This is a genomic window from Nesterenkonia sandarakina, assembly GCF_003003175.1.
In the GTDB taxonomy this organism is placed as follows: domain Bacteria; phylum Actinomycetota; class Actinomycetes; order Actinomycetales; family Micrococcaceae; genus Nesterenkonia; species Nesterenkonia sandarakina_A.
Window position 1 is genome coordinate 1 of sequence record NZ_PVTY01000012.1, and the last position, 56,651, is coordinate 56,651.

The window sequence follows — 56,651 nt, forward strand, 5'->3', positions numbered from 1 at the left end:
CCATAGACCGCTTCGTTGCGGTGACGCCGGTGGCAGCGCGTGGAGTGATCCGCGATACAGCTATGAGCAGCCAGTCCCACCCCTGGTGATGCTCGATCCTAGACACGCGGGAACGCTCCTGCCGAACATCCCGTCCTGCGGTAACCAACCCGCGTATATCAGTCTGACCGCGCGTCGTTTCTGACACGCTCACCGACCGATCCGCAGCGAAGCACGAGGCGCCCGCCCCCTCCACGGGGACGGGCGCCTCATCCTGCCTCTTGACAAACTGCAACTACATATCAGCTGTGCGCCGGGATGATCTTCTCGTTCTGCTGGGCGTGGTGGCAGGCGGCGAGCTGGGCGATCTGACCTCGCGAGATCAGCTCCGGCTCCTGGGTCGCGCAGATCTCGGTGGCCTTCCAGCAGCGGGTGCGGAAGCGGCAGCCCGAGGGCGGGTTCGCCGGGTTCGGCGGGTCGCCCTGGAGCACGATCTGCTCACGCGCCCCACGCAGGGTCGGATCCGGCAGCGGCACGGCGGAGAGCAGCGCCTGGGTGTAGGGGTGCGCCGGGCCGGTGTAGATCTCGTCCTGGGTGCCCAGCTCCGCGAGCTTGCCCAGGTACATGACCCCGACCCGGTCGGAGATGTGCCGGACCACCGAGAGGTCGTGGGCGATGAAGATGTAGCTGAGCCCGAACTCCTTCTGCAGGTCGTCGAGCAGGTTCATCACCTGCGCCTGGACCGAGACGTCCAGAGCCGAGACGGGTTCGTCGCAGATGATCACGTCGGGGTTCAGGGCCAGGCCGCGGGCGATCCCGATGCGCTGACGCTGTCCGCCGGAGAACTGGTGCGGGTAGCGGTTGATGTGCTCGGGGTTCAGACCGACCAGGTCCAGGAGCTCCTTGACCCGGTTGCGGATACCCTGTCTGGGCTTCTCCTCCGGGTGCAGCTTGAACGGCTCGGCGATGATGTCACCGACCGACATGCGCGGGTTCAGCGAGGTGTAGGGGTCCTGGAAGATGATCTGGATCTTGCGCCGCAGCCGGCGCAGCTCATCGCCTTTGACTGAGAGGAAGTCCTCGCCGCGGAACTTCACGGTCCCGGCGTCGGGCTCCTCCAGGCGCATCAGCAGCTTCGCCAGGGTGGACTTCCCGCAGCCGGACTCCCCGACGATGCCGAGGGTCTCGCCCTCGCGCAGGTTGAAGCTCACCCCGTCGACGGCCTTGACGGCTCCGACCTTGCGCTGGAACACGATGCCCTGGGTGATCGGGAAGTGCTTGACCAGGCCGTCGACCTCGAGCACCGAAGGTTTGTCGGCGAACGGGTCCACAGCGGCAGTGGGAACAGACAGGCTCATTCTGGTGCCTCCTCAGAGCCGGCGATCATCCCGGCGCCGGTGGGTGATGGGCGCCGGGTGCGGGTGGCGGTGCCGGCGTAGACGTCCTCGGCGTAGTGGCATGCCGAGAGGTGGCCCTCGGCGACGAGCCGCAGCTCGGGGCGTTCCGTGGTGCAGCGGTCGGTGGCGAACTCGCAGCGCGGATTGAACGGGCAGCCCGAGGGCATGTCCGTCAGCGACGGCGGAAGTCCGGAGATCGCGCGCAGGCGCCCGCCCTCGTCGTCGATCCTGGGGATGGAGTTCAGCAGCCCCTGGGTGTAGGGGTGTCCCGGCTTCCCATAGATCTCGTAGACGTCGGCCGCCTCCATCACCCGTCCGGAGTACATCACGGCGATCTTGTCCGCCACGTCGGCGACCACACCGAGGTCATGGGTGATCAGGATCAGGCCCATGTTGAACTCGGTCTGCAGATCCTTCAGCAGCCGCATCACCTGGGCCTGGACGGTGACGTCCAGCGCGGTGGTGGGCTCATCGGCGATCAGCACATCGGGGTCCAGGGCGATGGCCATCGCGATCATGATGCGCTGGCGCATGCCGCCGGAGAACTGGTGCGGGAAGTCTCCGGCACGCTCCTCGGCGCCGGGGATCCCCACGCGCTGCATCATCTCCACGGCCTTGGCCCTGGCCTCCTTGCGCTTCATCCCGCGGTGGACGCGGAACATCTCGGCGATCTGCCAGCCGACCGGCAGCACCGGGTTCAGCGAGGACAGCGCGTCCTGGAAGATCATCGCGATCTTGCGGCCGCGCAGCTTCCGCCGCGACTCCTCGTCCATGGTCAGCAGGTCCTCGCCGCGGTAGCGGATCTCGCCGCCGGCGATGCGACCGGGCGGCATGTCGAGGATGCCCATGATGGTCTGCGCGGTCACGGACTTGCCGGAGCCGGACTCGCCCAGGATCGCGAGGGTCTCCCCCGCGTGCAGGGTGAAGTTCAGTCCGTTGATCGCCTTGGCGACGCCGGCCTTGGTGCGGAACTCCACCTGAAGGTCCTTGACCTCCAGCAGGGGCGCGTCACCGGGCCGGGTTCCCGGGGTGAACCCGGTCGAGGTCTGGGATTCAGTCATGAGATCCAGCCCTTCACTTCTTGGATTTGGGATCAAGGGCGTCGCGGATGGCGTCGCCCATGGTCATGAATGCGAACACGGTGAGTCCCACGAAGATCACCGGGAAGAGCAGCAGGTGCGGCACGGTCTGCAGGAACGGCTGTGCGTCCGAGAGCTGGAGGCCCCAGGAGATGGCAGGCAGCTGCAGGCCCACGCCGAGGAAGGTCAGCGTCGCCTCCGCGCCGATGATGATGCCGGTGAACACCGTGGCGTAGCCGATCACCGGTCCCAGCGAGTTCGGCAGGATGTGCCGGCGCATGATGGTGATCGGACCGGCGCCCAGGGCCCGGGCGGCGAGCACGAACTCGGAGTTGACCACTGAGATCACCGAGCCGCGCATCAGGCGCGTCATGGTGGGCCACATGAAGATGATCAGCACGAAGGCCACTTCGCGCACGCCGCGGGACTCCAACACGTTGAGGAAGACCAGCGCACCCAGGATATAGGGCACGGCGAAGACCATGTCGGTGATGCGGGAGATCACGGCGTCGACCCAGGAGCCGAAGTAGCCGGCGACCAGGCCCAGGACCACGGCGATGATGAAGGTGCCGATGGCCACGATGAAGCCGACGGCGATGGAGTTCCGTGCGCCGTAGATGACGCGGCTGTAGTAGTCGCAGCCCTGCACGTCGGTGCCGAACCAGTGCTCGGCGGAGGGCGACTGTCGGCTGCGTCCCAGCAGGCACTCGCGCGGATCGTTGTTGGTGAACAGCTGCGGGAAGAGCGCCATGCCCAGGAAGAGCACCAGCAGGACCGCGGAGACGATGAACCAGGGGTTCCTCCGCAGCGAGCGCCAGGCATCGGCGAGCAGGCTGGCTTCCTCGACCTTCTTGGTCTTGGACGTGGCGGAGCCTCCGACGGGCTCGATCGTCGAGTCGATCGGCTCCACCCGGGCTTCGGGGCGGTGTATCTCACTCATAACGGATCCTTGGGTCGAGAAGGCCATAGAGGAGATCAACGATCAGGTTGATCACCACGAAGAAGAGCACGAAGAGGGTCACGATGCCGACGACGACGGTGCCCTCCTGCCCCTGGATGGAGGCGAAGACCTGCTGGCCCAGCCCGGGGAGGTTGAAGATGGTCTCCACGATGATCGACCCGCCCAGCATGCTGGCCAGATCGGCGCCGATGAAGGTGACCGCGGGGATCAGCGAGTTGCGCAGTCCGTGCCGGGTGATCACCCGGGTCTGTTTCATGCCCTTGGCGGTGGCGGTGCGGACGTAGTCCGACTTCAGCGCGTCGAGCAGCTCACTGCGCACCAGTCGGGCCAGGATGCCGGTGGACACGGCGGCCATGGTCAGCGCAGGCAGGATGTAGCTGCTGATGCCGTTGTTCACGCCCGCGATCGGGAACCAGCCCAGATTGAGGCCGAAGATCAGCTGCAGCAGGAAGCCGATCACCAGCGTGGGCAGGGCCACCATGGTCACGGTGGAGACCTGGACGAATCGATCGAAGAACCGGTCGCGGTAGAGAGCGGCGAGGATGCCGGCGATGATGCCCATGATCGTCTGGATCACGAGCGTCACGAGTGCGAGCGTGGCGGTGACCGGCAGGCGCTGCTCGATGATGTCGGTCACCGGGCGGCCGTTGAAGGTCGAGCCGAAGTCCAGAGCGGTCACGATGCCCCAGATGTACTTGAAGTACTGGATCAGGAACGGGTCATCCAGGTTGTACTGCTCGCGCAGCGTCTCCCTGACGGCATCGCTCATCGGGCGATCTCCGGCCAGTGCCCGAATCGGGTCACCGGGAATGGCGAACACCAGTGCATAGACGATCAACGTGGAGATGAGGATGACCGGGATGAACTGGAGCAGACGCCGAATGATATAGCGGGTCATTGCTGTCCTTGTGGGTGCGGGCGGTGGCGCGGGTGCGCCGAGCGTCTATCTCGGCGGAGAGGTCTTCTCCACAGCCGAGGGCGACGCCGCGATCAATGATAGGGAGTCGTTCGGGAATTCCAGGAATCCACCGGCCGACATGCCAGAGGCGCGGCCTGCACGTTTTCACGCAGACCGCGCCTCTGACTGGTACCAGGATTACTCCTGGGTCACCACCACCTGCTCGAGGCGGGTGAAGGTGGCCTGATCCATGAAGAGGGACTCTCCATCGATCCGGTCGCTGTGCACCACCTGGTAGTTGGTGAACCACATCGGGATGACCGGCATGTCCTCCAGGAGGATCGCCTCGGCGTCGGTGTAGAGCCCGGCTGCGGCGTCGGGATCGGTCTCGGCGTTGGCCTGGCTGATCAGGGCATCGAACTCCTCGGAGGAGTAGTCCGCGTAGTTCGACGACGCTCCGGTGGAATAGATCGGCTCCATCGCATACTGCGCGCTGGGGTAGGACAGCGTCCAGCCCAGGCGGTACGGTCCGGTGATCGCCTCTTCGTCATGCAGACCGAGGTACTGAGCGAACTCGAGGGACTCGAAGGTGATGTCCTCGATGCCGAGGTTGTCGCGCCACTGGTTGGCCACAGCCTCGACCCAGTCCTCGTGACCTGCGCCGGAGTTGAAGTAGACGGTCAGCTCTTCCGGGCCGCCGGCCTCTTCGTAGAGGTCCGCGGCTGCCTCGGGATCGTACTGGCAGAACTCACAGGTGTTCTCGTTGCCCTCGATCAGGTCCGGGGGAATGATGTTCTCCGCCGGGGTCTGCGCGCCGTCGAAGATGTTGTCGATGATCAGTTCGCGATCGATCGCCATGGAGAGCGCGTGGCGCACATCGGCGTCCTGGAACTCCTCCTGGTAGAGCGGGAAGCCCAGGTAGGTGAAGGCCGAGGTGTCGAAGTCCTGCGCGTTGTCGCCGAAGTCGGCTTCCACGGTGGTGCGGCGGTTCGGCGGTGCGGCGTCGAGGATGTCGAGGTTGCCGGCCTGGACGTCCAGGTACGCGGTGTCGACCTCGGAGTAGATGCGCCATTCGATGCGCTCGGGAAGGCCGGGGTTCTCCCCGGCCCAGTCCTCGAAGCGGTTCACGGCGATCTGCTGGTCGTGCTCCCACTCGCCGTCCATCATGTAGCGACCGTTGCCGACCGGGGCCTGCTCGAAGGCTTCGATGTCGTCGTAGGCCACCGAGGGCATCGGGTAGAACGCGGTGTAGGTCAGCATGTCGGGCAGCGGGGAGAAGGGCTCGGTGAGCTCGATCTCGAGGGTGTAGTCGTCGACTGCTCGGACGCCTTCCATCTCCTCGGCATCGCCGTCGACGACCTCCTGGTAGCCCAGGAAGTTGTCGAAGAAGTTCGCGCTCTGCTGCGCGTTGTCCGGATCCACGGCCCAGTTGTAGGTGTCCACGAAGGTCTGTGCGGTGATCGCTTCGCCGTCGTGGAAGGTCCAGTCCTCACCCAGGGTGAAGGTCCAGGTCACGTTGTCCTCGGTGTCCCAGGACTCCGCCACGCCCGCAGTGGGCTCGTAGGTGTCGAAGTCGGTCTGGGTGAGGCCGGTGAACAGCGAGCCGAGGACCCAGGAGCCGCAGACCTCGGTGGAGTTCGCGGGAACCAGGAACTGCGGTTCGCAGTTGTAGGCCGAGACGGTGCCGCCGCCTTCGACGCCTGCGGCGGCTTCGCCGTTGCCGGTGTCTCCACCGTTGTCGTCACCGCCGCCGCAGGCCGCGAGCACCAGGGCTGCGGCTGCGGACACGGCGACAGCGCCCGTCGCGCGAGAGCGACGGGATGTCTTGTTGACGTGCATATTCAATGACTCCTCGAGAAGATGCGAGCTTTATGGGCATACGGTGATCCACGCGAGAGTGTTGCGTGGGTCACTTGTGGGAGCGAGTTTAGCAGGGCATTTTTCAGCTGTGTTTCAGGTTTCGCCCATATAACTGTGATTCTTGTGCTACTCGACCCCGATGTCTGGATCCGTTGTCAGGCCAGCGCGGCGAGCAGCCGTTGCCGCTCTGTCCGCCGTCGTGCCTGCACCTCGGGGTTCGGCACCGGCGCTGCCGCCAGCAGCTGCTGGGTATAGGACTCCTTGGCGTGTCGCAGCACCTGATCAGTGGTTCCCTGCTCCACGGTGCGGCCCTTCTGCATCACCAGCACCTTGTGTGCCAGCGCGTCCACCACTGCAAGGTCGTGGCTGACGAAGAGGCAGGCGAAGCCGTACTGCTGCTGGAGCTCGGAGAACAGGTCCAGCACCGCCGCCTGCACCGAGACGTCCAGAGCCGAGGTCGGCTCATCAGCGATCAGCAGCGTGGGGTTCAGGGTCAGCGCGCGCGCAATGCTGATGCGCTGACGCTGGCCGCCGGAGAGCTCGTGCGGGTACCGGTTGAGCACGCTGGAGGGAAGCCTGACGGCGTCGAGCAGCTCGCGGGCACGAGCCATCCGGGAGTTCTTGTCACCTTCCTTGTGCACCACCATCGGCTCGGTGATGATGTCACCGATCGGGAAGCGTGGATCCAGCGAGGCGGCCGGGTCCTGGAAGACGACGCCGATCTCTCGCTTGAGCGCCTTCTTCTCCTTGGCCGGCAGGGCGGGCATGTTGGATCCGCGAACGCGCAGCTCACCTTCGGCGACGTCGAGCAGACCCAGCACCGCCTTGGCCACGGTGGACTTTCCGGAGCCTGACTCCCCCACCAGTCCCATGATCTCGCCAGGCTGGACGGTGAAGTTCAGATCATGCACGACCCGGGTGGCCTTGCGCCGGAACTTGTACTCCAGCGCGACATCTTTGGCTTCGAGCGCCGGCGGTGCGTCGCTGTCCGTGCCGGCCACGCCATTGGCAGCGCGACCGTTGGAGCGCCCATCTGGAACGCCCGTGGCCGTGCGGGAGGATGAGGAATCGCCCACTCCCCCACGTTCGGTGACGACCACCCGCTCGGACTCCAGCGAGGGGTCTCCCGCCTCACGCAGCAGCGGCATCGCCGCGAGCAGACGGCGGGTGTAGGGGTGTTCGGGGTGGCCGAGGATCGTGGCCACCGGGCCCGTCTCGACCACCTCGCCGTTGAGCATGACCACCACGCGGTCCGCCATGTCAGCGACCACACCCATGTTGTGGGTGATCAGCAGGATGCCGGTGTTCAGCTCGTCCTTGAGCTCGCGCAGCAGATCGAGGATCTCGGCCTGCACGGTGACGTCCAGAGCGGTGGTGGGCTCATCGGCGATGATCACCTTCGGCCCGCAGGCGATGGCCATCGCGATCACGATGCGCTGCCGCTGCCCGCCGGAGAACTGGTGCGGGTACTGCTTGATCTTGGTCCGGGCATCCGGGATGCCCACCCGTTCCAGCAGCGCGATGGACTTCTCCAGGGCCTCCCCGCCAAAGGCGACGTCGTGGACCTGGAGCGCTTCGACCAGCTGATCCGAGACGCGCAGCACCGGGTTGAGCGCGGTCATGGGTTCCTGGAAGACCATGCTGATGTCGGAGCCGCGCAGCCGGCGCAGCTCGGCGGTGGACATCGTGAGCACGCTCTTGCCTTCAAGCAGGACCTCACCGTTCACGGTGGCGTTCTCGGGCAGCAGCCCCATCGCGGTCGAGGAGGTGACGGACTTGCCCGACCCGGATTCACCCACGACGGCGACGACCTCACCGGGCATGACGTCGAAGGAGACGCCCTTGACCGCGTCCACGTCACCGAATTCGGTGGCGAAGCTGACACGGATGTCCTTATAGCTCAGCACTGGTTCGGGCATCAGGAGTCCCTCTTCTCATCGGTCGGGTCGTAGCCGAGGTCCGGCCCGTGGTCCGTCATTCCGGCAGGTGGCTGCATCTGGGTGGGACCGCCGGAGAGCTCGGTGACCTGCTTGCCGGACCGCTCCTCCGCGGTGGCCTGGCCCAGCAGCCCGAAGGCCGTCCGCCAGCCTGGCCTAGCCGAACCGGTGCGCTTCTGCCGCGGGTCGATGGCGTCCCGGAGGCCGTCACCGATGAAGTTCACGCTCAGCGCGATGGCGATGATGAAGAGCCCGGGGAACCAGAAGAGCCAGGGTCGGGTGGTGAAGGCGTTCTGGTTGTTCTGGATCAGTGCACCCAGCGAGGTCTCCGGGGCCTGCACGCCGAATCCGAGGTAGGACAGTGTGGTCTCGAGCAGGATCGCTGCAGCGATGGCGAAGGTGGCGTTGACCACGATCACCCCGATGCTGTTGGGCAGCATGTGCTTGAGGATGATCCGCGCCGGGTGCGCGCCCATGGCGATCGCCGCGGAGACGTATTCCTTCTCGCGCAGCGAGAGGATCTCGGCGCGCACCAGGCGGGCGGTGCCGGTCCAGGTGGCGAGGCCGATGAAGAGCGCCAGCGTGAGCGTGCCACCGGGCAGACCCTGGGCGTAGGCGCCGAAGACGGCCGCAAGCGCCAGCAGCGGCACCACGATGACCACATCGGTGATCCGCATCAGCACCGCCTCGATCCAGCCGCGGAAGTATCCGGCAAGGGCACCCACCAGCACACCGAGCACCGTGGAGGACAGCGCGACGCCCAGAGCGACCAGCAGCGACTGCTGGGTGCCGCGCATGACCATGGCGAAGTAGTCCCGTCCGATGCTGTCCTGGCCGAAGGGGTGCTCGCCGAGGAATCCGTCACGGAACATCGTCGGGACGCCGCCGTCGACGGTGAGCCCGGTGGCGAGGAAGCTCTTCGACCACCAGCCGGTCCCCTGCCCGGAGAACCCGATGGAGGTGATCGAGAGCAGGATGATGAAGATCAGCGCGGCCATGGAGACGACGGCTGGCTTATGGGCGAAGAATCTGCGCCGGACCAGCTGGCCCTGCGAGTAGGAGCGCTGGGCGCTGGCCAGCTTGGCGTCCTCCGCCTCGGTCGCGCTGCGCACGTCCTCGGGCGGGATGGGGGGTATCGACTGGCTCATACTCTAATCCTCGGATCCAGGACCGCATACATGAGGTCCGCAATCAGGTTGAACAGCACCGCGGCGGCGCCGGTGATAAGGGTGAACGCCATGACGGGCGCGGGGTCTGAGCTGCTGAGGCCGGTCACGAACATGTCGCCCATGCCGGACCAGCCGAAGACCTGCTCGACCACCACGGCTCCACCGATCAGGCCGGCGAAGTCAAAGGCCACGATGGTGGTCAGCGGGATCATCGAGTTGCGGAAGGCGTGCTTGAAGACGACGGTGCGCTCGTTGACGCCTTTGGCGCGTGCCGTGCGGATGTAGTCCTGGTTCACGGCCTCCAGCATGGAGCTGCGGGTGTAGCGGGTGTAGGTGGCCACGGAGACCAGCATCAGGATCGTGGTCGGCAGCACCAGCTGCGTTCCCTGATCGAGGGCGACCTGCCAGAAGTCCCCGCTGAAGTTCGGCGAGGAGGAGCCGATCGTCGCGATCGGGCGAGGCTTGATGCCCAGGAAACCGGGCCAGGCTCGCATGAAGTGGTCCAGCAGCACCATCACTGCGAACAGGGCCGCAGTGATCACGCTGACGGCAACTGCCTGACCCTTGGCGTGGCCGCCCATGGCCCGACCGACCAGCACTGCGACCGCGATGGTCACGACGAACAGGCCCGCGATGGTCAGCCAGCCGCCTGGAGGGTCGATCAGCAGCCAGAAGGTGGCGTAGTAGGACACGAGGCCCAGTCCGACCACTGTCAGTGCCGAGTACAGCACCCGGCGGTTCCGCAGCCCGGAGAGCAGCGCGGTGAGACCGAAGGCGAGCCCGACGCCGAGCAGCGTGATGACCGCGGGTCCCAGCCGGGGCTCCCGGGCGTAGTTCAACGAATCCAGCAGCGGCATGGCGACCAGCACGAAGCCGAACATCACTGCTCCGGTGAGCAGACGACGTCGGGCGGATCCGCCGATGATCAGCGGGACCATGATCGCGAGGACCACCGCGACGACGGTGATCTGCGTCCAGGTGAAGTTCGGCTCGCGCAGCCAGTTGTTGTACGTGATGCCCATCCAGTCCTTGGCCAGCACCGCGGCCCAGAAGACCGGGAGCGAGAAGAAGAGGAAGACGAAGAAGGAGACGGCGTAGTCCAGGGAGGAGTACTGCCGGATGGCAGTGATGATGCCGGTGAGGATGCCGATGATGATCGAGAGGATGGTGGCCAGGAAGACCAGGCGCAGCGTGGAGGAGGCCGAGTTCGCGACCATCGCGCCGACATCCTGACCGCTCATGTTGGTGCCGAACTCGCAGGCACCGACGGCGCAGCCGGCGATCCCGCTGAGCCAGATCCAGTAGCGGGAGTACCAGGGCTCGTCGAGGTTCATGAACGCGATGCGCTGCTGGATCAGGAACTCGACGTTCTCCGCGTTGGACTCGCGCAGCTCCTGCAGCGGATCACCGGAGTTGATCACCAGGACGAAGACGAGAAGCGAAGCGCCGAAGAGCACCGCGACGGCGCTGAGAAGACGTTTTAGGACATAGCTGTACACGGGGTGGTTGTACCTTCCACGAGCTGCAGGGGAAGCATCGGTGGGGTTCGATCCGAAGTTCCTTCGGATCGAACCCCACCGATGTCAATGGTCCTCGTCAGCTGAGATGCTCAGCCGATACGGACCTGCGGACTGCTGAGATCACTCAGCGCGCTGCCACTGCTCGGCGTTCCATACGATCTGGTCCTGCGAAGCGGTGTCGCGGACGTTGCTGATCGAGATGTCGGAGCCGGAGAGCTGCGGGTGCACGTAGAGCGGGATTCCGAACAGGTCTCCCCAGAGCTCCTGCTCGATGCCGATGATGATCTCCTGCTGCTCGTCGGCGTCCTCAGTCGTGGCGAGCTGGTTGAACAGGTCATCCACGGTCTCGTTGGAGTAGCCGCCGTAGTTCTGCGGACGATCGGTGGAGTAGATGTTCTGACCCGAGACGACCTGACCGGAACCGGCCCAGGCGAAGAGTGCGACCTCGTAGTCCCCGGTCTCCTGAGCGCCGCCCGGACCGAAGAAGTCCTCGGAGCCGGAGTCGACGATCTCGAAGCCAGCCTCATCACAGGAGGCCTTGATCTCGGCCACCGTGTCGGTGCGGCGCGGGTTCGGAGCGGCGTAGCCGATGCGGACCTCGGTGCCGACGGCGTCCTCTGCCTCGAGGATCTCAGCCGCCCCTTCGACATCGACCTCGTCGTAGGTGCCGTCATAGCTCTCGGCGACGATGTCCTCGTAGTTCTCCTCGAAGGTCAGCGATTCACGGGCGTTGAGCACCGATGCCTCGGGGTTGACCGGTTCGACGAGGTTGGAGACGATCTGCTGGCGCGGCACGCACATGGCGAACGCCTCGCGCAGCTCCAGGCTCTCGGCGAACGTCCCGCCCTCGATGAAGTTGAAGTCCAGGTGCTCCCAGGTAGCGGCCTCACCCTCGTGCAGCACGACCTGGCCCTCGAGCCGCTCGAGCTGGCCTCGGGTGTCCACGGTGGCCTGCGGACGGGCGACGTTGAGGTCGCCGTTCTCCAGAGCCTGGACGTGCTGGCCGTCGTTGACGAAGCGGAAGACGATGCTCTCGGTGCCCGGCGCGTTGCCCCAGTACTCCTCATTGGCGGTGATGGTCAGGGACTCACCGGCCTGCCAGTTGTCCAGCGTGTAGGGACCGGTGACCGGGATCAGCTCCTCGTCGGGCAGCGTGCCGGGGTCGGTCAGCCAGCCCTCGTTCCAGAACTCTGCTGCGGGCTCCAGCGCCTCGGTGTCGGCATCGCGGATCGCCGTGACCAGCTCGTCGAGCTCCATGTCGCTCTGCTCGGCCACCACGTGCGCGGGCAGCGCATAGTTGACCAGGATCTCCCAGTCGGCGAAAGGCTCGGTGTACTCGATCGTGAAGGTCTTGCCCTCGGGGTCGCCCTGCGGGCCCTCCAGCACGCGTTCGCCGTAAGTCTGCGAGATGCCGTTGAACAGCGGCTCATCGTCGGAGTTGGTCAGCGAGGCGTTCTGGTACGCCCAGTCCAGCACATAGTCGGCCACTGTGACGGGGGTGCCGTCGGACCAGGAGACGTCTTCGCCGATGGTGTATTCCACGGTGAAGGGGTCTTCGCTGATGACCTCGTAGGAGCCGAAGTCCTCGTTGGCGTACCAGACGTTGTCGGTGCCCCAGTAGCCGAAGCCCTCGAAGATCCGGTTGACCACGGTGGAGTTGTAGACGCTGTAGCTCTCCGGGGTCTGACCGTTGTATCCCACGAATTCGATCTCGCCCATGGAGACGGAGATCTCGTCCTCCATGGTCTCGAGATCGCTGGTGTCGGCCTTGCCGGTGTCCTCCGGCTCGGTGGTGAACTGCTGGCCCTCGGCGTTGAACGCGTCGGTGCTGCCGCTGGCCTCGCCGTTCGTCTCGCCGTTGCCGGTGTCCGCCGCCTCGGCGTCGTCGTTGCCGCCGTCGGGCGTGCATCCGGAGAGCACGAGTGCGCCGGTGGCCAGGATGGCCGTCGCCGCAGAGAGTTTCCTCAGTTTCACAGTTGCTCCTCATCCTTCAATGCGATGTGACCGCTGCGACGTCCACTTCTCATCCCTCGAGAAAGTGACCCATCTAACACCGGTTCAATGTGCGAACCAGACTACGGTCGACCCGGCAGCCTGGATGCCCATTTCGCCACGCGTGACTGAATCGTTACCCGGATCAACCGAGTCAGATATGACCCACATCACGCCCATGACAGCCGCCGCCCCACGCGCAGAAAACATGTGTGAAACATGCAACAAAGCCCCCGATACAGAGAAACTCCCGTGCGATTCCGCCAGAGGAATCACACGGGAGCTACCAGGCGGTCATATGTCCGCAACGTCTGTGAGCGGCGCCACTTCGCTACTTGAAACACGTAAGCAACATTCACTTCAAAGCCCTGCTACTGATCGGTAATGCACCTGGCCAGCGAATAAGTCAGAGTGTTACGACGATGCTCAGGCAGTCTCGCTCAGCGTCGCCAGGAGGTCTCCGGGTTGGAGGTCTCCCCCTTGCTCAGACGCAGCGCCTGAGCCTGGGCGACGAGATCCTCGTACTTCTTGGACTTCTTCTCAGCGGCGGCCATATCGCGCGGGGGCAGCATGATCGTGCGCTCGGCCTCGATGCCGCTCTGCAGCTGACGTCCGCGCTCCAGCTCGGAGTCGAATTCGGCCCCCAGCAGCAGGACCAGGTTCATGATGTAGATCCAGATCAGGAAGACGATGACACCTGCCAGCGCCCCGTAGGTGGCCTCGTAGTTGCTGAAGTTCGCGACGTAGAAGAACACCGCGGTGGTGGCCAGCACCATGACCACGATCGCCAGCAGCGCGCCGGCCGAGATCCAACGAACTCCGGGCTGCCGCAGGTTCGGGGTCACGTGGTACAGCATTGCGATGCATATGGCAGCCACCAGCAGCAGGGCCGGATAGGTGGCCCAGTTGAAGATCGTCACGGCCATGTCCCCGAGGCCGATGGTGTCTCCCACGGCCCGGGCGATCGGCCCGGAGGTCAGGAGCAGGAAGATCGCCGTGGCCACCAGCACGAGGAGACCCGCGGTGACCAGGTAGAAGATCGGGCGCAGCTTCAACATCGAGCGGCCCTCTTCAACCTCATAGACCCGGTTCATCGCCCGGGAGAAGGCGTTGACGTAGTTCGAGGCGGTCCACAGCGCGGTGAGCAGACCGAGGGCCAGTCCGATGCCGGCACCTTCCACGCTCGTGATCGCCTCGATGGCCGGACGGACCTGCTCCATCGTGTCTGATTCGACCATCTGTGCGGCGGTCGAGAGCAGGAACTCCTGGGTCCGCTCCCCCTCCCCGACGAAGGACATCAGCGAGACCAGCGCGATCAACGCCGGGAAGGCCGAGAGCACGGCGTAATAGGTCAGGCCCGCAGCCAGGTCGGTGCAGCTGTCCCGGCCGAACTCGGTGAGGGTCCGCTTGGCGCTGTACTTCCAGGTCGTCCCGGTCAGCTTCACCGGGGACGAGGTCTTCTTGTCCTCGCTGTCTCCAGCGATCGACTCCTCGAAGTCCTCCCGCTGGCGATTCTTGACCATGAACGGCTGGTCTGCGGCCGCGGAGAGGGTGCCGACGCGCAGCTGGTCGCCCTGGTGCACGGTGCCCCCGGTCTGGCCGTGGTCCTCGATGTGGTGCCGTGGGGCACGGTGGGCCTTCAGGGCGCCAGCGGCACGGCGGGCCGGGCTGGAATTCTCGGGGTGACCCTGCGGGTCGGAATGAGTGCTCATGGGTTCAAACTAGCCGCATGTGAACTCAGCACCAACTGTTCAGCGACCCCCTGACGTCTCGCGCCGGGTGAGCCGAAGCTCGTCGATATGTGTGATCGGCGCTGGAAGCGCATTGTTGAGGTATCCCGCCCTGGCGATGGCCATGGAGCCCACGGCGGAGGTGAGCAGCTGAGCGATGATCGCGATGATCGCTTTGATCAGGTTCGTTCCGCTGAAATCCATCAGCAGCGCCCCGAGGACGATGGAGGCGACGCCGAGACCTGCGGAGGTGCCGACGGCCGAGGCGCGCAGGTAGAGATCGGGAAGCTTGAACAGCCCGATCGCGGAGATGATGATCGTGGCGATGCCCAGGAAGATGAATACCAGGCCGACGATGTCGGCGAGATCGGTGAGTTCCATCAGCGGCGACCTCCTGATCCGAGTCGGGCCATCGACAGCGCCGCCATGAAGCCCAGCAGCGTGGCGATGAGGATGATGTCGAAGAGCGCCTCGATGTTGGTGCGCAGTCCGATCAGGGCGACGAAGCCGATCGTGGCGAAGAAGATCAGGTCTGCGGCGACGGCCCGGTCCATGGTGCGTGGGCCGAGCAGTCCGCGCACCGCGGCGATGACCATGCCGATCGCCAGCAGGATCAGCGCGACCTCAAGGGTCCATTCGGAGATCATCGGCTCTCACCTGTCTCCTCCAGCGGACGGACCACCGGGAGCTCGGCGGGACGGGTGAGATCCCCGGGGGCTCGGCGCGCAGCGTGCAGCATCCGGTCCTCCATCTCCTGGATCTCGCCCACCAGCTGCTCGCGGCTCTCCACGAACATCCCGTGCACGTAGAGGATCCCGTGCTCCTTGGAGATGGTGATCGTCAGGGTGCCCGGGGTGAGCGTGATCAGCGAGGAGATCAGCGTCCACTCGCTGTCGCTGCGTGAGGCGGCCGGGACCGCGACGATCGCGGGCTTCATCTTGGAGCGTCCACGTGGACGCAGCACTTCGGCGGTCACCGAGAGGTTCGCGGTGATGAACTCCTTGGCGTACCAGAGGAGGAATCCGATGATCCGAAATGGCCAACTCATCATGCTCCACTCACCGCCCTCACATAGTCCATTGGATTGAGCAGGTTCTCTGCCGCGGTCTCCGACCAGCCCATCAGCAGCTCCGCCCCGAGTCCGAAGAACAAGGTGATCCCGGCCAGCAGGATCGCGGGGAAGATCAGCTTGAAGGGGACCTTGACCGCCTGCTTGCCGGCGAGCACCGCAGAGGTGGTCGCCGTCGGCGGTCCGATGGTCAGCGTGGGGGTCTCGGCCTGCGCCTGGACCCGCAGGTAGCGCTTGCCGTGCATCCGCTGCTGATAGGTCAGCGCGCGCTCCTGGAGGTCGTCGGGCTCGGGTCCCATGAAGACGCCGGTCCAGATCTTCAGCATCGAGAGCAGCGTGAAGATCGAGACCACCACCGCGACGGCGGCCACCCAGTAGTGGGATTCGGCGAGGGTGGCCTGGATGATCGCGAACTTCGCCACGAACCCGGAGAACGGCGGCAGCCCGGCCAGCGAGAGCGCGGCGACCATGAAGGTCACTGCGATCAGCGGCTCACGTTTGAGCATGCCGCCGAGCTTGTCGATCTCCCCGGTGCCATAGGTCTCTTCGATGGCGCCCGTGGAGAGGAAGAGCGAGGCCTTCACGATCATGTGATGGAGCAGGTAGAAGATCGCGGCGGTCAGGCCCAGCAGGGTGAACAGTCCGACGCCGATCAGGATGTACCCGATCTGGCTGATCATGTGGAAGACCAGGATCGAGCGGGTGGTCTTCTCCCCGACCGCGCCGAGCACGCCGATCAGCATGGTGGCCGAGGTGATCAGCAGCGCCACCCAGAGGAAGCGCTCGTCACCGTCGAAGAGCAGCGAGTAGATCCGGTAGATCGCGTAGATCGCGACCTTGGTGTGGATCCCGGAGAACAGTGCGGTCACCGCTGGGGAGGTCATCGCGTAGGTGCGGGTCAGCCAGCCGTGGACCGGGACCACTGCGGCCTTGATCGCGATGGCGGTGAGCACCACGCCGCCGGCGAGAGCGACGGCGGGGTCGTCCTTGCCCGCGCCGTGCAGCTCCGCCAGGTTCACGGTGCCCGCGGTGGCGTAGACCAGGGCGATGCCGACCAGCAGCAGCGTGGAGGCCAGCAGGTTCACCGACACGTAGATCCGCGCGCCGTGGGCGCCGAGCTTGGCGCCCATCATGGCCAGCAGGCCATAGGAGGGCAGCAGCATGACTTCGATGAACACGAACAGGTTGAAGATGTCACCGGTCATCAGCGCACCGGAGACCCCGGCCATGAGCACCAGCACGAAGGGGTGGAAGAACCGGGCCCGGGCCTCATGGGTGGCCATGGCGAAGAGCACGCTGGCGATGGCCAGCACCGACATGATCATCAGCACCAGCGCGGAGAGCGCGTCGACCACGAACGGGATCGAGACCCCGTAGTCCCAGAGTCCGACCTGGTGGACCAGGGTCGTGCCGTCGCCGGTGGCGATCACCAGCAGCACCGCGAAGCCGAAGAGTCCGGCGAGGGTGCCGAGGCTGATCACGTGGCGGGCCAGGCGCTTCTTGCGCAGCGCCACACCCACGGCGGCCAGCAGCAGCGGGACCCCGACCGCCAGGGGCAGCAGCGGAGGAAGCATCTCAGTCATCGGGCGTCTCCCTCCTGGGTCTCGGCGGGCGTTACAGGCCCGGGGATCTTCTCCGGCCAGGGTTCTCCGGTCTCGTCCTCCCCGTGCTCGACCACGATGTCACCGGACTCGGTGGTCAGACCGAAGAAGCCGGCGTCTTTGGTGTCGCCGCGGTCCGCGGCGAGCAGCCGCGCCGGGGACACCTCCACGTCCTCGGTGTCGTCATCGGTGGTGGTGGTGATCGCCAGGGTCACCATGAACATGGTGATGGAGAAGGCGATCACGATGGCGGTCAGCACGAAGGCCTGCGGCAGCGGGTCGGCCTGTTCGCCCACCTCGCCGGAGCCCACATAGGGCACGCCGCGGAACGCGGTGTTGCCTGCGGCGAAGAGCATCAGGTTGGCGGCGTGGCTGGCCAGGACGAAGCCCAGCACGATCCGCACCATGCCGCGCTGCATGAACAGGTAGACGGCTGCGGCGGTGAGCAGCCCGACGGCGATGGCGATGCTCATCGGTCGTTCACCCCTCTCGGATCGTTCTCTGGCAGGACCCCGGGCCAGGACTCATCCGCCTGCACCTCGAAGGGAAGGTCGCCGGGGTCGGCGTGGTAGCCGGCGGGGACCTTCACCGTGGAGAAGTCCGATTCGCTGGTGCCGTGCGCCCGACGGTGCGCCTTGAGCAGCTCCGCCGGGTAGCGCTGGGCCTGGCCGAGCCGGTCCAGCGCGACGAGCACCGCACCGATCACGGCGAGGTAGATCCCGACGTCGAAGATCAGCGCCGTGGTCAGTGAGAACCCGGCGTCGGAGCCCCAAGGCATCGGAAGCCCCTCTGCGATGACGACAGGGCGCAGGAACGAGCCCTCGAGGTAGCCGGCGAGACCGGTGGCGGCTCCGACGATGATGCCGCCCACGATCACCATCGCGTAGTCGAAGCGCAGCTTCACCGAGGTGTCCGAGGGAGCCACCAGATAGCGCAGGGCGAAGAAGCCGCCGGCGACCAGCGCGGCGATGAACCCGCCGCCGGACTCGTAGTGGCCGCGCAGCAGCAGGATCAGCGAGAGCAGCACGATGAACGGCGCCATCCAGTTGAAGACGCTGCGCATGGCGGTGGTGTTGTCCCCCGGGTGGTCCAACGGGGTGCCGGACCACTGCCGGGAGGCGGGCGGCTCGTTGTCCGAGGTGGCGAAGGAGGAGTTCAGCAGCGCCAGGATCGCGAAGCCGGCGACGCCGAGCACGGTGAGCTCCCCGAAGGTGTCCAGCGCGCGGAAGTCCACCAGGATCGAGTTCACCACGTTGAGCGCGCCGGTCTCCTCGTAGGTGTTCTCCAGGTACCACTCGGCGACCGGGGTCTGTCCGCGCCGGCCGGTGAGGGCGAAGGTCGCGGCGAAGGCCATCACGCCGAAGGCCAGGGCCACCGCGATGGAGACCGCGCGTCGGGTGCGGGTGACCGCGTGGAAGCGCTTGGGCAGCTTGCGCAGCACCAGGACCAGCACCACCACGGTGAGGATCTCCACGAGCAGCTGGGTCATGCCCACATCCACCGCGCCGAGCGCGAAGTACCACGCGGCGACGACGAAGCCGGCACCACCGGCGAGCACGACGGCGGCCGCCCGGTTCTCGGCGATCACGGTGCCGGCCAGGAAGCAGACCAGCAGAGCGATCAGCACCCAGTCGGTCATCCGAGTGTTGCCGGGATCGAACTCCCCGACCTCCGGGGCGACGACCATTCCGGCGATGAACACGCCGGCCAGCAGGATGCCGGGCGCGGCCAGGTGCACTCCGTGCATGTCTGTGCGGGTGATGTCACCGACCCGACGGCCGAAGTTGATCACGCCCAGGCGCATCGACTCGACCGCTTCGACACCGGTGAAGGGCAGGATCCTGCGCGGAATCAGGTCGTCGAGCCGGGCGCGCAGCGCGACGGCGAGCAGCCCGCCGCCGACGATCACCGCCGAGAGCAGCAGCTCGGTGTTGAAGCCGTGCCAGAGCGCGAACTCTGCCGCGTAGGTCCCGGTCTGGGCGTCCTCGCCGGCCCGGGTGAGAAGTCCGTCGAAGACGAACGGGATGAAGCCGAGCACCAGGCCGGCGGCGGCGGGCAGCAGCGCCGGGAGGTAGAAGCTGGCCGGGGCCTCGTGGGGCGTGGCCGGGTCGATCGGCTCGTGGAACTCGTCCTTGGCTCCGGCGCCGGTGTAGCCGGTGAACGCACCGAGGACGATGCGCCCGCAGTAGGCGAAGGTGCCGATCGCGGCGAGCACTGCCATGCACGTCAGCGTCCAGGTCAGTGCGGCGGGCATGTCGGCGGAGAGGAACCCGGCGAGCAGGTGCTCCTTGGAGACGAAGCCCAGCAGCGGCGGGACCCCGGCCATCGAGAGCGAGGAGATCACGGTGACCACCAGCGAGACCCGCATGGTCTTGCTCAGCCCGTTGAGCCGGCGGATGTCTCGCGAGTGGGCTTCGTGCTCGATGATGCCGACCATCATGAACAGCGCGGATTTGAACAAGGCATGGGCGATGACGTGGATCGTGGCGGCCACCAGAGCGGTGGGGGTGCCGATGCCGATGACGGCGACCAGGAAGCCCAGCTGAGAGACCGTGGAATAGGCCATGATCTCTTTGATGTCATGGCGCTGCATCGCGAAGAGCGCACCCATCAGGGCCGTGGTAAGACCACAGCTGATCAGGAGCACCTGCCAGAGCGTGGAGTCTGCGAAGACCGGGGAGAAGCGCAGCAGCAGGTAGATGCCGGCCTTGACCATGGCGGCGGCGTGCAGATAGGCGGAGACCGGTGCCGGGGCGACCATCGCATCGGGCAGCCACAGGTGGAAGGGGAACTGCGCGGACTTGGTGAACGCGGCGAAGGCGATGAGCACCGCGACCACGGAGGTGAAGGTGGTGTTGTCCTGCCAGGCGGTGTGGCTCAGCGCCTCGGACATCCGGGTGGTGCCGGTCTCGACGATGATCAGCAGCACCGCGGTGAGCAGGCCCAGCCCGCCGGCGGCGGTGATCAGCAGCGTGCGCTGGGCCGGGGCAGCGGCCTTGTCTCCGGAGCGGTTGATCAGGAAGAAGGAGCACAGCGTGGTGAACTCCCAGAACACGAAGAGCAGGATCAGGTCATCAGCGATGACCATGCCGCTCATCGCGAAGACGAACATCAGCATCCACAGGTAGTAGTCCGAGGTCTTCTTCTTGACCGAGAAGTACCGCGCGGAGTAAGCCATCACCAGCGCGCCGATGAAGAGGATCAGGAGCAGGAAGACCATGCCGAGCCCGTCCAGGCGCAGGCTGAGCCCGACGTCGATGGTCGGGATCCAGGGCAGGTGCTCCTCGAACACTCCCCCGTCGATCAGGGTGCTCAGCCACGGCAGCGTGGCCACCCCGATGCCGGTCAGTGCCACGGCGGCGAAGAAGCCGGTGTCGCGTCCGAGGGCGCGGTGGACGACGACGGCGATGGGGACCAGGGCCAGGGTCAGCAGAAGGAGCACCATGAGCGTCATCGACGGACCACCGCCGGCGCCCCTGAGCGCATGGAAGGTCTTCGCAGGTGCATGGTGCCTCCAGTCGGTGCGGGGTGAAACGGCGCGGTGAAGCTCATCGCCGACCAGTCTTCCCGGCACACCAGTGATCGACTATATCCATCGAGCTGATCTCTCAGCAATTGAGTCCTGATCATGGAGGGCGGACCATGCTCCGGTGTGTTCCGTGCTACAGCGACGGTGCATCGCCGCTGATCAATCTCCGCGCCGGGGTCCGGTGCGGAATCTGTCTCGTCTCCGGGAGCGTCACTGCTCCTCGACGACGCCGCAGGCCATGCGGCTGCCGGAGTCCCCGTTGGCCAGGGTCTCCGCGTCGGGGCCGAAGTAGCGCTCCGGGACGTTGCCGTGGTTGTCCGGCTGGGCGTGGACGATGACGGAGCTGCCTTCATCGCCGAGCAGGTCGTCCGGGACCAGCCGATCGCTCACCAGGCTCAGCCAGCCGGTGCGGTCCTCGTTGACCAGCAGGTTGGGCAGGTCCCCGGCGTGGTCCGGGTGGGTCACGGCCTCGGGCTCTGTGGGTGGGATCTCTTCAGAGAGGTCATCGAGGTTGGTCTCGGCCGGCTCCTCGGGGGCCTCCTCACCCTCCACGATGCCCATGTCTTCCTCCGTGGTCCCGACGAGGTGTCCGCCGGAGGACTCGAAGTCGCCGAAGACCCCGGAGTCCGAGCTGGACTGGGGTTCGCACACTCCGCGCTCGTGGATGGTGATGCCGCGGAAGCCGGCGTCGAGGTCGTGCACCTCGGCCTCGATGAGCACGCCGTTCTCCACCTCGGTGAAGCTCACCGTCCCGATGCCGTTGGAGGCCATGTCGGTGAGCTCCGCCGTCGCGAAGGGGTCCTCGGATCCGCTCGGTCCGGCCTGCGCGTCCTGTGCACCGCTCTCAGCGTCTCCGCCGTCCTCGGTGTCTGCGCCGTCGCCGGTCGCCCCGTCGTCCTGCGTGTCCGCGTCGACCTGCGCGGCGTCGTCGTCGTTGCCGGAGGCACTGCCCTGGTCCCCGTCGCCGCAGCCCGCCAGGGTGAGCGCGGCGAGCAGGCCGATCCCGGTCAGCGGCATGCCGCGGAGCCTGCGTGCGGAGGATCTCAGGGGTGGAGTGCTCATGAGCGCACAGCTTACCGGCCACCCTGCCCGGTCACGACTTTCCGCCCGGATCCTGGGAGTCTCGGCATCCGCTGGGATCCGGGCCTCGCGCTCAGGCGTGGGTGTGGGTCTCCCCGGCGGCGATGCTGGGCGGCTCGAGCTGGAAGGTGGAGTGCTCCACCGCGACGTCGAAGTGTTCGGCCACGCAGGTCTTGAGTCTGCTCAGGGTCTCCGGCACGCAGCCTTCACGGAAGCAGGCATCGTCGAGCACCACGTGGGCGGAGATCACGGGCAGTCCGGTGGCGACGGTGGAGGCATGCAGGTCATGGACGTCCTGGACATGGTCCTGGGCCAGCATGTGTTCCCGAACCTTCTCCAGGTCGAGCCCGCGCGGGGCGAACTCCAGGAGCACCCGGGCGGTCTCGCGCAGCAGCAGCAGCGCGCGCGGGATGATCAGTGCCGCGATGACCAGCGCGGCGACGGCGTCGGCCTGCTGCCAGCCGGTGCTCCAGATGACGACGGCGGCGATCATCACCGAGAGCGACCCCAGCGCGTCGGCGCTGACCTCGAGGAAGGCGGCTCGCATGTTCAGGTTGGCCTTGCGGCCCGAGGCGAGCACCAGCAGCGAGATGACGTTGCCGGCCAGGCCCACCGCGCCGAAGAGCAGCAGCTCCAGGTGCATGATGACCGGTGGGGCGCCGAGCCGACTGACCCCTTCGACCGCGGCGTAGATCCCGACGCTCAGCAGCAGCGTCGCCTGCAGCAGGCCGGCCAGGATCTCCACCCGACGGAATCCCCAGGTGCGCTGGGCGGTGGCCGCCCGGTACATCAGCCCCGCCGCGATCAGCGCGACGCCCAGACCGATGCTGTCGGTGAGTGAGTGCACCGCATCGGTGAGCAGCGCGAGCGACCCGGTGACCCAGGCGCCGATGGCCTGGGCCAGGACGATTCCGACGGTGATCGCGCACGCGATGGCCAGTCGGCGGCCGTGGGAGCGCGCGCGTTCCGGAGTCTCGGCGGAGTTCTCGGCGCCGGCGCGGGCGCCATGGTCGTGATGGTGCATCGTAGGTCTATTCTCCCCAGTTCATCCGGGATCTCCTAAGCTGCGAGCCGGACGCAGAAGCGTTCTCAGCAAGCCGGTGCGCTAGAGTCACCAAATGGTTGCTCAAAGAAACTATGTAGTCAGCAATGCCCACATCCTGCCGATCAGCGGTGAGCCCTTCGACGGCTCCCTGGTGGTCACCGAGGGCAAGATCGCGGCCCTCGGACCGGACGTGGATCACCCCGCCGGGCACGAGGTCATCGATGCGGCAGGCGGCTGGGTGCTGCCCGGGCTGATCGATGCCCACGTGCACCTGGGCGTGCACGAGGAGGGCGAGGGCTGGGCCGGGGCCGATGTCAACGAGACCACCGATCCGGTGACCGCCGCGGTCCGCGCGCTGGATGCGATCAACCCGGCAGAGATCGGCTTCGCCGACGCCCGATCCGCCGGCATCACCACGGTCAACGTGAATCCCGGGTCGGCGAATCCCATCGGCGGACTCGCCGTGGCGCTGAAGACCCAGGGGCGGATCGTCGATGAGATGGTGCTGCGCTCCCCCTCGGGCCTGAAGTCGGCCCTGGGCGAGAACCCGAAGCGGGTCCATGGAGAGCGCAAGCAGACCCCGAACACCCGGCTCGGGGTCGCGATGACCATCCGCAAGGCCTTCACCGAGGCCAAGAACTGGCAGGCCAAGGATCCGGCGGACCGGCCGGGCGATCTGGTCTCCGAGGCGCTGGCGATGGTGCTCGACCGCAAGATCCCGTGGCGGCAGCACTGCCACCGCGCCGATGACATCGCCACCGCGCTGCGCCTGGCCGATGAGTTCGGCTACGAGCTGGTCCTGGACCACGGCACCGAGTCCTATAAGCTCGCCGACGTCATCGCCGAGCGCGGCATCCCGGTGCTCTATGGGCCGATGATCGTCTCGCGCTCCAAGGTGGAGGTCCGCGACCGCAGCCCCAAGGCCCCGGGCATCCTTGCCCGCGCCGGGGTGAAGGTCTCGATCATCACCGATCACCCGGTGGTGCCGATCGAGTTCCTGATCCACCAGGCGGCGCTGGCGGTGCGCGAAGGCATGGACCCGGTGGAGGCGCTTCGAGCGATCACGATCAATCCGGCGGAGGTGCTCGGGGTGGCAGATCGCGTGGGGACCCTGGAGCCGGGCAAGGACGCTGATCTGGCGCTCTGGTCCGGGGATCCGCTGAACACCAGGAACCGGGTCCAGCACACCTGGATCGACGGGGAGCTGGTGTTCTCCCACGAGCCGGCCGACTCCGCAGCCTGATCCATCGGGCTCCGCGGCCCGACCCGCACTCCAGGCCCCGCTCCGCTCAATCCGAGAGGGCCGGGGCCTGGTGACTGACCCGAGAGGATGTTTGACTGGGCGCATGACTGAACCCCCCTCCTCGCCCGATTCCGAACAGCCGCTGGCTCCCTCAGGCTGCACCACCGGAACCCACGCGCAGATCACCGGTCGGGTGCAGGGGGTGGCATATCGCGCGGCCGCGAAGGCGGAGGCCGATGACCTTGGACTGATCGGCTGGGTGAGGAACATCTCCGACGGCGCGGTGGAGCTGCTCGTCGGCGGAGACGGACCAGCGGTGGACGCGCTGCTGCGCTGGGCCGCCAAGGGGCCCGAAGCCGCAGACGTGGACGACGTCGAGCAGCGCGAAGCCACCGAGCAGGACCTGGCCTCGCTGCCCCGGGCAGGCTTCGAGATCCGCCGCTGAGCAGACTTCGCTCGAGCGCCCCGCGAGCTGCCGCAGCAGGCCGGGCCGAGCTGCGGCCAGCCGGTCGTCAGCTGCAGTCAGCCCGCTGCGATCAGCCTGCTTCAGGGACCGTGAGCCCCAGCTCCGCCGGCGGCACGGCTTCTTCTCCGAGCAGGTGCTCGGCGAGGAATCCGGAGACCACCTGGTACCAGATCTTCGCGTGCGCCGGGCTGAGCACCCAGTGGTTCTCGTCCGGGAAGTAGAGGAACCGGTGCGCGGTCTTCCCGTCCTCGTCGGCCGGCAGCCCGGACTTCGCCAGCAGCTCGTACCAGAGCCGCAGACCTTCCCCGATCGGCACCCGGTAGTCCTTGTCGCCGTGGATGACCAGCATCGGGGTCACGATCTTCTCCACGTGCAGATGCGGCGAGTGCTCGGCCGCCATCCGCTCGTCGAGCTCGTTGCGCCAGTAGGAGGCCATGTCCGTGGTGGGCCCGAACTGGTCCAGCGCCCACAGCGAGGCGTGGGTGACGATCGCGGAGAACCGGTCCGTCTGCCCGGCGATCCAGTTCGCCATGTACCCGCCGAAGGAGCCGCCCAGCGCCGCGGTGCGAGTGGGGTCGATGTCCTCGCGGGCCTCAGTGACGTCGGTGATCGCCATCAGATCGGTGAAGGGGTGTCCGCCCCAGGAGTTCCAGCCGCGCTGGACGAAGTCCTGGCCGTAGCCGGTGGACAGCGCCGGATCCGGCAGCAGCACCGCATAGCCCTGTTCCACCATCAGCCAGGGGTTCCAGCGCCAGGTCCAGGCGTTCCAGGAGTTCAACGGTCCGCCGTGGATCCATAGCAGCAGCGGCGCCGGCTGCTGCGCGGAGGCCTCGGCGGGAAGCGCGAGCCAGGCGCGCACCGGCGCCCCGTCGGCCCCGGCGGCGGTGACCTCGGTCAGGCGCCCGGGCAGCGCTGGACGCACATGCGGGTTCTGCAGCCGGGCGGTCTCCCCGGTGGCGAGATCGATCGAGACGACCTCTTCGGGGTGGGCGTAGCTCGAACGCACCCCGTAGGCGGTGCCGCCCTCAGGGTGCACGACGACGGCGGAGTAGGTCGCGTCCTCGGTGGTGACCTGCTGCACCGCTCCGGTCGAGGCGTCCACGCGGAAGACCGGACCGCGTCCGCCCTGATCGGCCAGCGCGAGCAGCCCGGAGCCGTCCGGCAGCCAGGCGGCGGGGCTGAGCCACAGGTCGGCGGCCTCGGCGAGCCGGGTCAGCGCACCTGTGTGCAGGTCCAGCAGATGCAGCTGTGGCTGCGGGGCCCGCTGCGGAGTCGGCTGTGCAGAGCGCACGACGGCGGCGATCCGGCCATCCGGACTGATCACCCCGGTGCTGAAGGTGTATCCGGGCTGATCGGCGATGATCCGGCGCTCCCCGTTGGACACGTCGACCACGGCCAGAGCGGTGCGCTGATCGGCCCCCGCCTCGGGCACGATCACGCTGATCAGCGCGGTCGTGCCATCGGGGCTGAGCTGCACCTCGCCGCCGAAGCGCGCGCCGAGGCCCTCGGTGAGCTGGCGCAGGGTGGCCTGCTCGGAATCCCCCGTGACGGGTGCGCCGTCGTCGTCGGACTCGGGTGCGGACTCCAGGGCGAACAGGCTCGGGCGGGCCGGACCGAGGTCGTGGTCCCAGAAGCGCACCGGGTAGCCGGTGTGCAGGATGGCCTTGACGGAGGCCTCCTCGCGCTGGGTGTGCAGCTGCTTGTGCTCCTCCTCGGTGTGGGCGCCCGGGAGCAGCGGCGCGCTGACCAGGACCACCTCGGACCGCTGGGCGCAGTGGGGCTGGCTCACGCCGCCCGGTCGGCGATGGATCAGCACCGATTCGCCGCCGTCGGCGGGGAGCTTGTAGAGCGCGGAGCCCTTCTCCGCTGCGGTCTCCCCCGGGCGGACTGAGGTGAAGTAGAGATCGCCCGAGGCGGAGAAGCCTGGAGCCGCTTCACCCTTGGCGCTGCGGGTGAGACGCCGCGCGGCACGGCTGCCGCTGGGGTCGATCTCCCAGAGGGCGCCGCTGTAGCCGTCTCCGGCCGTATTGACCGTGGAGACCGTGGTGACCAGGCGTGACCCGTCGGGGCTGAGCGTCAGGCCGCTGAGCCGGGGGTGGGCGACGTAGTGGTCCAGATCGGAGAAGATGCGCGAACTCTGCTGTGTCATGACCTTGTTCTACCAGCCTCCACGGCCACATGGTTGCATTGTGCAACTACCGGCGTGGTGGACAGCGATACCCTGGTGTGCGTGACCTCTGAGATGGCGACCGGGCCCGTGACCGGCGACGACGGACTGGCCCGCACCCCCTGGGCGCTGGGCAGCGAGATGATGCGCCGCTACTACGACACCGAGTGGGGCATGCCGATCCGCGAGGAGCGAGGGCTCTTCGAGCGGCTCAGCCTGGAAGGGTTCCAGTCCGGACTCTCCTGGTCCACGATCCTGTCCAAGCGGGAGAACTTCCGGGCGGCCTTCGCGGGCTTCGATCCTGAGCTGGTCGCGGAGTTCGCCGAGGCCGATGTCCAGAGGCTGCTCGGTGACGCCGGGATCATCCGGCATCGCGGCAAGATCAGCGCGACGATCGGCAACGCGCGGGCGACCCTTGCGCTGCGGGATCACGGTGGCCTCTCGGCGCTGATCTGGTCGTTCAAGCCCGAGCAGACTCCTGTGCCGACGACCATGGACGAGGTGCCCACCAGATCGGCGGAGTCCGAGGCGCTGGCGAAGCGGCTGAAGGCCGAGGGCTTTCGGTTCGTCGGGCCCACCACCGCCTTCGCGCTGATGGAGGCCATCGGGATGGTGGACACGCACCTTCTCGGCTCCTACCGCCGGGGCGCCTCCGGGGTGTCGTTCAGCAACCAGCCCGGCTGAGCCCGGGTCCGCTGGTGAGCGAGAGCCGCTGGTGATTCAGAGCCGCTGGTGATTCAGCGCGGGCGCTGGAGCTCGATGACGCGGTCCATGTCGTCGTCCGGGGCGAGCCGGTTCCGGTCCACCTGCCCGCACCGCGTGCAGCGGTGCAGCAGCAGGAAGCCCTTCTTGCCGGTGTGGTCCACCCCCACCGGTTCCATCGCGGCCCCGCAGTCGGCGGCGCGATCCCCGGGGGTGATGTCCACGTGCCGGGAGTACAGGCAGCGTGGGCAGTGGTTCCGATAGCTGCCGCCGAGCTGCCTGGGGATGAGCTGCCCGCAGTGGATGCAGTCGAAGCCGGTGTTCTCGGCCTCCCTGCTCATGCCGTCGGCGCGCTCGGTCCGGCGTCGGACGTCGACGCCTCGGCGGGCAGCGCGTGCTGAGCCATCGCGGTGGAGTACATGCACACCGTGGCGGCAGTGGCCACGTTCAAGGACTCGGCGGCCCCGAAGAGCGGGATCGCCACGCGCTGATCGGCCAGCTCACGCTCGGCGTGGGTCAGTCCGTGGGCCTCGTGGCCGAACAGCCAGAGCGTGGGAGCTGCGGGCGTGGCCAGCTCGGGGAGCTGGGTCTCGCCCCGTCCGTCGGCGGCGAGCACCTGGAAGCCCTTGGCGCGGGCCGCCTCGGTCAGATCTGCGGCGTCGATGCCGGTGAAGATCGGCACGTGGAAGTGCGAGCCGGCGGCAGATCGGACGACCTTGGGGCTCCAGGGATCGACGGTCCCTGCCGAGAGCACCACGGCGCCGGCGCCGGCCGCATCTGCGGTGCGGATGATCGTGCCGGCATTGCCGGGATCCTGCAGCCGCAGCATCGCCGCGACCTGTCCGGTGCCCGCGGCGACCTTCTCGAGCTGGGCGTCCAGCGCTTCCCGTGCGGTGCTGACCGACGGGATGCGGCAGACGGCGAGCATGCCCTGGGAGGTCTCGGCGTCGCCCATGGCGCGCAGCGCCTCCGGGGTGGCCTCGCGCAGGAAGGGCCGGGCGTTCGAGGGGAGCTGGGTCTCGGGGTTGAAGAGCACACCGCGCATCCGGTCCAGCAGCGCGAGCACATCGGGGTGACGCTGAAGCGCGGCGGGATCGAAGAAGAGCGCGTCCAGCTCCGGGAAGGGCTGCGGGCCCAGCTCCTGCTCCCACTGGCGCAGCCAGATAATGAGTGCTTCGCGGACCGGCTGGGGCCCCTCAGCCAGGAAGAGTCCCTGCTTCTGCCGCGCGGACCGGCCGGCGAGAGCCGCCACGCGACGGACGCGATCAGACTTCGGGTTGTCGACGAGCTCGGGGTCGATCTGCTGGGACATGGTTCTCTCTTCTCCTGCTGTGGGGACTGCTCATGCTTCGAGGGGTGCTGCGGAGGTGGCGCTGTCTCGATGTGGTGCTGGCATGCAGAAGGCGCCGCCTCCCGGTGAGGAGACGGCGCCTTCAGCCACACGGATCGAGTCAGACTCGAGCGGCGTTGACGTCCTGCGGGAGCGCCTTGCGGGCGGTCTCGACCAGAACGCCGAACGAGTTGGCGTCGTAGACGGCCAGTTCGGCCAGCATGCGGCGATCAACCTCGACGCCAGCGGCCTTCAGGCCCTGGATGAAGCGGTTGTAGGTCATGCCGTGCGAGCGGGAGGCAGCGTTGATGCGCTGGATCCACAGGCGACGGAAGTCACCCTTGCGCTTCTTGCGGTGCTGGTAGTTATAGACGTACGAGTGCAGCAGCTGCTCTTTTGCCTTGCGGTAAAGGCGTGAGCGCTGTCCGCGGTAGCCGGAGGCCCTGTCCAGGACCTTGCGGCGCTTCTTATGGCCATTGACGGCCCTCTTCACACGTGCCACGTGATATCTCCTTGAGTCTTAAAGTCTTCGGTGATGAACGTGCTGAGGCTCAGATGCCCAGCATCCGCTTGATGCGCTTCTCGTCAGCCTTGGTGACGAGCTGGTCACTGGCCAGGCGGCGCTTCAGGCGTGAAGACTTGTGCTCCAGGTAGTGGCGACGGTTGGCCTGCTGGCGCTTGAGCTTGCCAGAACCGGTCAGCTTGAACCGCTTCTTGGCCCCGCTGTGGGTCTTCATCTTCGGCATGGTGCCGTTCTCCTTATGTCGTTCGGACCTGCAACGCCTGTGCTCTCCAGCAGCGAGCCGAAGCTCATCCACTGACGCGGCGGCGCAGAGGTGGGTCGTCGCAGCGTGGTCGAGGCTGCTTGCGCAGCGACGCGGTCCACGCTTCGGACCCCTTTTTGGGTGGTGGTGACAGCGCCTTGCGGAGCTGACACACAAACCAGCGCACCAGTCTACGTCATGAGAGTGGTGCGCGGGTTCACCGTGAGGAGAGAAGCCCTCTAGAGGTTCTTCAGCTCATCCGGCAGATAATCGGCCATGGAGTTCGAGAGCGGCGTCGCATCCTTCTTCTCCGTGGGCAGGCGCTCCGCGTTCTTCCGCGAGCGGCGCTCGTTCTTCACCTTGGGAGCCTCGGCCGTGGCGTCAGCCTCGGAGGGCTCCTCCTTCTTGGCCTGGTTCTTCGCCGCTGCCTTGGCCTCAGCCTTGGTCTTGAGCGGACCGATGACCATCACCATGTGGCGGCCGTCCTGGCGCGGGGAGGATTCCACGGCGCCGAGATCGGCGACGTCCTGGGAGAAGCGCTGCAAGAGGCGAACGCCCATCTCGGGGCGCTGCTGCTCGCGACCGCGGAACTGGATCATGGCCTTGACCTTGTCACCGGCTTCCAGGAAGCGGCGGGCATGCCCGACCTTGGTGTTGTAGTCGTGGTCATCGATCTTGAGTCGGAAGCGGACCTCCTTGAGCACCGTGGTGCTCTGGTTCTTCCGTGACTCACGGGCCTTGACCGCTGCTTCGTACTTGTACTTGCCGAAATCCATCAGCTTGCAGACGGGAGGTTTGGCCTGGGGCGCGACCTCAACCAGATCCAGATCGGACTCCGTGGCGAGACGCAGGGCGTCTTCGATCCGCACGACGCCCACCTGCTCCCCCTGGGGGCCGACAAGGCGGACTTCTGGTACGCGGATGCGTTCGTTGATGCGTGGTTCGCTGATCTGTCTAGCTCCTGTTGTGAGGAATTCGGTGAATGGGGAGTCATCGGTCAGTCCGCGCACTGTGCGCAACTGGGCAGATATCGCCGTGTTGAGCGCGTTTAGCGCGGTCGATGAGACTGTGACAAGCTTACCAGCATGCAGAGTGAGCAGAATAACCACGCCGAAAATTCCGATGTCGCCCAGGCCGTCAATCAGCGGTCCCGCGACATCTCCGAGGTGCCCGCGGTGGAGCTGATCAACACCGTCGCGGTGCACCTGATGAGTGCCGCAGCCGTCAAGACCGGCCTGGCGGATGACCCCCAGGCGGAGGAGCTCAAGGACCTCGATGAGGCTCGCAAGCTGATCACGGCGCTTGCCGGTCTGATCACTGCAGCCGCACCCGAGGTCGGCTCGACCCACGCCGCGCCGCTGCGTGACGGGCTGCGTTCGCTGCAGCTGGCCTTCCGGGAAGAGTCCACCGTCCCAGATGCACCAGGCAAGGGTCCCGGCGAGAAGTGGACCGGCCCGGTCAACTGACCTCTTCCATGAGGCACTGAGGCCTTTATGAGAACCAGATGAGAGCCGGATGAGAGAACTCGGAAGAGACTCTCATCCGGCTCTCATCGTTGCTTCACCTGGACTGACCAGAGTGGTCTCCCATGAGCATCACCGTAGTCCTCTACTCGCACGACTCGGTCGGCCTGGGCCACGCCCGCCGCAACCGGGCTCTGGCCCACGCCTTGGCGGCAGACCTGCCGCGACTCACGGGACAGCCGGTGCGCGGCCTGCTGATCGCCGGACACCCCGACGCCACGGCCGACTCGCTGCCCGAAGGCTGGGACTGGCTGGTCCTCCCGGGGTTCACCCGCACCGCTGAGGGGTATGCCTCTCGCAGTCTCGATGTGAGCAACGAGCGGCTCTCCGCGCTGCGCCGCTCCACCGCCGCCGCCGCGATCAAGGCGATGTCCCCGGACCTCTTCATCGCTGACCGCCACCCCTTCGGGGTCGGTGAGGAGCTGCTGGACTCGCTGGTGTGGCTGCGTTCCCAGGGCACCCGCTGCGTGCTGGGCCTGCGCGAGGTGCTCGACTCCCCGGAGGCGACGCGCGCTGAGTGGGCCCGGATCGGCGGGGCGGCGGCCGCCGCGAAGTTCTACCACGCGGTCTGGGTGTACGGCGATCCGTCGGTCTACAACCCGATCAGCAGCGGGGAGATCCCGCAGCCGCTGGCCACCCGCACTCGGTTCACCGGCTACCTCAGCCACGGGCGACCCGTGGACGAGGTCTCTGGCTCCAGCGTCCGCGCCCCGAAGCCCTACGTGCTCTCGATGGTCGGCGGAGGATCCGACGGCGGCCGGCTGGCCCTGGCCGCCGCACAGGCCCGCGTCCCGGCCGGGCATCGACACATCATCCTCACCGGACCGCAGATGCCGCTGCCGGACCACGCCCGGGTCCAGCGCACGGTCGAGGCCTCCCCCGACGCGGCTCGCATCCAGGTCACCCGGCTGGCGCCGCATGTCCCGGCACTGGTCCGCGAGGCGGCCGCCGTCGTCTCCATGGCCGGGTACAACTCCACCGCCGAGATCATGGCCACCACCACGCCGGCGCTGCTGGTCCCGCGCGCCGCCCGTCGGGCCGAGCAGCCCCGGCGGGCCCGGGCGCTGGCCGCCGTGGGCGCGGTCGACACCCTGGCGCTGGAGGAGCTCAGCGCGGAGGCACTGAGCCGGTGGCTCGCCGAGGCCGTGGTCCGGCGCTGTGACCGCGGCGCGGTGGATCTGGACGGTCTCAGCAGGATCGGCGCGCTGGCGGCCGCGGAGCTCGCTCTGCGGCCTGCTGCGCTGCCCCGGACGACGGCTGTTCGGCCGACTCCCGGCGTGCTCCGTGCCGCGCCCCGTCCCGCAGAAGCTCCAGTGCCGGTCCCCGCTCCGTACCCTCCGGCGCATGTCGCCCACGCCGCGGCTCGCTGCGCCGCAACCCCCCTGTCTGCCCCCGCCGCTGAAACGAGGTTTGATTCCCATGTCCGGTGAGAACACCGCCCAGGACGGTCTCGAGATCGACACGCTCAGCACCGGAGGGCGCGGCGAGTCCGCGATCGCTCCGGTGGTGGGCTACGTGTTGAAGATGTATCCGCGCTTCTCGGAGACCTTCATCGTCTCGGAGCTCCTGGCTCGGGAGGCCGCCGGGGAACAGCTGGTGATCTTCTCGCTCCGCCCGAGCACCGATGCCCGCTTCCACCCTGAGCTTGCCCGGGTGAAGGCTCCGGTGATCCATGTCCCGCGTCCCTCCTCCCCCAGCCGGCTGTGGGGTGAACTGGGCCGGACCGCCGAGTCCCCCACCCTGCTCGAGGGGATGCGCCGCTGCCTCCCGGATCTGCTGGCCGCCGGACCCGACGATGCCGCGCAGGCCATCGCGCTGGCCCGCGCCGCTCAGGAGGCCGGGGTCACGCATCTCCACGCGCACTTCGCCTCGATCGCCACCACAGTGGCCCGGCTGGCCGGGTGCATCGGCGGGCTGCCGTATTCGTTCACGGCTCATGCCAAGGACATCTTCCACGAAGACGTGGACGAGGCTGAGCTCGAAACCAAGCTCGCCGATGCCCATCATGCGATCACGATCTCCGGCTACAACCTCGACGATCTCCGCACCAGGTTCCCAGCCGCGACGACCCGGCTGCACCTGGTGCGCAACGGCCTGGAACTCTCCCGCTTCCCGTTCGCTCCGCACCTCGACGCCGCACCGGAGCCCCACGCCGGGAACCACCCGGGCGGCACCCTGCGTCCAGCGCGACTGCTGGGGGTCGGGCGACTGGTGGAGAAGAAGGGATTCCACCTGCTCATCGCCGCGGTGGCGCGGCTGCGCGATGCAGGCTTCGACGTGCAGGCCGACATCGCCGGTGACGGGCCGCTCAAGGAGCAGCTCCAGCGCCAGATCGACGACGCCGGCCTCGGCTCCTCGGTGCGGCTGCTGGGACCGTGCACCCAGCAGGAGGTGGGTGAGCTGCTCGGTTCCCACGACGTCTTCGTGGCCCCCTTCGTGGTCGGTGCCGACGGCAACGCCGACGGCCTGCCCACCGTGCTGCTCGAGGCCATGGCGCGCGGCATCCGGTGCGTGGCGGCCGAGGTGACGGCGGTGGGTGAGGTGGTGCGCAGCGGTGAGACCGGATGGCTCGTGCCCTCCGGTGACCTCGATGCCCTCACCGCAGCCGTCACCGAGGCGATCACCCACGAGCCGCAGCACCTGCACATGCTCGACGCTGCACGCACCATGATCGAGCGAAGCTTCGACTCCGCGGCCCAGGCCCGACGACTGCAGTCGCTGGTCGCGGACCCGGATTCACCGGCCGCTCAGGACCGGCTCGCGGCGGGGCCGAACCTGGTGGATCCAGCTGCCGCTCCGGGGCGGCCGGTCACACACCGGACGGTCCCAGCTCAGCCCGTCACAGTCCAGCCCGTCACAGTCCAGAGACAGCCCAGCACACTGCAGGAGTCGGTATGAGAATCGGATATCTGCTCCCCGACCCGGGGATCGGCATCTTCGGGTCCAAGGGAGCGAGCGTGCATGCACAGGAGATGATCCGCGCCTTCCGGGCGCTGGGCCATGAGGTCACGGTGTTCTGCACCAAGCGTGGAGACAAGCATGAGGACCCCACCACGGTCTCGGTGCCTGCAGACCTCACGGACCTGCCGGTGTTCGTGGTCCCGGTCTCCGGGGTCAAGGGTGCTGCTGAACGTGAGGCCGCCGTCGTCCGCGTCGCCGCGAGAATGGCCGAACTGGCCGTGGCAGGCGGTTTCGACCTGCTCTACGAGCGCTACTCGCTGTTCTCCACCGCAGGCGTGACCGCTCGGCGGTCCAGCGGCGTCCCCCTGGTGATCGAGGTCAATGCCCCGCTGCTGCGCGAACAGAAGGTGCACCGCAGCCTCCACGACGAGCCCACCGCCGAGCGCACGACCCGAGAGAGCTTCACCCAGGCTGACCTGCTGTCCTGCGTGTCCGAGCCCGTGGCGGACTGGACGCGCCGGCTGCTCGCCGAGGACGTCACCGCCGCTGGCCGAACCCCGCGGGTGCGGGTGACGCCCAACGGGGTTGATCCCACCCGGTTCACCCCGCGGCACCCAGACCAGCAGGCCACAGAGCAGCACCGCACAGACCAGCAGCGCACAGATGCCGCTGCCCGGCTGCAGGATGCCGTGACCATCGGCTTCCTGGGCACCCTGAAGCCCTGGCACGGCACCGACCTCCTGCTGCGGGCCTTCGCCCGGATCGCGACCCAGGACGCCAGGCCAAGGCTGAGGATCATCGGCGGCGGTCCCGAGCGGCGCCGGCTGGAGTCCCTTGCCGCCGAGCTGGGCATCGGCGAGCGCGTCGAGTTCACCGGCCCGGTCTCGCCGGCGCAGGTGCCGCAGCTGCTGGCCGGCCTGGACATCGCGACGGCGCCCTACCCGGCTCCCAGCGACGAGTCTGAGCACTACTTCTCCCCGCTGAAGGTCTACGAATACTTCGCGGCCGGGCTCCCGGTGATCGCCTCGGCGCTCGGCGAGCTGCCCCAGCTGTTCGATGGAGACCGTGCGGCGGACGGCTCGGCAGAGGGAATGCCTGCCGGGATCACGCTGCCGCCCGGTGACCCGGAGGCCCTGGCCCGCGCGCTGGACCGACTGATCGCAGACCCGGCGCGACGGGCCCAGATGGGCGCTGCCGGCCGCAGGCTCGTCGAGCGCGAGCACAGCTGGGTGATGCGCGCTCAGGGCGTGCTCGCCCAGATCCCAGTCCCGACGGAGGCCCTGCGATGACCCGCCGGGCCGAGGCCAGATCCTCACGGGCTCTGCACCGCCAGGGGCTGCGGCGCACCCTGCGCATGGTCCTGCCCCATCTCGGGGAGCACAAGCTGCTGATCGTTGTGGGGCTGTTGGCGCTGTTGGGCGACGTCGCGTTCCGCGTGCTCGAACCCTGGCCGGTGAAGTTCGCGGTGGACGCGGTCACCGAGGCGCTCGGCGCCCAGATCAACGAGACCATCGACTCCAGTCACAATGTCGAGGGGATGCTCGTGTTCTGGGCGTTCGCGCTGGCACTGATCGTCGGAGGACGCGCCTTCTGCAGCTACGCCTCCACCATCGCCTTCGCGAAGACCGGCGTGAAGGTGGCTGCGCGGCTGCGCACCCGGGTCTTCGACCACATCCAGGCGCTCTCGCTGCGCTACCATTCCAAAGCCTCCATCGGTGACACCTCGCAGCGCCTGGTCGGGGACATGGGCCGGCTTCAGGAGGTCGCCGTCACCGCCGGGCTCCCGATGGTCGGCAACCTGCTGACCCTGGTGACCCTGCTGATCGTGGTGCTGATCCTGAACCCGCTGCTCGCGATCATCGTGCTGCTCACCGGCGCCGGGTATCTGCTGTTCAGCCGGGTGCTGAGCCCCAAGATCACCTCCGCCTCCCGCTCCACCCGCAAGGGCGAGGGCCGACTCGTCGGGGACGCGGCCGAGGCCCTGGGCGCGATCCGCGTGGTGCAGTCCTACGGCCTCGAGGAGAGGGTCGCCTCGGGGTTCGCCGCCGGGAATGCGAAGGCGCTGAAGGCCGGCATCAAGGCCCGCCGGCTCGCCGCGCAGCTGGAGCGGTCCACGGATCTGCTGGTGGGAATCTCCACCGCCGTGGTCCTGGGCCTCGGAGGGTGGCAGGTCCTCCAGGGATCCATGACCCCCGGAGACATGGTGCTCTTCCTGATGTACCTGAAGATCGCGATGAAGCCGCTGCGCGATATGGCGAAGTACACCGGGCGGATCGCGCGCGCCACCGCTTCCGGGGAACGCATCGCGGACCTGCTCGACGAAGAGATCGAGATCCAGGACCCGGCGCATCCCTTCCCGCTGGGACGCGTCACCGGCGAACTGACCTTCTGGAACCTCAGCGCCAAGGACCACCGCGGCACCCCGTTGTTCGAGAACCTGAATCTGAACATCCCCGCCGGTCAGCGGGTGGGTCTGCTGGGTCCCTCGGGTGCGGGAAAGTCGACTCTGGCCGGATACCTGCTGCGGCTCGCCGATCCGGACTCCGGCTCGGTGCTGGTGGACGGCTATTCAGCGCGCAACGTGACCCGGGCTGACCTCCGCGGCAACATCGCGGTCCTGCTCCAGGAGTCGGTGCTGTTCAGCACCTCGGTGCGGGAGAACATCCGCTATGGCCGACAGGGCGCCTCCGACGCAGAGGTCGAGGAGGCGGCGCGGCAGGCGGGCGCGCACGACTTCATCATGACGCTGCCCGAGGGGTACGAGACCGAGCTGGGCAATCGCGGTGACACGCTCTCCGGCGGCCAGCGCCAACGCGTGGCGATCGCTCGCGCGCTGGTCCGCGATGCACCGATCATCTTGTTGGATGAGCCGACCACCGGCCTGGACCCAGCGTCCCGGGGAGTGGTGGAGAGCTCGATCCGTGAACTGACCCGCGGACGCACCACGGTGGCGATCACCCATGACCTCAGCATGATCCAAGGCCTGGATCGCGTGCTGTGGCTCGAGGACGGTGGCATCCGCGAGGACGGAACGCCCGCGGAGCTGCTGGCTGACCCCGACTCGCAGCTGGCCAGGTGGGCGGCCAGCCAGCGCGGGGCGACCGATTCCGAATCCGAGGATCAGCCGGACACCGCGGAGCCGGCCGCCACCGTCCCTCTGGGACTCCAGACGATGGTCGCCGCGTCACCCGTCGCGGTGCCGGCGTCGACCTCGGTGGACCGGACCGAGCGGGTGAGTCGATGAACCAGCTCCCCCCACCGTGGACCGAGGCCGACGAGGTCGCCGCGCGGGCGGCGGATCTTCCCGGTGCGCGCACGCTGCTGGACTCCGCGGAGCTCTCCGCTCTGCTCGGCCGGCAGGCGCAGATCTCACGGGTCCGGATCAAGCCCGGACATTCCGTGGTCGCGGCCTTCACCACCACCGACGCCGAACCGGGCTGGGCGATGCTGACGCTGGATGCGGACAAGCTCTCCAAAGCTCGGCACCGCGCCCAGGACAACAGCCTGGCAGGGACCATGCCGTTCCGGGTGCACAGCGAGAACCGGCACTATCTGTTCAGCGGCAGCATCTGGGCGGATCCGGTCCTGGCGAAGGATCTCGGTGCGGCTCGCAGTGCGCTCACCCGGCGAGCCGGCACGGACCAGCCCTGGACGGTGCTGCGGCACAATCCGCGCCGACGAGTCGTCGCCGTGGTGCCGCCAGTGGACGGTGAACACGGTGCGAAGATCATCCGAGTCGCCTCCCCGCGGACCACCCACACCGCGTTGGAGACCGCGCAGCGGTGGCGGAGCATGGGGCTGCCGCTGGTGCGCAGCACCCCGCTGGGCGGTCGCGGCACGGCAGTGGGTGCACCGCTCTGGGGATGGGCCGACCTGGCCAGCCATCCGCACGGACCCGCCGCCTTGACGGCCGGGGCCGCCCTGGGCACGCTGCACCAGATGACCATGAGCACACACCGAGCTCCGCTCCCGGTTCACACCGAATCGGCAGCCGCCGCGGTCGCGTCGATCGCACCCTGGTTGGGGCCGCAGGCACACCGACTCACGCAGCGGATCGAGGAGAGGTTCTCCGCCCTCGGGCCCGGCGTCATCACGGAGCTCCACGGTGACCTCTCCCCCGACCAGGTGGTCCTCGCGACCCCCGGCAGCCACAAGATCCGACTCATCGACTTCGATCGAGCCGGAGCCGGCGACCCGATGCGTGATCTCGGCAGCTGGGCGGCGGCCTGCCGACGCCTGGAGCTCGACGGTCTGATCGAGGACTTCTGGGCGGGCTACATCACCCGAAGCGCCGTCGAACTGGCACGGGCCTCGGTCTGGGAGGCGTTCGCTCAGCTGAGCGCCGCACCGGATGCGTTCCGGCTCCGACTCCCAGACTGGCCCGAGCTGCTTCAACGAACCTTGACCCTCGCCGAGGAGGCGCTGGACCGATGACGACGCCGACCCTGCCGCCAGAGACGATCACCCGCTCGGGCCGCACGCTCCAGGTCACCCGGGCGTGGCCGGTGCCGGACGAAGCCCGCCTGGCGATCGAGTGCCAGGACGCCGGCCAACGGATCGCAGGTCACTGGGACCACAACGGCGCTCAGCTGCAGCCTCTCGGCAGCGACTCCCGGATTCCGGCCCTGGAGCGTCTCGCCGCGACCGGCACCGTCGTCTCACACCGACCTGGGAAGCGGGCCGTCGTCCGCCGAGACGAGGAGTTCATCAAGGTGGTGCGCCGCGGCCGGGCCTCGGGAATCCTCGACGGCGTCCGCCGCGCGGCAGCCTTCACGGACTTCTTCCGCACCCCCGAGGTGCTCGCCCAGGACGACTCTTCCGTGACCTTCGCGGAGCTGCACGGTGCCAGCCTGCACGACCCCTCGCTGCTGTCGGCACCGCACTGGGATCTCGCCTGGACCGAGGTGCTCAGTGCCTGGGCCGAGGCGGCGAGCACCGCAGGCTCCAGCTCGAGCAGGCAGGATTCCAGGAACCACACCCCAGGCACTCGTCCATCGCAGCTGCGACACACCGCTGAGGTGGAGGGCCAGGTGCTCCGCCGCTGGGCCAGCCTGGTCGCACCCTATCTGGACCCGGCGGAGCGGCTGCACCGGCTGGTGGACGACGTCGCGACCAGCTTGGGGCAGCTGCCCGAGGTGCCGCTGCGACCAGCCCACCGGGACCTCCATGACAAGCAGCTGTTGTGGAGCCCTCAGGCCGGTCCTGGTCTGCTCGACGTGGACACCGCCTGCGTGGCCGACCCGGCGTTGGATCTCGGCAACCTGCGCGCACATGCACGGCTGCGCCGACTGCAGGGACTATGGGGACCCGCGGAGGCCCGCACCGTGACGCAGGCAGTCGACGTCGCCGCGGCGCGACTCCACGTGCCGACTCGCACACTCGCGATCTATGAACGCGCCGCGGAGCTGCGGCTGGGCTGTGTCTACGCGGTGCGCCCGGGCTATCGGGATGTGGCGGCGCGACTGCGGGCGGGGACGGTCAGCTCCGCAGAACGATGAGAATCTTCTCATCCTGGTCTCACCGGAGACTCACGCCCGGGACCGAAGATGGTGTCAGGATCTAGAACCAGTGAGCCTGGAGCCAGTGACACCAGAGTCAGTGACCCCAGCACATACGCGGAAGGATGCGGGACATGTCCAGGCAGTCAGGTTGGATCATCACCGGGGCACTGACCATCGTCGCGCTGGGCGGCACGGTGGCCGTGGCGGAGCTGGCCGGTCCAGACCAGGTTCAGGACCTGGGACCGGCCATGGAGGTCTCCTCACCGAGCCAGGCCCCGACCACCGACGCGCCGACCCCGTCACCGTCACCGTCTGCATCCTCGTCGCCGTCACCGTCCGCGTCGCCGAGCCCCAGCAGGGACTCGAGCGAGGACTCGGCACGTCCCAGCCCAGACACGAGTCCCCGCGCAAGCGCCACCGCCTCGCAGGCACCTGCCTCCGCGGCGCCGAGCGCCGCCTCCCCCGAGGAATATGTTCCACCGGCGACCACAGGTCCGACCACGGTCGCCCCTGCACCGCCTCAGCAGTACCAGCAGGCGCCCCTCGAATCCGCCCAGTCGTGGTCTACCCCCGCCTCTGCGCAGAGCTGGTCCGCCCCCTCCGCGGCAAGCTGACCAGGAGCAGCTGCCCCAGAGCGCGGCGCGAGATCCGGGGCGGCGCCGGGAGAGGCCTCGATCCGGGTCCCCGGGGTCAGAGCTCGAGCCGGTACCCGACTCCGCGCACGGTCCGGATCGCTTCCGCGCCCACCTTGGCCCGCAGATACCTGACATAGACGTCCACCAGGTTCGACCCCGGGTCAAAGCTGTAGCCCCAGACGCGCTCCAGAAGCTGCTCCCGGGAGAGCACCTGGCCGGGGTGGCGCATGAACGTCTCGATCAGCGCGAACTCCCGCGAGGAGAGATCGTGCTGCTTCTGCCCCGCTGTGACGCGGCGCGCGTGGAGGTCCAGGGTGAGACCGCCCGCGCTCAGCGTCGTCGGCTCCTCCGCTGATCCGCCGCGCAGCCGCAGCCGGATCCGGGCGAGCAGCTCGTCGATGCTGAACGGCTTCGACATGTAGTCATCGGCTCCGGATTCGAGCCCTGCCACCGTGTCGGCCGGGGTGCTGCGCGCGGTCAGGATGATCACCGGAGCCCCGAAGCCCTGGCCGCGCATTCGCCCCAGCAGGCGCAGCCCGTCCTCGTCGGGCAGACCGAGATCCAGGACGGCGAGGTCCACGGAATTGTTCATCGCGTATTCGAAGCCTTCCGACGCCGTGGCGCCGCGCAGCACGGCGTAGCCGGCCGCGCGCAGGCCCTTCTCCACGAAGGAGGCGATCCGATCCTCATCCTCGATCAGCAGAATCTGGGTCATCTGTGTCTCCCTGGGTCGATCGGGTGCGCCAGCGGTGCGGCGGGGTCGTCGTCGTTCTCGGAGGTCTGTTCGACCTCCTGGTCCGGCTTTGAGGGCTCCCCCACTCCGTGGTCGCGCGGAATGACCACGGTGAAGCGGGCACCGACGCCGGTCGCGGAATCCAGGTCCACGCGGCCGCCGTGGGCCTGGGCGATCGCTGCCACGATCGGGAGCCCCAGCCCGGATCCCGGCTTGGAGCTGTCGGTGCGTCCGAATCGTTCAAAGACCCGGTCCTGGTCCTCGGGGGCGATTCCCTGGCCCTGATCGCGGACGAAGATCCGGATCTCCTCGGCGGTGAGCTCCGAGCCCAGCGCGATCACCGAGCCCTGGGCGGAGAACTTCACCGCATTGGCCGCCAGCTGCAGCCAGGCCTGGGTGAGCCGCTCGCGGTCCACCCGGGCGGCACCCTCGGCGCGGGACTCCACGATCCACCGGTGCTGGCCCAGGGCGAGGGCCTTGTCATAGACCTCATCGGTGAGGGTGCCGATGTCGGTGGGGGCGCGTTGGACGAAGTCCGGGCGCCCGGCCTGGGCCAGCGTCGTGAGGTCGTCGATCACCCGGTTCATCCGGCTGAGCTCATCGAGGGTCAACGCTCGGGTGGACGTCACGTCATCGCGGTCGCCCACGTCGAGCACCTCGAGGTGCCCCCGGACGATGGTCAGCGGGGTGCGCAGCTCATGGCTGACATCGTGGATCAGCTGGTCCTGAGCCTGGAACGACTGTTGGAGCCGATCGAGCATCTCATTGACCGCTTTGGTCATCTCGGCCAGGTCGTCCTTGCCGGTGACCGGTATCCGCTCGGAGAGGTCTTCGCGTCCGATGTGCCGGGCCGAGGAGGCCAGCACGGCCACCGGATGCAGCAGGCGCCCCGCGATGGCACCGCCCACGATCGCCACCACGCCGAGAGACAGCAGCGACACGGCGGCATAGATCAGAAAGCCTTCGGAGAACACCCGCTTCTCTGCCGTGATGTCGTAGGCCATCACCAGCGCGCCCACCTGGGGCTCCTGAGCCGTCTCCGCCGAGTCGGCAGCGGCCCGATCCGAGGGATCCGGCGCAACGCTTCCCTGCACCGGCACGATGGCCGCACGGTAGCTGGTGTTCGCGGTCTCGATGGTCACCACCGTGGCGCGTTCGCCGAGTGCATGGGGCTCCAGGGCACGCAGCAGCTGCTGGTCCTCCTCCAGTCGCACCGGAGTCACCGGCGAGGTGTAGGCCACCTGTCCGTCGACCAGTCCGACGATTCCCTCATTGCGGGTCGGGATGATCCGCTCCATCGCAGTGCGCACCAGCTCAGCCGGGGAGGTGAACGGCTCCCCGGTGCCCGGATCCACTCCGACCTCGTGCAGGACGCGGAACTGTTCGGCGTCGGCCGCGAGCTCGGCGTCGATGCGTCCCTCGACCTGGGTCTGCTGGATCACGAACGCGGTGTATCCGGCGACGGCGAGGGCGAGCGCCGCGAGTCCGACGACTGCGGTGAGAATCCGCGCCCGGACATTGAGGCGAAACGGTCTCCAGCCGCGAGGTGACCGGCGCCGAGGCGCCGAGGCGTCGACGGCACCGGTCGCCGCTGCATCATCCGGCTGGCGCGAGTGGGTCATGGGCTTCAGTTTCTCACTGAAGACCCGCCCAGGAGGTGCTTCGGCGATGAGAGTTCTTTCATCTCGATACGAGAAGATGACGGCATGGATCTGCATCAGGTGCCAGGGGAGCTGGTCGGCGTGCTGCGCGGACCCGAGGCCGAGACCCTGCTGCGGCAGTCCCTGGAGGCTTCGGGCGTGGTGCTGCGCAGCTGGGAGCTGGAGCAGATCTACGCCCGGCCCGGAGCTGAGCTCTCCGCCCGATACCGGGTGCGCTGCACCGCACCCGGGGTGCCGACCGTGGCGGTCGGGTCCGCCGGGTCGACTGATCACGCCGAACTCACCGAGCCGACCGAACTGACCATGGTGGCCAGCACCGTCGCGCTGACGCCGCAGCAGCGCGAGAGCATGGGAGCGGTCCGGGCGGACTCCCCCCACGGCGCGGTGCATCTGTGGGTACATCCGGTGGACCCGGAGCTTCCGGGACTGCTGGTGGTGGAGCGCGCCGCGCGGTCCGCCGGAGAGGAACCCGGAGCGCGACAGCCCCCGGGCCCGGTGGAGCGTGCGGAAAGCGCAGAGCTTCCCGAGAGCAGAGGGCTTCCGGAGAACACAGAGCGTCCGGACAGCACGGGGCTGGAGGCGCGGCTGAGCCGACTTCTCGGGCAGCCGTGCCGGGTGCAGGACCTGCAGATGCTGGTGCTGCGACCGCTGCGGCGGGCGGTCTACCGGGCGACGCTCACCTCGGCGCGGGGGCAGCGGGTCCTCTACCTGAAGGTGGTCAGACCGGCACGGGCAGCCCAGCTGCTGCGACGCCACCGCTGTTCTCCGCTGATCCCGGCCTCCGCCGACGCCGGGGACGGCATCCTGGTGCTCGACCAGGCCCCCGGACTGGCACTCACCCACCACCTCCACGGCGCCGTCGCCCCGGCCGACGTCGGGCCCATCGACCCCGCGGTGCTGCTGGCAGCCCTGGACACCCTGCACCCGAAGACGCTGCAGATGCCGCCCCGGGTGCCCCCGACACAGCGACCCGACGGTCTCGCGGAGTCTGCGGTCGCCGCCGGCGCTGACCCGTTCCGGGTGCAGCGCCTCCGCGAGCGCATCGGCCTGAGCCTGCAGGCCGCACCGGGTCCTCTGGTGCCCACCCACGGAGACTTCCACCCGGCGAACCTGTTCCTGGACGCCACCGCGCGGCACCCGACGGGCCTCATCGATGCAGACACGGTGGGACCGGGGTTCCGGGTCGATGATCTCGCGACGATGCTCGGACATCTGCTGGTGCTGCCGAGCTTCGACCCGTCCGGATACGCCGCGGTCCCGGAGTTCACCCGGCGCTTCCACGCGCACTGCCTGGACCATGCCGACCCGGCGGATCTCGGCGCGCGCACCGCGGCGGTGCTGCTGTCCCTGCTGCCGGGGGTGCCGAGCGCCGCCCAGCGCGAGCATCTCCTCAGCTGTGCCGAGACGCTGGCGCAGCGGGCCGGCCCCGCGGATCTGGACTGACTGAGATCTGGGCTGACGTTCAGTCCAACGGCTCGGCTTCGCTGAGCCAGACCTGTGTGGGGCGGATGAAGAGCAGCATCAGAGACAGCGCTGCGGGGAGCAGGAAGGCCAGGCCGATAGGCACCGCGCCGCCGGAGAGGAAGCTGAAGGAGAGCACCACGATCAGCAGCTGGAGCACCATGGCGGGGGTGCGGGCGCCTTGGGCGCCGAGGAAGATCCTGAAGCCGAGCACCACCAGGACCAGCCCGAAGAGCACGTAGAGCACCACCAGAGCGATCTGGCCGACCGTGTCGAGGACCTGGGGCGGAGAGGCCACAGCCCCGGCGATCGTGCTGAAGACCACCGTGAGGCCCTGGACGAAATGGATCAGGAACAGCACCCAGACACCCAGCGGACGAGGCCGCGCCTGGACGAAGCGCCGCGGTGGACGAGGGGTGTTGAAATCCGGCTGCACCGAGTCATCTGAGGCCATATCACCATTGAACCACTGACCGACCGGGTCCCGAGCCGCCGGCCTCCCCGGAACACCCCGGCAGGCACCCCCGTCTGACAAGGCCTTTTCATAAGCCTGAGAGTGCTGTGACAAAGTACACACTGTTTCGGCGTCATTTCAGTAGTGCGAACTCTTGTTTGCCAGGCGTTAACATGCCAGCCTTGATTGCGTACTTATTCGGGATGGCAGAACACCTCACCCGAGGTCTGGAGATGTACAGCCACCAGGCACTGCGGATCATTCGAACCGTGGAACATTCTGTCGCCTGGAAGCGGATGTGACTCCCTGGAGACTCATGCACGAGCACCTCACCGTGAGGCTCGGTCGAGGAATCGCCGCTGAATGCCCAATGACCCGAACATCGGCGCCCTCGAGGCGCCCTAGGAGTAGTGATCCCATGGATTGGCGCAGCCGAGCAGCCTGCCTGGACAAGGACCCCGAGCTTTTCTTCCCCGTCGGCAACACCGGACCAGCCCTGCTTCAGATCGAGGAGGCCAAGAGCGTCTGCCGTCGGTGCCCAGTGATGGACACCTGCCTGCAGTGGGCGCTGGAGACCGGCCAGGACTCAGGAGTCTGGGGCGGCATGAGCGAGGACGAGCGCCGGGCGCTGAAGCGCCGGGCCGCGCGCGCCCGCCGCGCCTCCTGAGGCCTCAGCCTCCACTCTTCAACGACGCGGCGAGGATCGGCGCACGGAGCTTCACCCGTGTTCCCGTCCTCGCCGTTTCTGTGCCCGCACCGGGCTCTGCGCCTGCGCCAGTTTCAGGGCCTGCGCCGGTTTCAGCGCCGACGGCAGCCTCGAGCGGCGAGGCGACCCCTGCGCTCTCCCACTCGATCGAGCCGGAGAGCTCCCCGCGCACCAGGGTGCGCACGATCCGCAGCCCCAGCCCAGGCTCCCATTCCTGCTCGGGCAGCCCCACGCCGTCGTCGGTGAGCTCGAGCTCCAGCCGCTGACGCCCCGCGGCGTCGGCATGGCGCTGCACGCTCATGGTCACATGCAGCTCGCGGTGCGTCGGGTCCTCGCCGAAGCCGTGCTCCACCGCATTGGCGACGATCTCGGTGATCACCAGCGCCAGCGGGGTGACCATATCCGGCGGGAGCTGACCGAAGCTGCCGTGCAGCGCGGTGATCACCTGCCGATCGGACTGGGCCATCTCGGCGGCGAGGTAGAGCTGACGGCGCATCATGTCATCGACGTCGACGGTCTCCTCCAGGCCCTTGGAGAGCGAATCGTGGACCATCGCGATGGTCTCCACGCGCCGCATCGCCCGACGCAGGCCCTCCCGGCCCTCCTGGGAGTCCATCCGCCGCGACTGCATCCGCAGCAGCGCCGAGACGGTCTGCAGATTGTTCTTCACCCGATGGTGGATCTCCTTGATCGTGGCGTCCTTGCTCATCAGCTGCTTGTCCCGGCGGCGCAGCTCGGTGACGTCGCGGCAGAGCACCAGCGCGGCGAACCGCTCCCCGCCGCGGTCATCGCGGGAGCCGTGACGATCCGCGGAGCCGCTCGGACGGACCGGAGGCACCGCGCCCGTTCCCGAGCCGGCATGGGAGGCCCGGTAGAGCGGGATCGAGCGCAGCGTCACCGCGGCGCCATGGGCCTCCAGCTCGGCGCGCATCGCCCGGCGACCGGTGAGCATCATCGGCTGAGACTCATCGACCACCACCCCGGTGGCGCGCTGCAGCTCCGAGCCGATCCCAGCCAGGGACCGTCCCTCCAGGGTGTCGGAGACGCCCAGGCGCAGCAGCGCCGAGACCGCGTTGGGCGAGGCGAAGGTGATCCGGCCCTCGGCGTCGAGGCGGAGCAGCCCGTCACCCACCCGGGGGGCGCCGCCGTAGCCGGTGAACTCCTGGCTCGCATCGGGCCAGCGCCCTTCCGCCGCCATGACCAGCAGATCCTCGGCGCAGCGCCGGTAGGTCAGCTCCAGCCGTGAGGGGCTGCGCATCGCGGCCACCGCGAAGTGCAGCGTGATCACCCCGACGGTCCGGCCGCGGTGGATCAGCGGAATCGCCTGGACCCGCATCCGCGCCGGTGAGGGCTGGCCCTGGTCCGAGGAGTTGGTCTCCACCTGAGAGGTCCAGGCGCGCTCGACCATCGGCTTCAGGTCCGCGCGGATCCGATCCCCGACCACGTCCCGATGGATCAGGGTCTGCGTGGTCGAGGGCCGGGCCTGGGCCAGCGCGATGAAGGACCGGTCCGCAGCGGAGAGGAACCCCTCCTCGGTGTGCGGGAACCACAGCACCACGTCGGAGAACGCCAGATCCGAGAGCAGCTGCCAGTCCCCCACCAGGGCATGCAGCCACTCCACGTCGTCCTGGGAGAGGTGGCGGTGTCCGACGAGCGGATCCTGGAAGACGGCCATATCAGGACTCCTCGGTGCACACGGTGGGATGACTCTTCAGACGACGACGACGGCTCACGAGTCGACCAGACCCCGCAGGTGCCGCAGCAGCACGGTCAGCGAGGCGATGTTGTCATCGGCCAGCGCATCCACCTCGGCGACCAGCTTCTCGGCCCGGGCCAGCTTGGCCCCGTTGTCCTGCTTCCACTCCTGAAGCCGCTGATCCGGCGCGGACCCGGACGGGGTCGCACGCAGCACCGCCGAGGTGATGTCGGCCATCGCGCCGTAGAGCTCGTCGCGCTGGGCTCCGCGGGCCAGAGCCTGCCACTTGTCCTCCCGCGGGAGGTTGGTGATCCGGTTCAGCAGCGCATCGGCGCTGAACTCGGCGTAGACCGCGTAGTAGACCCCAGCGACCTCCCGGGAGTCCAGCTCGAGCTCGCGGGCCAGGCTGGCGATGTCCAGGAGCGTGAAGGCCTCGAAGAGCTGGGAGACCCAGGTCGCCAGCTGCTCGGGCATGCCCGCCTCGAGCGCCTCGGCGTGGAGCCGCACGACCCGCTCGCGGTCCTCCCCGCGCAGGTAGCTGGTGAGCTCGCCGTAGAGCGGGGTGATGTGCCCGGCGTAGGTCTCCACGTCCTCGCGGACCGAGGTGCCGCGGCTGACATGGTTGATGAACCAGCGCACCGCGCGGTCCAGCAGCCGGCGCATGTCCCGGTAGGTGTTCGCCCAGGCGCGCCGGTCGAAGCTGACCGGCAGCTCGCGCATGGCGGCGTCGAAGTCCTCCAGGGCGAAGAGCTCGCGCACGGCCACGAAGGACCGGACCACCTGCTCCTCGGCGGCGAAGGTCTCCTCGATGGCGCGGAAGACGAACGCGGCGCCGCCGACGTTGATCACGTCGTTGGCCACCACATTGGCGATGATCTCGCGGTGCAGCGGGTGCCGGCTGAGCTGATCCGGGAACCGTTCGCGCAGCGGGGCCGGGAAGTACTGCTCCAGGGTGGTCCCGAACCAGTCGTCGTCGGGCACCGAGTTCTCCACCAGCGCCGCCTTGAGCTGGATCTTCGCGTACGCGGCCAGCACCGAGAGCTCCGGGGAGGTGAGGATCCGCTGGTTGTTCGCGGCACGCTCGGCGAAGACCTCGTCGCTGGGCAGCACCTCCAGCTCGCGGTCCAGGCCCACGGTCTCCTCCAGCCAGCTGATCAGCCGCTGGAAGCTCGGGGACCACTCCCCCACACGGTGCCGGTCGGTCATCAGCAGCACGTTCTGGTCCCGGTTGGTCTCCAGCACCAGCGCGGCCACGTCCTCGGTCATCGAGCTCAGCAGCTCGGTCCGGTCCTGCGGGTCCAGGTGACCGGATCCGACCAGCTGGTCGATCAGGATCTTGATGTTGACCTCATGGTCGGAGCAGTCGACTCCGGCGGAGTTGTCGATCGCGTCGGTGTTCAGCAGCACCCCGTTCTGGGCCGCCTCGATCCGGCCGGCCTGGGTGAGTCCCAGGTTGCCGCCCTCGCCGATCACGCGGGCGCGCACCTGCCCGCCGTCGACCCGGATCGCGTTGTTCGCGCGGTCCCCGACCTGGTCGTGGGTCTCGGTGGAGGCCTTCACATACGTGCCGATCCCGCCGTTGTAGAACAGGTCCACCGGAGCCTTGAGCAGCGCGTTGATCAGCTCCGGGGGCGTGAGCCGCTGCTGGGACTCGGGCAGGTCGAAGCGACGCCGCATCGGCTCGGTGATCTCGATGGTCTTCGCGGTGCGGGAGAAGACCCCGCCGCCGTCGGAGATCAGCTCCAGGTTGTATTCGCCCCAGCCGGAGCGCTGGGCGGTGAAGAGCCGCTGCCGCTCCGCGAAGCTGGCCGCGGGGTCGGGGTCCGGGTCGATGAAGATGTGCAGGTGGTTGAACGCCGCGACCAGCCCGATGTGCTCCGAGAGCAGCATACCGTTGCCGAACACATCCCCGCCCATGTCGCCGATCCCCATGACGGTGAAGTCCTCGCGCTGGGTGTCCAGGCCGAGCTCGGAGAAGTGGGACTTCACCGACTCCCAGGCACCCCGGGCGGTGATGCCCATGTCCTTGTGGTCATAGCCCACCGAGCCGCCGGAGGCGAAGGCATCCCCGAGCCAGTGCCCGTATTCCTTGCTGATCGCGTTCGCGGTGTCGGAGAAGGTCGCGGTGCCCTTGTCGGCCGCGACGACCAGGTAGGCGTCGTCGCCGTCGTGCCGGACGACCCGGTCGGGGTGGGTGATCACCATCTGGCCATCGCGTTCGCTCTGGTTGTCGGTGATGTCGAGCAGGGCGCGGATGAAGATCTTGTACGCGTCCTGACCCGCCTCGACCCAGGCGCCGCGGTCCGCGGTCGGGTCCGGGAGCTGCTTGGGGAAGAAGCCGCCCTTCGCGCCGGAGGGCACGATCACCGCGTTCTTGGCCATCTGCGCCTTCACCAGTCCCAGCACCTCGGTGCGGAAGTCCTCGCGCCGATCGGACCAGCGCAGCCCGCCGCGGGCGACCTTCGCGAAGCGCAGGTGCACGCCCTCGACCTGTGGGGAGTAGACCCAGATCTCGTGGGCCGGGCGCGGTGCCGGCGCGGCGTCGATGGTCGCCGGGGTCAGCTTCAGCGAGAGCCAGTCGCGACCCTGATAGAGGTTGGTCCGCTGGGTGGAGTCGATGAGGTTCAGCAGCGCGCTGAGCACCCGGTCGGCGTCCAGGGTGCGGACCTGCTCCAGCGCCTCGAGGACCCGCTCGCGCGCCGTCGCGCTCTGGTCCTCACGGTCCCCCTCCAGATCAGGATCGAACCGCGTCTCGAAGTAGCTCACCAGCGCCAGCGCCATCTCCGGGTTGCTCAACAGCGAGTCCGCCACGAAGCTGTAGGAGTTGGTGCTGCCGAGCTGGCGGTAGTACTTCGCATAGGCGCGCAGCACCGTGACGCTGCGGATGCTCAGACTCAGCCGCAGCACCAGCTGCGAGAAGATGTCCGATTCGGCGCGCCCGATCAGGACCTGCTGATAGGCCTCCTGGAGCAGCCCGATGGTCGCGTCCGCGTCCACCGACTCGGGGTAGAACAGTCCCAGGTCGTAGAGGTAGAACGTGGCTCCGTCGGGGCAGTGCAGCGTGTAGGACCGCTCGTCGAGGACCTCCAGCCCGAAGTCGTCGATCACCGGCAGCGTATCGGTGAGCGTCTTGGGCTCGGTGAGGTAGAGCTTCAGCCGCATGTCCGCCACCCCGTTCTCCCCGGAGTGGTAGAAGCTCATCCGCGGCACGGCCTGACCCTCCGCGGCGGCCGCCTCCAGGGCTTCGAACTGGGCGGCATCGGCGAGCGCGTCCTGGACCTCGTAGAGCACCCGGTAGTCCTCCGGGAACGCCTCGCCCCAGCGCGCGGCGACGGCGCGGGCGTGGGAGGAGGAGTAGCGTTCCCGGGCCTCGGCGGCGATCCCCTCGGACCAGGAGCGCACCGCTCGGGTCAGCCGCTGCTCCAGCTCCTGCTGGGTGCCGGCGGGCTCAGCGGCGTCGTCGGCGAGGCGAAGCCGGAAGAACACCCGGGCCAGCACCGAGTCGGTGAGCCGGACGTTGAAGTCGATGGACTCTGCCTCGATGTAGCCCAGCAGCTCCTGCTCGATCCGCCGCCGCACCGCGGTGTTGTAGCGGTCCCTGGGCAGGTAGACCAGGGCGGTCATGAACCGCCCGTAGTGGTCCCGGCGCAGGAAGAGCTTCACCCGGCGTCGCTCCTGGAGCTGCATGATCTGCCAGGTGGCCTGTTCGATCTCGTCGATCTCCATCTGCAGCAGCTCGTTGCGCGGATAGGTCTCGAGGATCTGCATCAGGTCGTTGCCCGAATGCGAGTCCGGCGCGAAGCCGGAGCGGCGCAGCAGCTGTTCGGCGCGTGCGCGCAGCAGCGGGATGTTCACGATCGATTCGCTGTAGGCGCGCTCGCTGAAGAGCCCGATGAACCGGCGCTCGCCCTTGACGGTGCCATCGGCGTGGAAGGTCTTGACCGCCACGTAGTCCATGTAGGTGCGGCGGCGCACGGTGGAGCGCGAATTGGCCTTGGTGATGACCAGGGCGCGGCGCTGCCCGGCCCGCTGCCGACCGGCGACGGAGAGCTCGGTGGAGCGTCGGGTGATCGGCTTGGCGTTCTTGTCGGCGAGGATCCCGAGCCCGGTCCCGGTGAGCGGGTCCAGATGCACGGAGCCGTCCGGGTAGTCGGCGAGCTGGTACTCGCGGTAGCCCAGGAACAGGAAGTTCCCGGAGCCCATCCACTGCAGCAGGTCCGCTGACTCCTGGGACTCCGGGAGGTCGGTCGACTCGCGCAGCGCGTGCCCGGCGGCCTTGACCTGAGCGACCATCCGGTCCTGGTCCCTATGGCTGACCTTCACATCGTGCAGGATCTTGTGCAGCCCGCTGACCAGGGTCTCTGCCTCCTGGTGGGAGATCACCCGGTCGAGCTCGATGGTGATCCAGGATTCGATCTTGACCTGGTGCTGCTCGTCGAAGATCGCGGTGAGGTTCGGCAGGGTCTGGGTGTCGCCGGAGGAGACCCCGCGGTGTTCCGCCGGCAGGGACTTCACCGTGACCAGCGAACCGGTGTCGGTGCTGCGGCTGCTCAGCAGGATCGGGTGCACCACCAGAGAGATGCCGTGGCCGTGCCGGGTCACCTCCGCGGTGACCGAGTCCACCAGGTAGGGCATGTCATCGGTGACGACCTGGACCAGGCTCTGGCCCCCGACGTCGACGACCTGGGCCACCGGGGACGAGTCGGTCCGGGTCTCGGCGAGGCGCAGGTGCTCCTGGACCCGCTGCTGCTGGCGGTCGACGCTGACCTGCTGGCGATCCTCACTGGCGATATGGGCGTAATAGGCATCGGTCAATGTCTCGAGATCGGCGTCATTGCTGGTCCAAAGAATTGTCTCGGCGGGCATGTGTACTCTCGTCCTTTTGCGCTGATGTGGAGTACGCGCAGTCCTGGGCCTCGGAGGGCCGGACCACGCGTTGCCTGTGCCGCTCAGCCTACCGTCTGCCCCGGGCGCGCAGCCCGCGACGGCGCACCTGCAGATCCACCCCGGCGAGCCGCGCGATGCTGCGGCGCAGCGCGGAATCTGGGGCTGCCTCGGCCAGGACCTGACCATGGAGCAGCGCGGCGTCGCAGCCGGCAGGGTCCCAGGGCAAAAACGCCTGGATCGGGGCGGCCGGGCCGAGCCGGAGCCAGGTCTGGCTCAGCTGGTCCCGGGGTGAGCTGCCGATCACCTCGCTGCGCACCTTGTTGATGACCACCTCGGGCTGGCCCAGCGAGGCGCCTTCGGCGGGGAGCGCGAGGGCCTCCACGGCCTTGACCAGACGCGGGAAGCTCACCGGATCGGCCGCGCCGACGGCGAGGACCCGGTCCGCGAGGCGCAGGCAGGTCAGGGTGGCGGCATTGCGCTGGGGCGCGGTGGTGTCGAAGCTGAGCTCCTCGTCCTCCTCGACCGGGGCGGCGACGTCGATGATCACGTGGGCATAGTGGCTGCGGACCAGCTCCAGCACCGCGCCGAGGCTGCGTTCACGCAGCTCCGGCCAGCGCTGGGCGCGCGGCAGCCCGGAGAGCAGGCTCAGCTGCGTGCCGCTGATCTGCACCGTGGTGGTGGCAGCCTGCAGCGCCGCGGCGTCCAGCCGGCCCAGGTCTGCCGCCCGGCAGACACGGGCCAACCCCGCGGTCTCCTCCATCAGGCCTAGCTGCGCCACGAGCGAGGCGGCGATCGTGTCCGCGTCGATCAGCAGCACCGAGGCGCCCTGCAGCGCGAGCTCGGCGGCGAGGTTGACCGCCACCGTGCTGCGTCCCGGGCTGCCTGGGGCGCCCCAGACCACGGTGATGCCGCGGGGCGCGCCGGAGAGGTCGCGAAGCGCCGCGCCCTCCGGATCGGGTGTGACCTCAGGGCCGGCTGCGTCCTGCTGGGCTGCCGCGTTCTCCGGCTCGAGCGCGCCGTCCGGCGTCCTCGCGTCGGGAGTCTTGACGTCCCGGTCTCCGGTGCTGCCGTTGCTGGTCGGCGGCCAGGGATGGTTCGTGTCCCCGTTCCTGCTGTGCTGGATATCCGCCACGGCGGAGGGGAAGCCGCTGGTCGGGCCCAGGCTGGAGTCGGGGACGCCTGCGCCGCCCATCGGCTCTGCGCCCATCAGGGCCTGCGCCAGCACCGACGGGCTCACCTCGTCGGTGAAGCTGAGCACCCCGAGCCGCTGCAGACGGCTCCGCTCCTCCGCCACATGGGAGATGACGACGACGTGCCTGCCGCCCGCCTGAAGCTCGCCGAGCACCGTGGCGGTGAGCTGATGGGTCTCGCCGATGATCAGCGCCGCATCGGCCCGGCCGGTGCGGCAGACGGCGATCAGCTCGGGAAGGTCGGTGCAGCGGCGTTCAATCGTGACGGGACCCTGGAGACCTTCCACGGCGGCGATATGGTCGACGCTGAGCCGACCCATGGTGACCACGGCCCACCTGCTCATCTACGCCTCGTCCTCGGGTGCTGACTCGTCCTCAGGTGCTGACTCGTCTTGAGGTTCTGACTCGTCTTGAGGTTCTGACCCGTCTGCTGCCTCCGAGTCTGGGTCGGCGTCAGATCCAGGGTCCGGGACAGGCTCCGCCGCGGCGCCGGCCGGCACCACCGAAAGGGCGGCGGCCGAGCTGGTGGCACCGAGCAGTCCGGGCAGCTCCTCCGGATGCACCAGAAGTTCCACGGTGACGCGTTCCTGGGCTCCGAAGGTGGTGCTGGACTCGGTGATCACCGAGACTTGGGCGCCGTCGGCGATCTGCTCGACCTGGACCTCCTGCTGCGCTCCCAGGGCTCCGGCGTCGGCGGCCCAGACGTCGACGAGCCGGCCGGGCTCCACACCCCTGGCCAGGGTGTGCTCCACCGTGATGGTCATCGCCTGCCGCCCCTGCGGGTCTTCCGCCGCCAGGGCGCGACGCGGGATCAGCTCCCCTTCATCGACCATGGCGATGAACTCGGTGCCGTCGGGCAGCGCGTCGGCCACCGGGAGGTAGGCCTCGGAGAGCTCGTCGATCTGGACCTGGACCACGCGGAGGTCTTCGGTGGAGAGCCGGTCCCCCACCGTGAGCAGTCGGTCCGCGGCGTAGACCTCGGTGGTGCGATTCTGCGTGGCCATCAGGGCGATCACGCCGGAGACCGAGAGCACCACGATCAGCAGGCCTGCGAGCAGCCGGGGGTCTCTCCAGCTTGGTCGGCGCAGACGCTGAGCGGCCGGCGTCGATCTGGGGGCACCGGGGGGCCGCGGACGGGATCGCGGCTCTGCGCTCGGCGGGGAATGGGGCTCAGGCATGGCGTCTCCCTGGCTGACGGCCCGCCAGCGCGGGCGCACAGGGCTCAGCGTAGATACCCGCTGCTCAGATGACAACGGGTCCGGCAGAATCTGTGCAGAACATTTCGGGTTCTGCGGCGTGAAGAACTCGGATTCCTTCGCCGACGCGTGGGAGAATGGCGGAAACGACATCAAACGACACCCTGGATCACGGAGGCCCATGATGCGACGGTTCTTGACCCTGCCCGATGTGGCGGAGGCGCTGAACATCTCGATGTCGCAGACTCGGGCGCTGATCAAGACCGGGGATCTGGAGGGCATCCAGATCGGGGGGCGCGGCCAGTGGCGGGTCGAGGAGGCGAAGCTCGACGAATACATCGAGCGTCAGTACGCGGCCCAGCGGGAGTCCCGCGCCGGCACGACCGGAGGGGCCGGCACGTCGGTCGAGGATCAGGCGCGCACGGCCCGGTCCTGAGCACCACGAGGCCCTAGTCGAGGTCGGTTCCCTCGCTGCGGAACCAGGACACCGCATGCAGCGGGACCACGCGCAGGCCTCGCGCCGCCTCGCCCCGGGGCAGCAGGCCCTCTGCTGAGAGCGGCATGATCTCGACGAAGTCCCGCCCGGCCGCCGCGATCAGGCCCGCAGCCAGGAGGCCCTGCGCCCCGAAGACGCTCACCGGGGCGCGATCCCTGGACAGCCGCCGCAGCGGCGCCGCGATGCCGAGCCGCCGGCGGACCGCGCTCGACTCGCCGCGCGCCACCGAGCGGACCATGCCGTCGACGGTGAGGATGCTCGAGAGCGGCACCAGGACGCTGTGCCGCAGGGTCGTCCCAGCCATCCAGTCCGCCCCGACCGCGCGGACTCGCAGGTCGAACCGGTGACCGCCCGAGACCTGCAGACCCAGCTCTCGATCCTGGTGCCCTCGCAGTCGCTCGGCAAACTCCAGCCGGGAGGCCTCGAGCCTCGAGGCGTCCGCCAGCGCGGCGGTGAACTCGGCGGTCTGCCCGGCCTCCAGCTGAGTCTCCAGATCGGCAAACAATGCATCCCAGCGCATATCGGTCCCATCTCCTGACCTGCTGTCTGGCCCCGAGGCTACAGGATCCTCCCCCAACCCTATTGATGAACCAACGACACTGTGTACACTCTAAAAACACCAAACAGAAGCAAACGTCATTTCGATGTGACCAGGACGGGCATCATGGGCATCCGCGGCACAGCTTGGCCCCCGAGTGCAGAGGCACGAGCCCCTGCGCGCAGCCTGCAAGACCCGCTGCTGAGCGCGGGGTTCATCGCGAGCGGCCCCGCCCTGTGGTGGTTCGCCACCATGATCCTCAACCATCGGCCGGAGGCACCGATGCGGCTCGGGCAGATCCACCGCCAGCCGGGCCTCGAGGCTGCCGAGACGCTGCTGGGCCTGCTCGCCGCCGCGGCAGGACTGGTCATCAGCGCCGGGGCGGTGATCGCGGTCCTGGCGCTGCTCGCCGGGCAGATCGCCCGCCGGTGCGGAGCCCGGACCCTGGAACAAGCGCTGGCCCGGTTCGCTCCAGGCTTCCTGCGCCGCACCGTGGCACTGACCCTGGGCACCGGACTCGCGCTGTCCGCGGTCGGCGCCGACTCCTGGCCCTGCCCGCCGGAGACCGCCGCCACGCAGACCAGCGATTCACGGGGCTCGGACCCCCAGGTCGTGGACGCCCCCGGGCACCGCTCCCCGGCGGGCGGAGAGCCAGACTCCGCCCTGTTCGACGCCGAGGAACCCGAGACCGCCGAGCGAGACGACGCCGAGCCGGACACCACCGATTCGGACGTCGCCGAGCCGTCACCGGAGAGGACTCGGCCACCCTCCGGACTGTTCACCCCGGAGGCTCCTGCGCTGAACACCGACCGGCTCCAGGGGGTGCCCCACCGCCGCGGGTCCGAGCCTGAGCAGGTTGTGGTCCGCCTCGGGGATTCGCTGTGGGACATCGCTGCGGACCATCTCGGCGCTGACGCGACGGATTGGGAGATCGCCGCGAGCTGGCCCCAGTGGTACGCGACGAATCGGGACAGGATCGGTGAGGACCCCGGCCTCATCCACCCCGGAACGGTCCTGGACGTCCCACCCCCGTGACCACCGACCGGCATCGAGCAGATATCCGCGACCCCCAGGAGGAACCATGTCAGTGAGTCCAGCAGGTCAGCAGCGCACAACAGCATCGGTCACACGGAAGCCGGCACGAGATGCGGTCCGAGAGCCGTCGCGCGAGGATCCGTTGCAGTCGCTGCGCGCATTCCTCGAAGCCGATCCCCAGCTTCGGGGACGCACCAGGATCATTCCCGCCCCGGGCTCGCCGTGGCCTTCTCCGGACCCCGCGCCGAGGGCGAGCTATCCGCTCCGGCGCGAGGATGAGCTCCCAGCTCTGATGCGTCGGCTGCGTGGAGAGCGAGAACCTGCGGGAAGCCGTCGAGCACCGGGCGAGCCGCCCACGGTGCTTGCCAGCTATCGGGAGGAGCACCGGCAGATCTGCGCCATCTCACGCATCGTCTGCCAGGTCACCACGGAGGTGCTGCAGGGCGTGCGTCCGGCGGCTCAGCTCCAGCGGTGGCTCGATCTCGAGGTGCAGCAGAAGGTGGCAGAACGGGCATCCCTG

The 56,651-nt window shown here is 68.3% G+C and carries 48 protein-coding genes (1 of these 48 running past the window's edge); 15 read left to right on the forward strand and 33 right to left on the reverse strand.

All coding sequences use genetic code 11. From position 1 onward, the window contains the following. Positions 1–281 precede the first annotated feature (281 nt). The 18 genes from BCL67_RS10560 to BCL67_RS10645 all read right to left on the reverse strand — a co-directional run bounded on the left by BCL67_RS10560 (position 282) and on the right by BCL67_RS10645 (position 22,825). Positions 282–1,337, reverse strand: a complete 1,056-nt coding sequence (locus BCL67_RS10560; RefSeq protein ID WP_106123408.1) for an ABC transporter ATP-binding protein — start codon at positions 1,335–1,337, stop codon at positions 282–284. Continuing rightward, positions 1,334–2,437 carry an ABC transporter ATP-binding protein gene (locus tag BCL67_RS10565; protein WP_106123409.1) on the reverse strand — a complete coding sequence of 368 codons (1,104 nt, stop codon included), beginning with the start codon at positions 2,435–2,437 and terminating at the stop codon, positions 1,334–1,336. The genes BCL67_RS10560 and BCL67_RS10565 overlap by 4 nt, the downstream gene beginning before the upstream one ends. A gap of 13 nt (positions 2,438–2,450) precedes the next feature. Further along, positions 2,451–3,395: an ABC transporter permease gene (locus BCL67_RS10570; protein WP_258174966.1), complete on the reverse strand. Its 945-nt coding sequence runs from the start codon at positions 3,393–3,395 to the stop codon at positions 2,451–2,453. After that, on the reverse strand, positions 3,388–4,314 hold the full coding sequence (locus tag BCL67_RS10575) for an ABC transporter permease (protein WP_106123411.1): 927 nt from the start codon (positions 4,312–4,314) through the stop codon (positions 3,388–3,390). Before BCL67_RS10575 ends, BCL67_RS10570 begins: the two co-directional genes overlap by 8 nt. Before the next feature lie 198 nt (positions 4,315–4,512). Then, a complete protein-coding gene (locus BCL67_RS10580; protein ID WP_146131135.1) occupies positions 4,513–6,102 on the reverse strand; it encodes a peptide ABC transporter substrate-binding protein in 1,590 nt (529 codons plus the stop codon). Positions 6,103–6,329: 227 nt separating this feature from the next. Continuing rightward, positions 6,330–8,093, reverse strand: a complete 1,764-nt coding sequence (locus BCL67_RS10585; RefSeq protein ID WP_106123413.1) for an ABC transporter ATP-binding protein — start codon at positions 8,091–8,093, stop codon at positions 6,330–6,332. Continuing rightward, entirely contained in the window at positions 8,093–9,259 is a 1,167-nt protein-coding gene (locus BCL67_RS10590; protein ID WP_106123414.1) for an ABC transporter permease, read from the reverse strand. Before BCL67_RS10590 ends, BCL67_RS10585 begins: the two co-directional genes overlap by 1 nt. After that, a complete protein-coding gene (locus BCL67_RS10595; RefSeq protein ID WP_106123415.1) occupies positions 9,256–10,779 on the reverse strand; it encodes an ABC transporter permease in 1,524 nt (507 codons plus the stop codon). Before BCL67_RS10595 ends, BCL67_RS10590 begins: the two co-directional genes overlap by 4 nt. A gap of 141 nt (positions 10,780–10,920) precedes the next feature. Next, positions 10,921–12,774, reverse strand: a complete 1,854-nt coding sequence (locus BCL67_RS10600; RefSeq protein WP_106123416.1) for an ABC transporter substrate-binding protein — start codon at positions 12,772–12,774, stop codon at positions 10,921–10,923. 458 nt (positions 12,775–13,232) lie between these two features. Next, on the reverse strand, positions 13,233–14,504 hold the full coding sequence (locus BCL67_RS10605) for a YihY/virulence factor BrkB family protein (protein WP_258174968.1): 1,272 nt from the start codon (positions 14,502–14,504) through the stop codon (positions 13,233–13,235). A 39-nt stretch (positions 14,505–14,543) separates the two neighbouring features. Then, positions 14,544–14,903: a cation:proton antiporter gene (locus BCL67_RS10610; RefSeq protein WP_258174970.1), complete on the reverse strand. Its 360-nt coding sequence runs from the start codon at positions 14,901–14,903 to the stop codon at positions 14,544–14,546. Then, positions 14,903–15,169, reverse strand: a complete 267-nt coding sequence (locus tag BCL67_RS10615) for a monovalent cation/H+ antiporter complex subunit F (protein ID WP_036474080.1) — start codon at positions 15,167–15,169, stop codon at positions 14,903–14,905. The genes BCL67_RS10610 and BCL67_RS10615 overlap by 1 nt, the downstream gene beginning before the upstream one ends. After that, positions 15,166–15,570, reverse strand: a complete 405-nt coding sequence (locus BCL67_RS10620) for a Na+/H+ antiporter subunit E (protein WP_181255979.1) — start codon at positions 15,568–15,570, stop codon at positions 15,166–15,168. The genes BCL67_RS10615 and BCL67_RS10620 overlap by 4 nt, the downstream gene beginning before the upstream one ends. Then, positions 15,570–17,174 (reverse strand): monovalent cation/H+ antiporter subunit D family protein, encoded by a 1,605-nt coding sequence (locus tag BCL67_RS10625; RefSeq protein ID WP_219886491.1) that lies wholly within the window; start codon positions 17,172–17,174, stop codon positions 15,570–15,572. Before BCL67_RS10625 ends, BCL67_RS10620 begins: the two co-directional genes overlap by 1 nt. Next, positions 17,171–17,665: a sodium:proton antiporter gene (locus BCL67_RS10630; protein WP_106123419.1), complete on the reverse strand. Its 495-nt coding sequence runs from the start codon at positions 17,663–17,665 to the stop codon at positions 17,171–17,173. The genes BCL67_RS10625 and BCL67_RS10630 overlap by 4 nt, the downstream gene beginning before the upstream one ends. Then, positions 17,662–20,637: a DUF4040 family protein gene (locus BCL67_RS10635; RefSeq protein WP_258174972.1), complete on the reverse strand. Its 2,976-nt coding sequence runs from the start codon at positions 20,635–20,637 to the stop codon at positions 17,662–17,664. Before BCL67_RS10635 ends, BCL67_RS10630 begins: the two co-directional genes overlap by 4 nt. 294 nt (positions 20,638–20,931) lie before the next feature. Further along, entirely contained in the window at positions 20,932–21,783 is an 852-nt protein-coding gene (locus tag BCL67_RS10640; protein WP_146131136.1) for a superoxide dismutase family protein, read from the reverse strand. A gap of 91 nt (positions 21,784–21,874) precedes the next feature. After that, positions 21,875–22,825 carry a cation diffusion facilitator family transporter gene (locus tag BCL67_RS10645; RefSeq protein ID WP_106123421.1) on the reverse strand — a complete coding sequence of 317 codons (951 nt, stop codon included), beginning with the start codon at positions 22,823–22,825 and terminating at the stop codon, positions 21,875–21,877. Between the two features lie 94 nt (positions 22,826–22,919). Here BCL67_RS10645 and BCL67_RS10650 point away from each other — a divergent pair, with 94 nt between their 5' ends. Together BCL67_RS10650 and BCL67_RS10655 are read left to right on the forward strand one after the other, a co-directional pair. Next, a complete protein-coding gene (locus tag BCL67_RS10650) occupies positions 22,920–24,089 on the forward strand; it encodes an amidohydrolase (protein ID WP_106123422.1) in 1,170 nt (389 codons plus the stop codon). A gap of 103 nt (positions 24,090–24,192) precedes the next feature. Beyond that, positions 24,193–24,534 carry an acylphosphatase gene (locus BCL67_RS10655; RefSeq protein ID WP_106123423.1) on the forward strand — a complete coding sequence of 114 codons (342 nt, stop codon included), beginning with the start codon at positions 24,193–24,195 and terminating at the stop codon, positions 24,532–24,534. Between the two features lie 91 nt (positions 24,535–24,625). Here BCL67_RS10655 and BCL67_RS10660 read toward each other — a convergent pair whose 3' ends face one another. Further along, the gene (locus BCL67_RS10660; RefSeq protein ID WP_106123424.1) at positions 24,626–26,704 is read right to left on the reverse strand and encodes a S9 family peptidase; all 2,079 of its coding nucleotides are present in this window, start codon (positions 26,702–26,704) and stop codon (positions 24,626–24,628) included. A 93-nt stretch (positions 26,705–26,797) separates the two neighbouring features. Between BCL67_RS10660 and BCL67_RS10665 the strand changes: the two genes are divergently transcribed. Continuing rightward, a complete protein-coding gene (locus BCL67_RS10665) occupies positions 26,798–27,406 on the forward strand; it encodes a DNA-3-methyladenine glycosylase I (RefSeq protein ID WP_106123496.1) in 609 nt (202 codons plus the stop codon). Between the two features lie 53 nt (positions 27,407–27,459). Here the strand turns inward: BCL67_RS10665 and BCL67_RS10670 are convergent, their stop codons facing one another. The 5 genes from BCL67_RS10670 to infC form a co-directional block, all read right to left on the reverse strand. After that, a complete protein-coding gene (locus BCL67_RS10670) occupies positions 27,460–27,765 on the reverse strand; it encodes an RNHCP domain-containing protein (RefSeq protein ID WP_106123425.1) in 306 nt (101 codons plus the stop codon). After that, positions 27,762–28,736, reverse strand: a complete 975-nt coding sequence (locus BCL67_RS10675; RefSeq protein WP_106123426.1) for a TrmH family RNA methyltransferase — start codon at positions 28,734–28,736, stop codon at positions 27,762–27,764. Before BCL67_RS10675 ends, BCL67_RS10670 begins: the two co-directional genes overlap by 4 nt. Positions 28,737–28,875: 139 nt before the next feature. After that, positions 28,876–29,256, reverse strand: a complete 381-nt coding sequence (rplT, locus tag BCL67_RS10680; protein ID WP_036474094.1) for a 50S ribosomal protein L20 — start codon at positions 29,254–29,256, stop codon at positions 28,876–28,878. A 49-nt stretch (positions 29,257–29,305) separates the two neighbouring features. Then, a complete protein-coding gene (rpmI, locus tag BCL67_RS10685) occupies positions 29,306–29,500 on the reverse strand; it encodes a 50S ribosomal protein L35 (protein WP_106123427.1) in 195 nt (64 codons plus the stop codon). A 257-nt stretch (positions 29,501–29,757) separates the two neighbouring features. Continuing rightward, complete coding sequence (gene infC / locus BCL67_RS10690) at positions 29,758–30,468, reverse strand: translation initiation factor IF-3 (protein ID WP_106123497.1); 711 nt, start codon at positions 30,466–30,468, stop codon at positions 29,758–29,760. Between the two features lie 135 nt (positions 30,469–30,603). On the opposite strand from infC, the gene BCL67_RS10695 reads away from it, so the two are divergent. The 7 genes from BCL67_RS10695 (at position 30,604) to BCL67_RS10725 (ending at position 39,440) form a co-directional block, all read left to right on the forward strand. Continuing rightward, positions 30,604–30,984, forward strand: a complete 381-nt coding sequence (locus BCL67_RS10695; protein WP_106123428.1) for a DUF1844 domain-containing protein — start codon at positions 30,604–30,606, stop codon at positions 30,982–30,984. Positions 30,985–31,106: 122 nt separating this feature from the next. Continuing rightward, positions 31,107–32,471 (forward strand): glycosyltransferase family protein, encoded by a 1,365-nt coding sequence (locus BCL67_RS10700; RefSeq protein WP_106123429.1) that lies wholly within the window; start codon positions 31,107–31,109, stop codon positions 32,469–32,471. A gap of 94 nt (positions 32,472–32,565) precedes the next feature. Continuing rightward, entirely contained in the window at positions 32,566–33,939 is a 1,374-nt protein-coding gene (locus BCL67_RS10705) for a glycosyltransferase (RefSeq protein WP_445641288.1), read from the forward strand. Next, positions 33,936–35,231, forward strand: a complete 1,296-nt coding sequence (locus BCL67_RS10710; RefSeq protein WP_106123431.1) for a glycosyltransferase family 4 protein — start codon at positions 33,936–33,938, stop codon at positions 35,229–35,231. Before BCL67_RS10705 ends, BCL67_RS10710 begins: the two co-directional genes overlap by 4 nt. Beyond that, positions 35,228–37,186: an ABC transporter ATP-binding protein gene (locus BCL67_RS10715; protein WP_106123432.1), complete on the forward strand. Its 1,959-nt coding sequence runs from the start codon at positions 35,228–35,230 to the stop codon at positions 37,184–37,186. The genes BCL67_RS10710 and BCL67_RS10715 overlap by 4 nt, the downstream gene beginning before the upstream one ends. Beyond that, positions 37,183–38,376 carry a phosphotransferase family protein gene (locus BCL67_RS10720; RefSeq protein ID WP_106123433.1) on the forward strand — a complete coding sequence of 398 codons (1,194 nt, stop codon included), beginning with the start codon at positions 37,183–37,185 and terminating at the stop codon, positions 38,374–38,376. Before BCL67_RS10715 ends, BCL67_RS10720 begins: the two co-directional genes overlap by 4 nt. Beyond that, positions 38,373–39,440: a phosphotransferase family protein gene (locus BCL67_RS10725; RefSeq protein ID WP_106123434.1), complete on the forward strand. Its 1,068-nt coding sequence runs from the start codon at positions 38,373–38,375 to the stop codon at positions 39,438–39,440. The genes BCL67_RS10720 and BCL67_RS10725 overlap by 4 nt, the downstream gene beginning before the upstream one ends. A 232-nt stretch (positions 39,441–39,672) precedes the next feature. On the opposite strand, the gene BCL67_RS15495 is transcribed toward BCL67_RS10725, so the two are convergent. The 3 genes from BCL67_RS15495 to BCL67_RS10740 all read right to left on the reverse strand — a co-directional run bounded on the left by BCL67_RS15495 (position 39,673) and on the right by BCL67_RS10740 (position 42,433). Further along, entirely contained in the window at positions 39,673–39,945 is a 273-nt protein-coding gene (locus BCL67_RS15495; protein WP_181255980.1) for a hypothetical protein, read from the reverse strand. Positions 39,946–40,133: 188 nt separating this feature from the next. Then, the gene (locus BCL67_RS10735) at positions 40,134–40,793 is read right to left on the reverse strand and encodes a response regulator transcription factor (RefSeq protein WP_106123436.1); all 660 of its coding nucleotides are present in this window, start codon (positions 40,791–40,793) and stop codon (positions 40,134–40,136) included. Then, entirely contained in the window at positions 40,790–42,433 is a 1,644-nt protein-coding gene (locus BCL67_RS10740; RefSeq protein ID WP_106123437.1) for a sensor histidine kinase, read from the reverse strand. The genes BCL67_RS10735 and BCL67_RS10740 overlap by 4 nt, the downstream gene beginning before the upstream one ends. A gap of 84 nt (positions 42,434–42,517) precedes the next feature. Between BCL67_RS10740 and BCL67_RS10745 the strand changes: the two genes are divergently transcribed. Further along, on the forward strand, positions 42,518–43,915 hold the full coding sequence (locus BCL67_RS10745; protein ID WP_106123438.1) for a phosphotransferase: 1,398 nt from the start codon (positions 42,518–42,520) through the stop codon (positions 43,913–43,915). Positions 43,916–43,934: 19 nt separating this feature from the next. Here the strand turns inward: BCL67_RS10745 and BCL67_RS10750 are convergent, their stop codons facing one another. Then, complete coding sequence (locus tag BCL67_RS10750; protein WP_106123439.1) at positions 43,935–44,387, reverse strand: hypothetical protein; 453 nt, start codon at positions 44,385–44,387, stop codon at positions 43,935–43,937. 418 nt (positions 44,388–44,805) lie between these two features. On the opposite strand from BCL67_RS10750, the gene BCL67_RS10755 reads away from it, so the two are divergent. Then, positions 44,806–45,054 (forward strand): WhiB family transcriptional regulator, encoded by a 249-nt coding sequence (locus tag BCL67_RS10755; protein ID WP_036474112.1) that lies wholly within the window; start codon positions 44,806–44,808, stop codon positions 45,052–45,054. Between the two features lie 4 nt (positions 45,055–45,058). On the opposite strand, the gene BCL67_RS10760 is transcribed toward BCL67_RS10755, so the two are convergent. From BCL67_RS10760 to BCL67_RS10775, 4 genes are all read right to left on the reverse strand, one after another. Next, positions 45,059–46,768: a sensor histidine kinase gene (locus BCL67_RS10760; RefSeq protein WP_106123440.1), complete on the reverse strand. Its 1,710-nt coding sequence runs from the start codon at positions 46,766–46,768 to the stop codon at positions 45,059–45,061. 54 nt (positions 46,769–46,822) lie between these two features. Next, positions 46,823–51,655, reverse strand: a complete 4,833-nt coding sequence (locus BCL67_RS10765; RefSeq protein WP_106123441.1) for an NAD-glutamate dehydrogenase — start codon at positions 51,653–51,655, stop codon at positions 46,823–46,825. Between the two features lie 88 nt (positions 51,656–51,743). Next, on the reverse strand, positions 51,744–53,210 hold the full coding sequence (locus tag BCL67_RS10770) for an AAA family ATPase (RefSeq protein ID WP_106123442.1): 1,467 nt from the start codon (positions 53,208–53,210) through the stop codon (positions 51,744–51,746). Then, positions 53,211–54,044: a hypothetical protein gene (locus BCL67_RS10775; RefSeq protein WP_146131137.1), complete on the reverse strand. Its 834-nt coding sequence runs from the start codon at positions 54,042–54,044 to the stop codon at positions 53,211–53,213. A 199-nt stretch (positions 54,045–54,243) separates the two neighbouring features. Between BCL67_RS10775 and BCL67_RS10780 the strand changes: the two genes are divergently transcribed. Continuing rightward, complete coding sequence (locus tag BCL67_RS10780; RefSeq protein WP_445641287.1) at positions 54,244–54,498, forward strand: helix-turn-helix domain-containing protein; 255 nt, start codon at positions 54,244–54,246, stop codon at positions 54,496–54,498. A 13-nt stretch (positions 54,499–54,511) separates the two neighbouring features. Here the strand turns inward: BCL67_RS10780 and BCL67_RS10785 are convergent, their stop codons facing one another. After that, on the reverse strand, positions 54,512–55,078 hold the full coding sequence (locus BCL67_RS10785) for a hypothetical protein (RefSeq protein WP_106123444.1): 567 nt from the start codon (positions 55,076–55,078) through the stop codon (positions 54,512–54,514). Between the two features lie 126 nt (positions 55,079–55,204). Between BCL67_RS10785 and BCL67_RS10790 the strand changes: the two genes are divergently transcribed. Then, positions 55,205–56,131 carry a LysM peptidoglycan-binding domain-containing protein gene (locus BCL67_RS10790; RefSeq protein ID WP_146131138.1) on the forward strand — a complete coding sequence of 309 codons (927 nt, stop codon included), beginning with the start codon at positions 55,205–55,207 and terminating at the stop codon, positions 56,129–56,131. 358 nt (positions 56,132–56,489) lie between these two features. Continuing rightward, positions 56,490–56,651, forward strand: the beginning of a protein-coding gene (locus BCL67_RS10795; RefSeq protein WP_106123446.1) for an Rv3235 family protein. 249 nt of this gene lie beyond the right edge of the window; 162 of the gene's 411 nt are visible here — the first part of the coding sequence; the start codon lies at positions 56,490–56,492; the stop codon falls past the right edge of the window.

Excerpts from the sequence above, each read along its gene's own strand:
- BCL67_RS10560 (WP_106123408.1), bottom strand. The coding sequence starts at position 1,337 with ATGAGCCTGTCTGTTCCCACTGCCGCTGTGGACCCGTTCGCCGACAAA.
- BCL67_RS10565 (WP_106123409.1), bottom strand. The coding sequence starts at position 2,437 with ATGACTGAATCCCAGACCTCGACCGGGTTCACCCCGGGAACCCGGCCC.
- BCL67_RS10570 (WP_258174966.1), bottom strand. The coding sequence starts at position 3,395 with ATGAGTGAGATACACCGCCCCGAAGCCCGGGTGGAGCCGATCGACTCG.
- BCL67_RS10575 (WP_106123411.1), bottom strand. The coding sequence starts at position 4,314 with ATGACCCGCTATATCATTCGGCGTCTGCTCCAGTTCATCCCGGTCATC.
- BCL67_RS10585 (WP_106123413.1), bottom strand. The coding sequence starts at position 8,093 with ATGCCCGAACCAGTGCTGAGCTATAAGGACATCCGTGTCAGCTTCGCC.
- BCL67_RS10590 (WP_106123414.1), bottom strand. The coding sequence starts at position 9,259 with ATGAGCCAGTCGATACCCCCCATCCCGCCCGAGGACGTGCGCAGCGCG.
- BCL67_RS10605 (WP_258174968.1), bottom strand. The coding sequence starts at position 14,504 with ATGAGCACTCATTCCGACCCGCAGGGTCACCCCGAGAATTCCAGCCCG.
- BCL67_RS10610 (WP_258174970.1), bottom strand. The coding sequence starts at position 14,903 with ATGGAACTCACCGATCTCGCCGACATCGTCGGCCTGGTATTCATCTTC.
- BCL67_RS10615 (WP_036474080.1), bottom strand. The coding sequence starts at position 15,169 with ATGATCTCCGAATGGACCCTTGAGGTCGCGCTGATCCTGCTGGCGATC.
- BCL67_RS10620 (WP_181255979.1), bottom strand. The coding sequence starts at position 15,570 with ATGAGTTGGCCATTTCGGATCATCGGATTCCTCCTCTGGTACGCCAAG.
- BCL67_RS10625 (WP_219886491.1), bottom strand. The coding sequence starts at position 17,174 with ATGACTGAGATGCTTCCTCCGCTGCTGCCCCTGGCGGTCGGGGTCCCG.
- BCL67_RS10630 (WP_106123419.1), bottom strand. The coding sequence starts at position 17,665 with ATGAGCATCGCCATCGCCGTCGGGCTGCTCACCGCCGCAGCCGTCTAC.
- BCL67_RS10635 (WP_258174972.1), bottom strand. The coding sequence starts at position 20,637 with ATGGTGCTCCTTCTGCTGACCCTGGCCCTGGTCCCCATCGCCGTCGTC.
- BCL67_RS10640 (WP_146131136.1), bottom strand. The coding sequence starts at position 21,783 with ATGAGCACTCCACCCCTGAGATCCTCCGCACGCAGGCTCCGCGGCATG.
- BCL67_RS10645 (WP_106123421.1), bottom strand. The coding sequence starts at position 22,825 with ATGCACCATCACGACCATGGCGCCCGCGCCGGCGCCGAGAACTCCGCC.
- BCL67_RS10650 (WP_106123422.1), top strand. The coding sequence starts at position 22,920 with ATGGTTGCTCAAAGAAACTATGTAGTCAGCAATGCCCACATCCTGCCG.
- BCL67_RS10655 (WP_106123423.1), top strand. The coding sequence starts at position 24,193 with ATGACTGAACCCCCCTCCTCGCCCGATTCCGAACAGCCGCTGGCTCCC.
- BCL67_RS10660 (WP_106123424.1), bottom strand. The coding sequence starts at position 26,704 with ATGACACAGCAGAGTTCGCGCATCTTCTCCGATCTGGACCACTACGTC.
- BCL67_RS10665 (WP_106123496.1), top strand. The coding sequence starts at position 26,798 with ATGGCGACCGGGCCCGTGACCGGCGACGACGGACTGGCCCGCACCCCC.
- BCL67_RS10670 (WP_106123425.1), bottom strand. The coding sequence starts at position 27,765 with ATGAGCAGGGAGGCCGAGAACACCGGCTTCGACTGCATCCACTGCGGG.
- BCL67_RS10675 (WP_106123426.1), bottom strand. The coding sequence starts at position 28,736 with ATGTCCCAGCAGATCGACCCCGAGCTCGTCGACAACCCGAAGTCTGAT.
- rpmI (WP_106123427.1), bottom strand. The coding sequence starts at position 29,500 with ATGCCGAAGATGAAGACCCACAGCGGGGCCAAGAAGCGGTTCAAGCTG.
- BCL67_RS10695 (WP_106123428.1), top strand. The coding sequence starts at position 30,604 with ATGCAGAGTGAGCAGAATAACCACGCCGAAAATTCCGATGTCGCCCAG.
- BCL67_RS10700 (WP_106123429.1), top strand. The coding sequence starts at position 31,107 with ATGAGCATCACCGTAGTCCTCTACTCGCACGACTCGGTCGGCCTGGGC.
- BCL67_RS10705 (WP_445641288.1), top strand. The coding sequence starts at position 32,566 with ATGTATCCGCGCTTCTCGGAGACCTTCATCGTCTCGGAGCTCCTGGCT.
- BCL67_RS10710 (WP_106123431.1), top strand. The coding sequence starts at position 33,936 with ATGAGAATCGGATATCTGCTCCCCGACCCGGGGATCGGCATCTTCGGG.
- BCL67_RS10715 (WP_106123432.1), top strand. The coding sequence starts at position 35,228 with ATGACCCGCCGGGCCGAGGCCAGATCCTCACGGGCTCTGCACCGCCAG.
- BCL67_RS10720 (WP_106123433.1), top strand. The coding sequence starts at position 37,183 with ATGAACCAGCTCCCCCCACCGTGGACCGAGGCCGACGAGGTCGCCGCG.
- BCL67_RS10725 (WP_106123434.1), top strand. The coding sequence starts at position 38,373 with ATGACGACGCCGACCCTGCCGCCAGAGACGATCACCCGCTCGGGCCGC.
- BCL67_RS10735 (WP_106123436.1), bottom strand. The coding sequence starts at position 40,793 with ATGACCCAGATTCTGCTGATCGAGGATGAGGATCGGATCGCCTCCTTC.
- BCL67_RS10740 (WP_106123437.1), bottom strand. The coding sequence starts at position 42,433 with ATGACCCACTCGCGCCAGCCGGATGATGCAGCGGCGACCGGTGCCGTC.
- BCL67_RS10745 (WP_106123438.1), top strand. The coding sequence starts at position 42,518 with ATGGATCTGCATCAGGTGCCAGGGGAGCTGGTCGGCGTGCTGCGCGGA.
- BCL67_RS10750 (WP_106123439.1), bottom strand. The coding sequence starts at position 44,387 with ATGGCCTCAGATGACTCGGTGCAGCCGGATTTCAACACCCCTCGTCCA.
- BCL67_RS10755 (WP_036474112.1), top strand. The coding sequence starts at position 44,806 with ATGGATTGGCGCAGCCGAGCAGCCTGCCTGGACAAGGACCCCGAGCTT.
- BCL67_RS10760 (WP_106123440.1), bottom strand. The coding sequence starts at position 46,768 with ATGGCCGTCTTCCAGGATCCGCTCGTCGGACACCGCCACCTCTCCCAG.
- BCL67_RS10765 (WP_106123441.1), bottom strand. The coding sequence starts at position 51,655 with ATGCCCGCCGAGACAATTCTTTGGACCAGCAATGACGCCGATCTCGAG.
- BCL67_RS10770 (WP_106123442.1), bottom strand. The coding sequence starts at position 53,210 with ATGAGCAGGTGGGCCGTGGTCACCATGGGTCGGCTCAGCGTCGACCAT.
- BCL67_RS10775 (WP_146131137.1), bottom strand. The coding sequence starts at position 54,044 with ATGCCTGAGCCCCATTCCCCGCCGAGCGCAGAGCCGCGATCCCGTCCG.
- BCL67_RS10780 (WP_445641287.1), top strand. The coding sequence starts at position 54,244 with ATGATGCGACGGTTCTTGACCCTGCCCGATGTGGCGGAGGCGCTGAAC.
- BCL67_RS10785 (WP_106123444.1), bottom strand. The coding sequence starts at position 55,078 with ATGCGCTGGGATGCATTGTTTGCCGATCTGGAGACTCAGCTGGAGGCC.